This window comes from Bacillus cereus group sp. N8, assembly GCF_016483685.1.
GTDB classification, from domain to species: Bacteria; Bacillota; Bacilli; order Bacillales; family Bacillaceae_G; genus Bacillus_A; species Bacillus_A proteolyticus.
Genome location: NZ_JAEHBK010000001.1, coordinates 115,343 through 173,013 on the forward strand (window position 1 = coordinate 115,343; position 57,671 = coordinate 173,013).

Genomic DNA, 57,671 nt, shown 5'->3' on the forward strand with positions numbered 1-57,671 from the left:
GAATAGTATTAAAGATTGCTATGCGGTGCTTGGAATTATTCATACATGCTGGAAACCAATGCCAGGTCGTTTTAAAGATTATATTGCAATGCCGAAAGCAAATTTATATCAATCTCTTCATACGACTGTAATTGGACCAAAAGGTGATCCGCTAGAAGTACAAATTCGTACGAAAGAAATGCATGAGATTGCAGAATTCGGAATCGCGGCACACTGGGCGTATAAAGAAGGAAAAACAGCAGAAACAACAGGTACATTAGAGAAGAAACTAACTTGGTTCCGTCAAATATTAGAATGGCAAAATGAAGCTTCTAATGCAGAAGAATTTATGGAGTCATTAAAAATTGATTTATTCTCTGACATGGTATTCGTCTTTACACCAAAAGGCGATGTAATGGAATTACCACTTGGCTCTGTTCCAATTGATTTTTCGTATCGTGTCCATTCGGAAATTGGAAACAAGACAATTGGTGCAAAAGTAAATGGAAAAATGGTAACCCTTGATTATAAATTAAAAACGGGTGACATCATTGAAATTTTAACATCGAAACATTCGTATGGCCCAAGCCAAGATTGGGTGAAACTTGCTCAAACATCTCATGCGAAAAATAAAATACGTCAATTCTTTAAGAAACAGCGTAGAGACGAAAATATTGAAAAAGGCCGTGAACTTGTTGAAAAAGAAGTACGTGGTCTAGAGTATGAGATGAAAGAAGTGTTAGCTCCTGACAATTTAAAACGTGTTGCTGAGAAGTTTAACTTTGCAAATGAAGAAGATATGTTTGCAGCAGTTGGATATAACGGAATTACAGCGGCGCAAATTGTTACGCGACTAACGGACAAGTTCCGTAAACAACGTGAAGAAGAAGACATCGTTGAAGTTAAAGAAGTTCGTAAACCGATGAAAATTCGAAAATGGGATTCTGGTGTAAAGGTAAGCGGTGCTGATAATTTACTAATTCGTTTATCAAAATGCTGTAACCCAGTTCCAGGTGATGATATCGTTGGGTATATTACGAAAGGCCGAGGTGTATCGATTCATCGTCGTGATTGTGTCAATGTGCATACAGAAGAAGCTGTAGAGCGTTTACTAGAAGTAGAGTGGGAAGGTAGCCCTGAAAAAGAAATTGAATACAATGTTGATATTGAAATTTCAGGCTATGATCGCCGTGGTTTATTGAATGAAGTATTGCAAGCTGTTACAGAAACGAAAACGTATATCTCAGCTGTTTCTGGTAGAAGTGATCGTAATAAGATGGCAACGATTAACATGTCGATTTCTATTCGAAACTTACAGCATTTGAAAAAAGTAGTAGAGCGCATTAAACGTGTTCCAGAAATTTATGCAGTACGACGCATGATGCATTAATAGGGAGTGTAGAAAAGATGAGAGTTGTTTTACAACGATCAAAGGAAGCGTCTGTCACAGTAGATGGTGAGATTGTAGGACAAATTCCATTCGGCTTAACATTACTAGTGGGCATTACGCATGAAGATACAGAAAAAGATGCAACTTATATTGCAGAAAAAATTGCAAACCTACGCATTTTTGAAGATGAGAGCGGAAAGATGAACCACTCTGTACTTGATGTAGAAGGACAAGTTCTATCTATTTCGCAATTTACATTATACGGAGATTGCCGTAAAGGAAGACGTCCAAACTTTATGGATGCTGCGAAACCTGACTATGCAGAGCGTTTATATGATTTCTTTAACGAAGAGGTTCGTAAACAAGGATTACATGTAGAAACAGGGAAGTTCGGAGCAATGATGGACGTTTCTTTAATCAATGATGGTCCGGTGACCTTAATTGTGGAAAGTAAATAGCATTGTTAAAAAAGAGAGGGTTATATGACCCTCTCTTTTTTATACATTATTGTATGTTTTGTTCATTTATCCTGCTATTTGTGGGCTGCCCGTAAAGGTCGGATTGGTGAAGGCTAATAATCAGTGAGGGATGGACAAAACCCCCATTGATTAAAATTTCACTTTAACATAGGATGATTGTGAAGGGGAATAAAAGAAAAAGAAGGTGTAGCATGCTTCAAGAATTCAATATAGCTTTGCGTTTTATGCTAGAGTTATGTGTTCTTGGGATTGTTGGGTACTGGGGGGTTCGAATAGGAGAAATACCTGTTGTGAAAATTATACTGGCTATTATTCTTCCGATTGTTGTTGCTGTCATATGGGGGTTATTTGGAGCTCCACACGCAGAGTGGGAAGTGCGTGGTATATTGCATGTATTGTTAGAAATTAGCGTTTTTGGAGTAGGGGTTGCAGCGTTATATCATTTAAAGCACCCTTTACTTGCGAGTGGATTGGCTACTGTTATTATTGTTAATCGTATTCTTATGTTTATTTGGAATCAATAGCTGTTTCGGCTATGTATAACTATCTCATCAATATGGAACAATAACAAGTAAAACATCCATATTGAATGTGAGGGATATACGTATGCGTATGAATGAAAAAGGGCATTCTGTTACAAATGGTGCAAATCAACTGTTTAACGTGAGTTTTCATGATTTTATTTCAAAAGAACAAAACAATACATCCATGGAGCTTGCTTCTGAGTTCGGAATTTCTCTTCAAGATGTAAAGCGTCTAAAGAAGCAGATTGAACGTTCTTAGAGCACTTGACAATCCTACTCAACAAACGTATAGTAATTTTATATTTACATATGAATATAACCGTTGATAGAGAAGAGTAAATGAGACACACATGGAAAGAGAAGAAATGTCTTAGGCTGAAAACATTTCTGCATGATGACTGATTGAATGACACTCTAGAGGTTTCAACTTGAACGGCATATATGCTTAGTAGAGATGAACGCATATTTAAGCGTTATTAAAAAAGTGGAAGCATACGTGCTTCAATTAGGGTGGCACCACGGGTATAATACTCTCGTCCCTACTGTTCAAACAGTAGAGGCGGGAGTTTTTTTATTTTTATTAAGATTAAAACAATTTGAGGAGGAACTGAATATGTCTATTCAAATCCCACGCGGAACGCAAGATATTCTTCCAGGCACTGTTGAGTTATGGCAGTATATCGAAGGGCAAGCACGCGAAATTTGCCGTCGTTACAATTATAAAGAAATTCGCACACCAATTTTTGAACACACTGAGCTATTTTTACGTGGTGTTGGTGATACGACAGATATCGTACAAAAAGAAATGTACTCATTCCAAGATCGTGGAGAGCGCAGTTTAACATTACGTCCAGAAGGTACTGCACCTGTTGTACGTTCTTACGTTGAAAATAAAATGTTCGGTGATGCAACACAACCAACGAAATTATACTATATCGGTCAAATGTTCCGTTACGAAAGACCACAAGCAGGTCGCTATCGTCAATTCGTACAATTCGGTATTGAAGCAATTGGTAGTAATGACCCTGCAATTGATGCAGAAGTAATTGCACTTGCTGTAGAGTTTTACCGCGGCATGGGCTTAAAAAATATTAAAGTTGTATTAAACAGCTTAGGTGATGCAGCAAGCCGTCAAGCACACCGTGATGCGTTAATCGCACACTTTGAGCCACGTATCGGCGAATTCTGCTCTGACTGTCAATCTCGCTTAGAAAAGAACCCACTTCGAATTTTAGACTGTAAGAAGGACCGTAACCATGAATTAATGGGAACAGCACCATCTATTACAGAATACTTAAACGAAGATTCAGCAGTATACTACGACAAAGTTCAAGAACTATTAACGATGATGGATGTTCCATTTGAAAAAGATCCGAACTTAGTGCGTGGTTTAGACTACTATCAACACACTGTTTTTGAAATTATGAGTGAGGCAGAAGGTTTCGGTGCGATCACTACATTAAGCGGTGGTGGCCGTTATAACGGACTTGTACAAGAAATCGGTGGACCAGAAATGCCAGGTATCGGTTTTGCAATGAGTATTGAACGTTTAATTATGGCGCTAAAAGCTGAAAACATTGAATTACCACTTGAACATAGTATTGATTGTTACGTTGTAGCGCTTGGTGAAAAAGCGAAAGACCATGCTGCAAAAGTTGCGTTCGATCTTCGTAAAGCTGGATTGTCAGTTGAAAAAGATTATTTAGATCGCAAAATGAAAGCACAATTTAAATCAGCAGATCGTCTAAAGGCGAAATTTGTAGCTGTATTAGGAGAAGATGAGCTAGATAAAGGCATCATTAACTTAAAAGATATGGCAACAGGTGAACAAGAAGAAGTAGCGTTAGATGTATTCGCTTCATACGTAGCAGAGAAATTAATATAGGGGGAACTTACAGTGGCTGAAAGAACACATGCATGTGGAAAAGTAACGGTAGAAGCTGTTGGACAAACAGTTCAATTAAAAGGTTGGGTACAAAAACGTCGTGACTTAGGTGGATTAATCTTTATCGACTTACGTGACCGTACAGGTATCGTACAAGTTGTATTTAACCCAGAAACATCAAAAGAAGCGCTAGAAGTAGCAGAAACAATTCGTAGCGAATACGTATTACACGTAGAAGGTACAGTTGTTGAACGTGGTGCAGGTGCAATTAATGACAATATGGCAACTGGTCGTATTGAAGTACAAGCAACGAAAGTAAACGTATTAAATGCAGCGAAAACAACGCCAATTATTATTTCTGATGACACGGATGCATCAGAAGATGTGCGTTTAAAATATCGTTACTTAGACTTACGTCGTCCTGTAATGTTCAACACATTTAAAATGCGTCACGACGTAACGAAAACAATTCGTAACTTCTTAGATACAGAAGAATTTTTAGAAGTTGAAACACCAATTTTAACGAAGAGCACACCAGAAGGAGCTCGTGACTATTTAGTACCAAGTCGTGTGCATGATGGTGAATTTTATGCATTACCGCAGTCTCCGCAGTTATTTAAACAGCTTCTTATGGTCGGCGGATTTGAGCGTTACTATCAAGTAGCACGTTGTTTCCGTGACGAAGATTTACGTGCGGATCGTCAACCAGAATTTACACAAATCGATATCGAGGCATCATTCTTAACACAAGATGAAATTTTAGAAATGATGGAGCGTATGATGACGAAAGTCATGAAAGATGCGAAAGGTGTAGAAGTTAGTGCACCATTCCCTCGTATGAAATATGCTGATGCAATGGCTCGCTACGGTTCTGATAAGCCAGATACACGCTTTGAAATGGAACTAACAGACCTATCTGAATTTGCAGCAGGTTGTGGTTTCAAAGTATTTACAAGTGCTGTAGAAAACGGCGGACAAGTAAAAGCAATTAATGCAAAAGGTGCTGCGAGCAAATACTCTCGTAAAGACATCGATGCATTAACTGAATTTGTAAAAGTATATGGTGCAAAAGGTCTAGCTTGGCTGAAAGTTGAAGAAGACGGCCTAAAAGGACCGATTGCAAAGTTCTTCGGTGAAGAAGATGCAAACGTGTTAATGAGTACATTAGAAGCTAATGCTGGCGACTTATTACTATTCGTAGCAGATAAGAAGAGCGTTGTGGCAGATAGCTTAGGTGCACTTCGTTTACGCTTAGGTAAAGAGCTTGAGTTAATTGACGAAAGTAAATTTAACTTCCTATGGGTAACTGATTGGCCACTTCTTGAGTACGATGAAGATGCAGATCGTTACTTCGCAGCTCACCACCCATTCACAATGCCATTCCGTGAAGATGTTGAGCTATTAGAAACAGCACCAGAAAAAGCACGCGCACAAGCATATGACCTTGTATTAAACGGTTATGAGCTTGGTGGTGGATCACTTCGTATTTACGAGCGTGACGTACAAGAAAAAATGTTCAAAGCACTTGGATTCTCACAAGAAGAAGCACAAGAGCAATTCGGATTCTTATTAGAAGCATTCGAATACGGTACACCACCACACGGCGGAATTGCATTAGGTTTAGACCGTCTTGTTATGTTACTTGCAGGTCGTACGAACCTTCGTGATACAATTGCATTCCCGAAAACAGCAAGCGCAAGCTGCTTATTAACAGAAGCTCCAAGCCCAGTTGCAGAAGCACAGCTTGAAGAACTGAACTTGAAGTTGAACGTGAAAGAAGAGAAGTAAGAGAAGTAAAAATAGGGTCTAGATGGTTATACTATAGCCGTCTAGACTTTTTTAATGGATAATTAAAAGAAGAAACAAAATCCCGGTTTACACTATGTTTTCATTTGCGAAATATGTATTTTTAGGAATTCTATAACTTTTTCTATACAAATAGTCGGAAAAAAGCTAGAATACATGGTAGACCATTTTTGTAATAGGAGTGTAGAGCTGAATGTTACATCAATTTTCACGTAATGAATTAGCCTTCGGTAAAGAAGGACTTGAAATATTAAAAAATAGTACAGTCGGTATTTTAGGAATTGGCGGCGTAGGGTCATTTTCGGCAGAAGCGTTAGCACGTTCTGGCGTAGGACGTCTTGTATTAGTTGATAAAGATGTTGTAGATATTACAAACGTAAACCGTCAAATTCACGCTTTAGTATCTACTGTAGGGCGTTCAAAAGTAGAATTAATGAAAGAGCGTATTGCAGACATCAATCCAGAGTGTGAAGTAATTGGATTAGAGATGTTTTATACAGATGAAACATATGAAGAGTTCTTCAAACACGGCTTGGATTTCGTAGTGGATGCATCTGATACGATTACGTTTAAAATTCATTTAATTAAACAATGTTTACGTCGTAAAATTAAAATTATCTCATGTATGGGTGCTGCAAATAAAATGGACCCAACTCGTTTCCGTATTGCGGACATTTCTAAAACACATACAGATCCAATTGCGAAAGTAATTCGTACGAAGCTTCGTAAAGAGGGTATTAAAAAAGGTGTAAAAGTTGTCTTCTCTGACGAAAACCCAATCGTAATTCGTGAAGAAGTACGTAAAGAAATCGTACCAGACGAAAATGCAAAAATTCGTAAAGCGAAATTACCGCCTTCTTCAAATGCATTCGTACCATCTGTGGCAGGCTTAATTATGGCAAGTCACGTTGTACGTGAGCGTATTAAAAACGTAGAAGTGAAGCGTGTAGGGCAAGAATAAAAGGAAAGCATATATTCATTTCGGATATATGCTTTTTTATGTTTTAAAGAATTGTTGATATTTGCAATACTAATAATTCAAATGTAAGTAATCCTAATAAATAATAATCGTATTTGTCTGATTTGTAGGCGGAGGTCTTTTTTAAACTATGAATTGTAAAAAGACCTAACGCTAGGACTAGAACACCGAGTGTTATTTTGAATACTATTAATGAAATAGCAACCATCTCCCTTCAAGTGTATATATTGACAATAACATTTAAGTAAAAAATATCCAATTTTTTACTTAAATGTTATTGTCAATCTTTGTCGTTAAATCGATATTCCTTGTCGAATCGTTGATATATTTTAAGTTGTGATAGATATATTCGAAAAACCGTTAATATAATTTCATTTACTGTTGAATTGAGAATCAAAAAAACAGGGATGTCACTTAGTCAAAAAGTGACATCCCTGTTTTTTAATTCTCTGCGGAATATAGAATATCTAAGTTTCCGTTTTGATCAGTCTTGAAGATTGGAGCAATCTGTTCCTCTTGCTCTTCAACTGAAACAAGTTTTCGAGCACGGTCCATAATTCTAACAAGCATTGCGTAATCTTCTTCGATTGCTTGTTGTTTTTTTGTGAGTACCGCTAATTTTGCTTCAAGTTCATTATTCGTTTTTTGTAGGGAAGTGAGCTGATCTTGTAATACACCATTTTCAGTTTGCAACTTTGCGATTGAAGGGTTACTATGTTCCATGTTTTGCAAAAATGAGATGACATTTTGCATTGTAAGTTCCTGTTTACTTGGCGTAATATCTTCTGAAAACTCAGCGTCGATTACGAGCTGCCGAGTTTGTGTAAACTGCTCTTTTTCTATTTTAGCTTCAGAACGTTTTAATTCTTTACGTTGTTTTTTTGCAATCTGCACCGCATCTTCGTAATTCGGTCTGACTTCAGCGTTCCATCTAAATCCACAAGCTGCGGAAGTACGGTTTAATGTATCGCCAACTTCATCGAACGCTTTTATTTGTGTACTTCCGCTGCGAATATGTCGTAAAACAGTTTCTGCTAAAAGGAGATCGTCTTCTCTTGTCCATGCATCTTGACGTGTTTTCATAAGCGAAGCCTCCGTAATGGTGACGTTTTCGTTTATGTTACCCTTTATTTTTCGTTTTATTCGAACTTTGTAATCTTTCATAAACAGTAGAAAGTGCTTGTTCAAATTTCCCTGTCGTTTTCGGTTTATAATATTGCTTGTTTTTTATTTTATCAGGTAAGTATTGTTGTTGAACCCAGCCATTTGGATGGTCGTGTGGATATAAGTATCCAATGCCTCTTCCGAGTGATTCAGCCCCTTTATAGTGACTATCTTTTAAATGACTTGGAATGTCACCTGTTTGACCGTTACGTAAATCGTGTAATGCAGCATCAAGTGCTTTATAAGCTGAATTTGATTTTGGTGATAGGCATAGCTCGATAACGGCATTTGCAAGTGGTATACGTGCCTCTGGGAATCCAACTCGTTCAGCCGATTCAATTGCGGCTAGTGTACGCGGTCCAGCTTGTGGGCTAGCAAGTCCAATATCTTCATAAGCCATAATAAGAAGGCGTCTACCAATACTTTGTAAATCACCTGCTTCAATAAGGCGTGCTAAATAATGGAGCGCTGCATTTACATCACTTCCGCGCACTGATTTTTGAAATGCTGATAATACGTCATAATGAGCATCTCCGCCTTTGTCGTGAACGAAGCTTTTTTTTTGTAGGCATTCTTCTGCAATCTCGAGTGTGATTTCAGCCGCTCGATCGTCTGTAGTGAAGCTAGATAATACAGCAAGTTCAAGTGCGTTATAAGCGGAACGCATATCACCACCAGAGGCGTTTGCAAAGTGGTGCATTGCTTCATCTGTTACCGTTACAGCATATTCCCCAAGTCCTTTTTCTTTATCTTCTAAAGCTCTTTTTAACCCAATTAAAATATCATCTTCTGTTAGTGCGTGTAATTCGAAAATTTGACACCTGCTTCGAATAGCGGAGTTTATCGCATGAAACGGATTGCTTGTCGTTGCACCAATTAAAGTAAGAAGTCCACTTTCTAAATGAGGTAATAAAAAGTCTTGCTTTGCTTTATCTAGACGGTGAACTTCATCTAAAATTAAAACGAGGTGTCGATGCATCTTCGCTTCTTGTACGACAACTTCCATATCTTTTTTATTGTGAGTAACAGCGTTTAAGAGGCGAAACGGGGTTCCAGTACTTCCTGCAATTGCGCTAGCGATTGATGTTTTACCTGTGCCTGGAGGACCGTATAAAATCATAGATTGAAAATGATTCGCTTGGACCATTCGCCATAAAATTTTTCCTTCACCAACTAAATGTTGTTGTCCGATAATTTCTTGAATATTTGTAGGGCGCATTCGATGTGCGAGTGGTTGTTTCATTTAGACCGTCTCCCTTAATATATAATCTCATTCTATCGTATCATTTTTTTTTATGGAATTTGAAATAGGATGCTGTTTTGTGGGAAAAATGAATATTAATATTTTCATTTTTCTTTCAATTGTAATAATTTCCGAGTTTTTCAATGTGATTTTATGTTATCATTTTGATACACAAGTTGAAATTTCTTATAATACTATATTATGCTATAATTTCATAGGATTTTAAATTGTGTTCTTTTATAAAGTGAAACTTTAATCAGTGGGGGTTGTTCATCCCCCGCCGATTATCAGCCCGCACCAATTGGGCGTTTATGGGCAGCCCGACTCCCACCTAACTTCATTGCTCCAGTCGAATTTTGAGGTGGGAGCTTTACTGCCCGCAAATAGCGGGATAAATAAGATATAACCAATAGAAGTGAAAATTTGAAATGAGGTGCAAATAGATGAAGATTTCAACGAAAGGCCGCTACGGCTTAACAATTATGATCGATCTTGCAAAAAAATTTGGTGAAGGTCCAATTTCATTAAAATCAATCGCGCAGGCACATGACTTATCTGAACATTACTTAGAGCAATTAATTTCACCACTTCGTAACGCTCGTCTTGTAAAGAGTACGCGCGGTGCATATGGTGGATATGTATTATCTGATCAGCCAGCCAATATTACAGCTGGAGATGTAATCCGTGTATTAGAGGGGCCAATTAGTGTTGTAGAAATGATCGAAGAAGAAGAACCAGCACAACGCCAATTATGGATGCGTGTTCGTGACGCGGTGCAAGAAGTATTAGATAGTACAACTTTAGAAGATTTAGTACGTTATGAGGAAGAAAATCACGGGGGCTATATGTTTTACATTTAATTCCTTGTGAAACGATTTGGAAAGAAGGAGATTTAATGGAACGCATTTACTTAGATCATGCTGCGACATCTCCGACTCACCCAGAAGTGGTCGAAAAGATGATTCCATATATGACAGAAACATTCGGAAACCCGTCTAGCATTCACTTTTATGGTCGTCAAACGCGCCATGCGGTAGATGAGGCGAGACGCGCGTGTGCACGTAGCATTCACGCAAATCCGAATGAAATTATATTTACGAGCGGTGGTACAGAAGCTGATAATTTAGCGCTTATAGGTGTAGCACGCGCGAACCGTCATAAAGGTAACCACATTATTACAACGCAAATGGAACATCATGCGATTTTGCATACATGTGAATTGCTAGAGCGTGAAGGATTTGAAGTGACGTATTTACCTGTTGATGAAACAGGCCGTGTTCAAGTTTCTGACATACAAAAGGCATTAACGGATGAGACAATTCTCGTATCTGTTATGTTTGGGAATAATGAAGTAGGGACAATGCAACCAATCGCGGAAATAGGAAAGCTGCTGAAGGAGCATCAAGCTTATTTCCATACAGATGCGGTACAAGCTTACGGTTTAGTAGAAATTGATGTGAAAGAGTTTGGTATTGATTTATTATCCATTTCAGCTCACAAAATTAATGGGCCAAAAGGTGTAGGGTTCCTATACGCAGGTGCAAATGTGAAATTTGAACCGTTATTAACGGGCGGAGAGCAAGAAAGAAAACGCCGTGCTGGTACGGAAAATGTACCTAGTATTGCTGGGCTTCAGCATGCAATTCTTATAGCTGAAAAAACTCGTGAGCAAAAAAATGCCCAATATGAAGAGTTTAAAGATATAATGGTATCTGTCTTCAAAAATGAAGACATTACTTTCGAGGTAAACGGAAACTTGGAATATCGCTTACCACACGTGTTGAATATAAGTTTTACAGGAATGAACATTGAACCGTTCCTTGTGAACTTAGACTTAGCTGGCATTGCAGTATCAAGTGGTTCTGCTTGTACAGCGGGTTCGATTGATCCATCACATGTATTAGTGGCGATGTTCGGGAAAGATTCCGATCAAATACGTTCATCCGTACGCTTTAGTTTCGGACTTGGAAATACGAAAGAGCAAATTGAAAAAGCGGCGTACGAAACAGTGAAAATCGTGAAGCGATTAACACAAAATTAGCATGGGAGGTGACATGATGAACAAACTACCTCACGAAACACGCGTTGTCATCGGGATGTCCGGTGGCGTCGATTCATCTGTAGCAGCTCTTTTATTAAAAGAGCAAGGTTACGATGTAATCGGAATTTTTATGAAAAACTGGGATGATACAGATGAGAATGGTGTCTGCACAGCAACTGAAGATTACAATGATGTAATTGAAGTGTGTAACCAAATCGGTATTCCGTATTATGCAGTAAACTTTGAAAAACAATACTGGGATAAAGTATTTACGTACTTTTTAGATGAGTACCGAGCTGGTCGTACACCAAATCCAGATGTAATGTGTAACAAAGAAATTAAATTCAAAGCCTTTTTAGAGCATGCAATTGCGCTTGGTGCCGATTATGTAGCGACAGGCCATTATGCACGTGTTGCTTATATGGACGGCGAATATAAAATGCTTCGCGGCGTTGATGACAATAAAGACCAAACGTACTTCTTAAATCAATTAAGCCAAGAGCAATTATCAAAAACAATGTTCCCATTAGGTGAATTAAAGAAACCGCAAATTCGTGAAATGGCGACAGCAGCTGGTTTAGCGACAGCCGCGAAGAAAGATAGTACGGGTATTTGCTTCATCGGCGAGCGTAACTTTAAAGATTTCTTAAGTAACTATTTACCAGCACAACCAGGTGTAATGCAAACATTATCTGGTGAAGTGAAAGGAAAACATGACGGTTTAATGTACTATACAATTGGACAACGTCATGGCCTTGGTATTGGTGGTAACGGTGATCCTTGGTTCGCTGTTGGGAAAAACTTAAAAGACAACATTTTATATGTTGATCAAGGATTCCATAACGAACTTTTATATGGTGATGAAGTTATTGCTACGAATGTAGGATGGGTAAGTAACAAGGCAAAAGAAACAGAATTTACATGCACAGCGAAATTCCGTTATCGTCAAGCAGACAATAAAGTAACGGTTCAGATCGTTGATGAAAATACAGTGCGTATTCTTTGTGATGAGCCAATTCGTGCGATTACACCAGGACAAGCAGTTGTTTTCTATGATGGAGATGAGTGCTTAGGCGGTGCTACAATCGATGAAGTATACCGTAGTGGTAAGAAATTAGATTATTTAGGATAAACGAGAAGCCTCTGCCGATTAGCGGTTAGAGGTTTCTTTTACATAAAGCGAATTTTCGTTCGCTTGGAAAATACATTCTTTGTTATAATTTGTTGTAGAGGTGAAGGACATGTCAAACAAACTTGAAACAGGTATTCAATATATGCAAGAAGGAAACTGGGAAGAAGCAGCTAAAAATTTTACGGAAGCAATTGAAGAAAATCCGAAAGATGCACTTGGATACATTAACTTTGCGAATTTATTAGATGTATTAGGTGATAGTGAGCGAGCAATTTTATTTTACAAACGTGCATTAGAATTAGATGATAAATCTGCGGCTGCCTATTATGGCTTAGGAAATGTATATTACGGCCAAGAGCAATTTGCAGAGGCAAAGGCTGTATTTGAACAAGCAATGCAAGCTGGATTACAATCAGCTGATGTAACGTTTATGTTAGGTATCACACACGTGCAACTTGGAAATGATCGTCTTGCACTGCCATTTTTACAAAGAGCAACTGAATTAGATGAAAGTGATGTAGAAGCTGTTTTCCAATGCGGACTTTGCTTCGCACGACTAGAACATATTCAAGAGGCAAAACCTTATTTTGAAAAGGTATTAGAAATGGATGAAGAGCATGCAGATGCGTATTATAATTTAGGTGTTGCGTACGTATTTGAAGAAAATAATGAGAAAGCTCTTGCTTTATTTAAGAAAGCAACTGAAATTCAGCCAGATCACTTTTTAGCTGGTAATGGCGTTCGTTTATTAGAGCAAGAAGCTGAATAAAGTGAAATTATAGTTTAATGCGCAGTTACCCCTCATCTAAAGAGTATGAAAGAGGTGGGGGATGTACTGCTCATTAAAGTGAAAAGAACTCGGAAAGGAGAGGAAAGATGGGAAATCAACATGCAATGGATTTGTTTGAGGAAGAGAAAAAATTTATAAAAGCGCAAGTTCTTCATACCATTTTCCACAACGAAGAAAACCTCTATTCCGTTGTTAGTATGAAAATCATTGAAACAAATGAAACATACGATGAAAAAAAAGTGATGATAAATGGTCATTTTCCCCGTATGCATGAAGATGAAGTGTTTACATTAACAGGTCATTTTAAAGATCATCCAAAGTATGGGAAACAATATTTAGTTGAAACGTTTAAGAAAGAATTGCCGCAAACAAAAGCAGGTATGGTGCAATATTTAGCGAGTGATTTATTTAAAGGAATCGGAAAGCGTACAGCCGAAAAAATTGTGGACCATCTCGGGGAACATGCTATTTCTAAAATTATGGATGACCCTGAGGCGTTAAATGGTGTTGTTAATAAACAAAAAGCGCAAGAAATATATGAGACGATTGTTGAGCATCAAGGATTAGAGAAAGTAATGAGCTTTTTAAATGGTTACGGTTTTGGAACGAAACTTTCCATTAAGATTTACCAGCAATATAAAGAAATGACATTAGAAGTGATTCGTAAAAATCCATATCAACTTATTGAAGAAGTGGACGGGATTGGTTTTGGACGAGCAGATGATATAGGACGTGCGCTAGGGATATCGGGTAATCACGATGACCGTGTACGTGCGGGATGTTTTTACACATTAGAGAATGTTTCACTGCAACTCGGTCATGTTTATATGGGAAAAGATCAACTTGTAAGAGAAACGATGTCACTTTTAAATAATCAAGAAGGAAGAGTGACGGAAGAAGACATTATAGGTTGCGTTGAAATGATGCAAAGTGAAGGGAAAGTCATCATAGAAGAAGAACGAGTGTATTTAGCATCGTTGTTCTACTCTGAAAAAGGTGTTGTAAAGTCTATTCGTAGGCTTATGAATCAAGAAGAAACACCTTCATTCCCTGAAGCTGAAGTGTTAAAGACGTTAGGTGAAATTGAAGAGCAGCTGAATGTCCAATATGCACCATTTCAGCAAGAAGCAATTCAAACGGCACTTCATAAACCGATGATGTTATTAACAGGTGGACCAGGAACAGGGAAAACAACTGTTATTAAAGGAATTGTAGAAATGTATGCATCGCTGCATGGACTATCGTTAAATCCGAATGAATATAGTGATGATAATCCATTTCCGATATTATTAACGGCTCCAACAGGAAGAGCTGCGAAGCGAATGAGTGAATCAACAGGACTTCCGGCTTGCACAATTCATCGTTTGCTTGGCTGGACGCCAGAAGGTTCTTTCCAGCGCAATGAAACCGATCCGGTTCAAGGGAAGTTACTCATTATTGATGAGTTTTCGATGGTTGATATTTGGCTTGCAAATCAACTATTTAAGTCACTGCCAACGAACATCCAAGTAATCGTTGTAGGTGATGAAGACCAATTACCATCAGTAGGACCTGGACAAGTGTTGAAAGATTTATTAAATGCAGGTGCCATTCCAACGGTAAAACTCACAGAAATTTATCGTCAGGCAGAAGGTTCGTCTGTTATTCAGCTTGCCCACGCGATAAAAGACGGGACGCTTCCGCCAGATTTAGCGCAAAATAAAAAAGATCGTTCATTTATTAGCTGTGCAGGGGCTCAAATTGTTGAGGTTGTGAAAAAGGTTTGTGAAAATGCTAAGACAAAAGGCTTTAGTGCCAGAGATGTACAAGTATTGGCACCTATGTACCGCGGACCAGCAGGTATTAATGTACTGAATGAAGCGTTGCAACAAGTATTTAATCCGAAAAGGGAAAAGAGTAAAGAAATTGCTTACGGTGATGTTGTATACCGAAGAGGCGATAAAGTACTGCAACTTGTCAATCAGCCAGAAAGCCAAGTGTTTAATGGTGATATTGGAGAAATTGTTTCGGTGTTTTATGCGAAAGAAAATGTCGAGCAACAGGACATGATTATCGTTTCATTTGATGGAATTGAAGTAACGTATACAAAGCCGGATTTAAATCAAATTACTCATGCATATTGCTGCTCGATTCATAAATCACAAGGTAGTGAATTTCCAATAGTTATTATGCCGATTGTAAAGAGCTATTACCGTATGTTACGTCGTAATTTAATTTACACGGGCATTACAAGGAGTAAGAAATTCCTTATTATTTGTGGGGAGGAAGCGGCTTTTCAATCCGGTGTAAATCGCCTTGATGATGCAATGCGTCAAACGACTTTAGCTGGTCGCTTGCAAGAATCACAAGGAGAGGTGCAGATGGTAACGGTTAATGGCGAGGAAATGGACGTGGAAAACATTTCACCGTATGATTTCATGTAACAAGGTGAAATTATATAGTGAAACTTTCAAACGTATAACGTTGAAAGGCTCCAGCAATGTATAAATGAATGCGGTTTGGACATAATGGCGAATAGAATCTGGGAGACTGTAAGGAGATGAAAGCCATATGTTTATTTGTCCAAATTGCAAAGGGAAAGACATCGGAAAAATAGGTGTCAACCAATTTTATTGCTGGAATTGTTATATCGAATTATCGGTTTCAAAGGGGAAAATCCATACGCATCAAGTAGAGGAAGATGGTTCATTAAGCTCTCTTGATGATTTATTTGATGAGAACGAAAGAACGATCGGATAACGAAAAGGGGGATTTACTTTGAATCTACGCAATTCATTAATCGCATTAGGTGTTGGAGCTGCAGCATATCAATATGCTCGCAAGCAAGATGTATTTTCAAAACGCAATATGAAAAAAGCACGTAAGATGATTAAATCTTATTTATAAACGTAAAAAACTCCCTTCATGATAAGGGAGTTTTTTTATGCACTCGTATGCAAATATAAAAGTCCAATTTCAGAGAAGAGATAAGATAGGCCGTAGCACCCAACGCCAAGCATTCCATAATGCCATAATTGCTTCGCCCGTTCTTTTCGCGAGGAACGAATAAAGAAACCTTTCCAAATACCAAACCCAATACAAATCCATTCAAGAATCATAAAAAGTGCTGATAATACGAGCATCAACAAAATCATAATGAGACCTCCTGATTATATTGTTTCATGTTGCATTCTCAGGGGTGGTTGTCCTTATTATGTTAAATATATGTCCGTCTTTAAAAAACAGTATGGTCTGTATAAAAAGATTTTAAAACTTTTGCACATAACCTAACCTATTTATTTTCAAAATAAAGGTGGAGGAGGTTTTTCGTGTGAAGAATCTTAAAATCATTTGGATATATCGTTTAGGATTATTGTTACTCATTTTTCTTTGTTTGCTTGTCTTTTTAAAAATTAAGCCATTATGGGCACCGATTATTTTTGTATTTAAAGTGGCAATTACACCATTTCTTATCGCGTGTTTCATTGCGTACTTATTGCATCCTTTAATTGAAAAAATACATAAAGAAGGAATGCCTCGCACGCTTGCCATTTTGCTCATTTACGTACTTTTCTTCGGCGGAATTGGTTATGGGATTTATAAAGGAACGCCCGTTGTTATTAAGCAGTTGCAAGAAATTAATGAACAATTTCCACAGTTTACAAAAATGTATGATTCTTGGATGGATGGGGTCACAGAACAAACGGCGAATTTTCCGTCGTTTATTCATGAAAAGGTGAAACAAATTTTTGGTGGTGTAGAAACGAAGATTCAAGCACTTTTAAATAAAGTGATGAGTACAGCTCGTGGTGTACTCGATTCGTTACTCATTATTTTCTTAATCCCGTTCATTGTATTTTACATATTAAAAGATTACGGTGAGTTTTATCATATCTTTTGGAAACTAGTCCCGAGTAAATGGCGTAGTACGGGTCAAATGCTTGCGAAAGAAATTGATAAGTCACTCGGAAGTTATATTCGAGGACAGTTATTTGTTTGTTTAGTATTAGGGGGAGTATCTGTTCTTTCTTTTTGGTTTATCGGTATGAAATATCCATTATTACTCGGCATTATTATTGGGGTAACGGATATAATCCCGTACTTTGGTCCTATTTTAGGGGCGATTCCGACGTTGATGATTGCAGCAACGGTATCAACGAGTTTACTCATTAAGGCAGGGATTACAATTGCTATTTTGCAATTTTTGGAAAGTAACATTTTATCACCTTACATCGTCGGTAAGTCACTCCGTATGCATCCTGTTATTATTATGCTTGCATTACTAGTTGGAGGAGAGGTTGCGGGGATTGTGGGGTTGCTAGTATCGGTTCCAATTTTAGCAGTTATTCGTACAGTAATTGTTCACGTGAGACCCCTTTGGAAAAGAGAAGATATGTAATGTAAAAGCCCTCTATTTATAAAAGTAGAGGGCTAATCATATGTTTATTTAGAGAGCTGCTCGTGTAACTTTTGAACGAGGGAGCCCACATCATTTGTTTGAATATGTTTTATTTCTTTCCATTCATTATCATACATAAATACAATTTGCTTGCTGAAAAGCCGCTTCTGCTCTTTTAGATTAGAAATGTTTGCGAAAGAGTACTCTTCAAATATTGGGTTCTGACTTACATCTCGTCCATAAAAGAAGAGCCTTTTGTTCGTTAAAATTAACAGACCTGGTCTTGCGACGGAACGATATATAAATATATCTAATGAACATGCCACATAAAACAATATTGTTTCGTCGGTCGCCAATATATTTTTAGCTTTGTTCAATAAGGATGTCATAATAATCGCTCCTTTGCTGTTAATAATTTAATTGTAACAAAAATGTGATATTCAGAAAAGTTTATATGTATATTTCTATGAAGATAGTACGATTTATTAATGAGTTGCATAATATATGAAAAGGCTGTTAAGAATGAATAGTAGAATAACTATGAGTAATAAACAATTGATACAATATAAATGATTATCTACATTGACAAACTTAAGAGAATTCTATTATATTTAGTCATATAATACATTAAATCAATGACGGAACAAGTACGTTACAGTCCATTTGTAGAGAGAAGCTTCCACTGGCTGAAAGAAGCTTTAAATGAAGGGTAACAGAAAGCTAATCCTGAGAGCAGCTAATCACTGCCGTCTTGCCACGTTACGGCACCATGAGGTGATGAATTGATTGTTATAATAATCAATTCATAATTAGGGTGGTATCGCGAGTTAACTCTCGTCCCTTTTATAGGGGCGGGAGTTTTTTATATTTAAGGAGGAAAATACAATGAAACAACTAACAGGCGCACAAATTCGTCAAATGTTTTTAGACTTTTTCCAAGAAAAAGGACATGCAGTAGAACCTAGTGCTTCACTAGTTCCGCACGAAGATCCATCTCTTCTTTGGATTAACAGTGGTGTAGCGACATTAAAAAAATATTTTGATGGACGCGTAATCCCGCAAAACCCACGTATTACAAATGCTCAAAAATCAATTCGTACAAACGATATTGAAAACGTAGGGAAAACAGCTCGTCATCATACATTCTTTGAAATGTTAGGGAACTTCTCAATTGGTGATTACTTCAAAGAAGAAGCAATTACTTGGGCTTGGGAATTTTTAACGAGTGATAAATGGATCGGATTCGATAAAGAATTACTATCAGTTACAATCCATCCGGAAGATGATGAAGCATTCACAATTTGGAATGAGAAAATGGGTGTTCCAAAAGAGCGCATCATTCGCTTAGAAGAAAACTTCTGGGATATCGGTGAAGGACCAAGTGGACCGAATACAGAGATTTTCTATGATCGCGGGGAAGCTTACGGTAATGACTTTAGTGACCCAGAATTATATCCAGGCGGAGAAAATGAGCGTTATTTAGAAGTATGGAACCTTGTATTCTCTCAATTTAACCATAATCCAGACGGTTCATATACACCACTTCCTAAGAAAAACATCGATACAGGGATGGGTCTAGAGCGTATGACATCTATCGTTCAAGATGTGCCTACGAACTTTGATACAGACCTATTTATGCCAATGATTGGTGCAACAGAGTCAATTTCTGGTGAGAAGTATCGTAATGGCGATTTAGAAAAAGATATGGCATTTAAAGTAATTGCTGACCATATCCGTACAGTAACATTTGCTGTTGGTGATGGTGCTCTTCCATCGAACGAAGGCCGTGGTTATGTATTACGTCGTTTATTACGCCGTGCTGTTCGTTATTCGAAGAAATTAAACATCAATCGTCCATTCATGTTTGAATTAGTACCGGTTGTTGGAGAAGTAATGAAAGACTTCTATCCAGAAGTACTTGAGAAGAAAGATTTCATTGCAAAAGTTGTGAAAAATGAAGAAGAGCGTTTCCATGAAACACTTCATGATGGTGAATCAATTTTAGCTGAAGTCATTGCAAAAGCAAAAGAAGAAAAAACAACTGTTATTTCTGGAGTAGACGCGTTCCGTCTATATGACACATATGGTTTCCCAATTGAATTAACAGAAGAATATGCAGAAGAAGCTGGTATGACAGTTGATCAAGCAGGCTTCGAAAATGAAATGGAAAAACAACGTGAGCGTGCACGTGCTGCTCGTCAAGACGTTGATTCTATGCAAGTTCAAGGCGGTGTTCTTGGTGAAGTTAAAGTAGCGAGCGAGTTTGTTGGCTACGGTACAGTTGCAACAGAAAGTAACGTTGTTGCACTTGTGAAAAATGGTGAATACACAGATAGCTTGCAAGCTGGTGAAGAAGGACAATTGATGCTAGATGTAACACCATTCTATGCTGAGAGCGGTGGACAAATTGCAGACCGTGGTTACCTTCTTGCTGACGGTGTAAAAGTTGTTGTAAAAGACGTACAAAAAGCACCAAACGGCCAAAACTTACACAAAGTAGTTATAGAAGAAGGTACGTTAACGAAAGATGCGGCTGTGAAAGCTGTTATTGATACGAAGAACCGTAGTAGCGTTGTGAAAAACCATACAGCAACTCACTTACTGCACCAAGCATTAAAAGACGTACTTGGAATGCATGTTAACCAAGCTGGTTCTCTTGTAACTTCTGAACGTTTACGCTTTGACTTCTCTCACTTCGGCCAAGTACAAGCTGATGAATTAGAAAAAATTGAGCGTATCGTAAACGAAAAAATTTGGGAAAGTATTGATGTTGAGATTTCTCAAAAAGCAATTGAAGAAGCGAAAGAAATGGGTGCAATGGCATTATTCGGTGAAAAATACGGAGATGTGGTACGTGTTGTACAAGTTGGCGGTTATAGCTTAGAGCTTTGCGGTGGTTGTCACGTTGATAACACAGCTTCTATCGGTATTTTCAAAATCGTTGCTGAGTCTGGTATCGGTGCAGGAACTCGTCGTATTGAGGCGGTAACTGGTAAGTCTGCATACGAATTAATGAACGATCAAGTAGGTTTATTAAAAGAAGCGGCAGGAAAAATGAAAACAAATCCGAAAGATATTTTAACAAGAGTTGATGGTTTATTTGCTGAAGTAAAACAACTTCAAAAAGAAAACGAATCTCTTGCTGCGAAATTAAGCAATATCGAAGCTGGAAACTTAACTGATTCAGTAATGACAGTTGATGGCGTGAACGTATTAGCGGCGAAAGTAAATGTTGCAGATATGAACAACTTACGTACAATGATGGATGATCTAAAAAATAAATTAGAGTCTGCAGTTGTTGTATTAGCGTCTGTAAATGATGACAAAGTAAACATTTTAGCTGGCGTAACGAAAGATTTAATTAGCCAAGGCTACCATGCAGGTAAGCTTGTGAAAGAAGTGGCTTCTCGTTGTGGTGGTGGCGGTGGTGGCCGTCCTGATATGGCTCAAGCAGGCGGTAAAAACCCAGCTCAAGTTGAGGAAGCTTTAGCGTTTGTACAAGAGTACGTTAAATCTGTTTCAAAATAAAGAGATAGTAGTGTACAATGGTAGGGAGAGGAGAAGTTCTTCTCCCTATACTTACTACTTACAAGTGAGGTGCTTGAAATGGACGGTTTTGATAAAACAATGAAGTTTAGCATTCAAGATGAAAAACAGAGTGTCCATGTAAATGATGTACTTTTAACTGTGTATGATGCACTTCAAGAAAAAGGCTATAATCCGATTAACCAAATCGTCGGTTATTTATTAAGTGGAGACCCAGCATACATACCTCGCCATAAAGATGCACGAAGCATCGTTCGCAAGCTTGAACGTGATGAGATAATTGAAGAGCTTGTGAAGTCTTACTTGAAACATCATCGTGAGGAGTAGTTTATGCGGATATTAGGTTTAGATGTAGGTACAAAAACAGTCGGAGTTGCAATGAGCGACGAAATGGGCTGGACAGCACAAGGGCTGGAAACAATCAGGATTAACGAAGAACGAGGCCACTTTGGTTTTGACCGTATTTCTGAGTTAGTAAAACAGTATGGTGTGGACAAAATAGTAGTAGGTTTACCTAAAAATATGAATGGTACAATTGGTCCGCGTGGTGAAGCGTGCCAGCAATTTGCAGAAAACCTACGAGAGCTGTTACAATTAGACGTTGTAATGTGGGACGAGCGTTTGTCGACGATGGCAGCGGAACGTCTGCTCATTTCAGCTGATGTAAGCCGTAAGAAGCGAAAGCAAGTAATCGATAAGATGGCTGCAGTCGTAATCTTACAAGGATTTTTAGATAGTAAATAAGAGGTGACCAAAATGGAAGAAAATCAAATTACAATTGTAGACGAAAAAGGTAACGAACATTTATGTGAGATTGTTTTCACTTTTGATGCTGAAAAATTTGGCAAAAAATCATACGTAGTCTTCTCTCCAATCGGTGAAGTAGACGAAGATGGAGACCAAATTTATGATGCAATGGCTTATGAGCAAAATGAAGAAGAGGGCGGAACTTTACTTCCAATCGAATCTGAAGAAGAGTGGGAAATGGTACAAGAAATGTTCAACACTCTTGCTGATGAGCAAGAAGCAGAATAATAAGTATTGAGAAGATGGACGATATATAGTCCATCTTTTTTTATATGTAAAATGAAAGATTTTTTGTCGAAACTGTGTAATCCTTTGTAGTATAATGAGACGGATTGTAGAAAAATAAAATATCTGTAAAAAAATGATAGGTAAGTTTATTGTGATTTTTCATTGTGTTGTATAGAAAGATGTACATATGGCCTACAATTGAATAAGGAGGAAGAGTTTTGATAGAGAATCAAGTGAAAAAGAAGCGTAGACGCATTTTTTTATTTTCGATTATTGCACTGCTTTTAGTTTGTGGTTCAGTCTATGCATATATTTCATCGGCTTTAGGACCGGTTGATAGCGAGAATAAAAAAGAGATTGAAGTAGAGATTCCAAAAGGATCATCTACAAGTAAAATTGGTGAAATTTTAGAAGAAAAAGGTGCTGTGAAAAGCGGTACAGTTTTTAGCTTTTATACGAAGGTTAAGTCAAAAAGCTTACAAGCAGGTACATATTTATTAAATCCTTCGATGAGTGCAAATGACATCGTTGAACAAATGTCATCTGGTAATGTACATCGTCCAGCGCTATATAAAGTGACGATTAAAGAAGGGGCGCAAGTAACTGAAATTGCAGAAGTGATTGCGGCAGAATTAAAGTGGAATAAAGATGATGTTGTACGTCAATTAAACGATAAAGCATTTGTTCAAAAAATGCAGCAAAAGTATCCGAAGTTATTGACTGATAAAATTTTTGATAGCAATATTAAATATCCGTTAGAAGGCTATCTATATCCAGCGACGTATTCTTTCTATAAAAAAGATACGACGTTAGAAGAAATCGTAATTCCAATGCTTGAGAAAACGAATGCCATTATTGTTCAAAACGAGGCAAAAATGAAAGCGAAAAACTGGGATGTTCATCAGCTTTTAACATTGTCTTCACTTATTGAAGAAGAGGCAACGGGCTTTACAGATCGTCAAAAAATCGCTAGTGTTTTCTATAATCGTTTAGCAAAAGGTATGCCACTTCAAACAGATCCGACAGTGTTATACGCGCTTGGGAAGCATAAACAACGCGTATTATATGAGGATTTAAAAGTAAACTCACCGTACAATACGTATGTTGTGAAAGGATTGCCAGTTGGGCCGATTGCAAACTCTGGTAAACATTCAGTGGAAGCTGCGTTAGAACCTGCGCAAACAGATTATTATTATTTCTTAGCTGCACCAAGTGGTGAAGTGTACTATGCGAAAACATTAGAAGAGCATAATGCATTAAAGCAAAAATACATTACGAAAAAACAGTGAAATGGGGAGGGATAGCGAAAAAGGTCGCACATCCCTCTTTTTTGTGGTAAAATATATCGGGTTAAAAACTGGCAGAAGAATCGTTTTTAATATCAAAACGGGACGTACAAGCTAAGGGTGAAGCTGGCTTGTATTTTTATTGCATTCTATGTGTGAAAAGACAAAGATTGACGCGTCATAGAGGCACTTCTCCATGTAAATAAGGAGGACCAATTATGGAGGATGCAGTTAACGAGTACCTATTATCATTTATTGATCCAAAAGATAAATTAATTCTTGAAATGGAAGAGTATGCAACAGAAAACCATGTGCCGATTATGGATCGACTTGGAATGGAATTTATGCTGCAATTTTTACGTTTAATTGGACCGAAAAGCATTTTAGAACTTGGAACAGCAATCGGTTATTCTAGTATTCGTATGATGGAAGCTATTCCGAATTCGCGTATTGTGACAGTAGAGCGCAATCGTGAACGATATGAAAAGGCACTTGAATATATAGAACGTTCCCCAGTAACAAATCGCATTTCTGTTATTTATGGTGATGCTTTAGAAACGGGTGAACAAGTGAAAGAACATGGAACATTTGATGTTATTTTTATTGATGCAGCAAAAGGACAGTATCTTCGCTTTTTTGACTTATATGAACCGTTATTAAATCCTGGTGGCGTAATTATTTCAGATAATGTTATGTACCATGGTCTTGTAACGACAAAAGAGAAAATTGAAAACAGACGTACGCGTGGTTTAATCCGTCGTATTAAGACGTACAATGAGTGGCTTATGAACCATGAAGGATATGATACAACGATTTTCCCGATTGGTGATGGAGTAGCTGTTAGTAAAAAGAGAGGGTGACCAAGGTATGAAGAAACCTGAATTGTTAGTAACGCCAAGAGCGGTGGCGGATATCGAACCTCTTGCGAAAGCAGGAGCAGATGCGGTAATGATCGGTGAGCAAAAGTTTGGTTTACGTTTAGCAGGGGAGTTTTCACGTGAAGATGTAAAACAAGCTGCGAAGATTGCACATGAAAATGGTGTGAAAGTATACGTAGCCATGAACGCTATGTTCCACAACGATAAAGTAGAAGAATTAACAGAATACGTTTCATTTTTAAACGAAGTGAATGTAGATGCAATTGTTTTTGGAGATCCAGCGGTATTAATGGCTGTTCGTGAAGTAGCGCCAAATATGCAGTTGCACTGGAATACAGAAACGACAGCAACAAACTGGTTCACTTGTAATTACTGGGGACAAAGAGGGGCGAAGCGTGCTGTATTAGCTCGTGAGCTTAGCTTAGATGAAATTGTTGATTTAAAAGAAAATGCTGAAGTGGAACTAGAAGTACAAATTCACGGTATGACTTGTATGTTCCAATCAAAGCGTTCATTAGTAGGAAACTACTTTGAGTATCAAGGACGTAATCTTGACATTGAAAAGAAAAAATATGAAGAGAATATGTTCTTATATGACCCAGAGCGTAACAATAAATATCCAATTTATGAAGATGAAAATGGTACTCACATTATGAGTCCGAACGATATCTGTTTCATCGATGAATTAGAGGAACTAATCGAAGCTGAAGTTGACAGCTTAAAAATCGACGGTGTACTAAAAAGCTCTGAATACATTATTGAAGTAACGAAGAAATATCGTAAAGCAATTGATTTATGTGTAGAAGATCGTGATGCGTATTATGATGTGAAAGATGATTTATATAAAGAGATAGAAGAAATGCAACCAGTAAATCGTCCGTTAGATACAGGATTCTTCTTTAAAGAGACGGTTTACTAAACGAGGAGGGTGTAGGAAATGACTGTACAAGAAATTTCACGAGTGATCGATGGCAAACGCGTTATTGTGAAGAAACCTGAACTGTTAATCCCTGCGGGTAACTTAGAAAAATTAAAAGTAGCTATCCATTATGGGGCAGATGCTGTATATTTAGGTGGACAAGAATTTGGTCTTCGTTCGAATGCAGGTAACTTTACGCTGGAAGACATGGCAGAAGGCGTTGAATTTGCAAAGAAATATGGAGCGAAAATATATGTAACAACAAATATTTTTGCACATAATGAAAATATGGACGGGCTAGAGGAATATTTAAGAGGGATTGAAAAAGCTGGCGTAACGGGAATTATCGTTGCTGATCCGCTTATTATTGAGACATGTAAACGTGTAGCACCTTCTGTTGAGGTGCATTTAAGTACACAACAATCGCTATCCAACTGGAAAGCAGCACAGTATTGGAAAGAAGAAGGTTTACATCGTCTTGTATTAGCTCGTGAGGCAAGCTATGAAGAGATGAAAGAAATTAAAGACAAAGTGGATATTGAAATTGAAGCATTCGTCCATGGTGCAATGTGTATCGCATATTCAGGAAGATGTACATTAAGTAACCATATGACAGCGCGTGACTCTAATCGTGGTGGTTGTTGTCAATCTTGTCGCTGGGACTATGATTTAGTTCAAACGGTATCACAACATAAAGATGCAAAAGAGCTTCCTTTATTCCAAGAAGAAGATGCTCACTTTGCGATGAGTCCAAAAGATTTAAATTTAATTTTATCAATTCCGAAAATGATTGAAATTGGAATTGATAGCTTAAAAGTTGAAGGACGTATGAAATCTATCCATTACGTAGCGACTGTAGCAACTGTATATCGTAAAGTAATTGATGCGTATTGTGCGGATCCGGATAACTTTGAGTTTAAACAAGAGTGGTTAGATGAGCTTGATAAATGTGCAAATCGTGACACAGCTCCTGCATTCTTTGAAGGGGTTCCAGGACATCAAGAGCAAATGTTTGGAAATCATAGTAAGAAAACAACGTATGATTTTGCTGGTTTAGTGTTAGATTATAATGAAGAAACGGGCATCGTAACGCTTGAGCAACGTAATCACTTCAAACCAGGACATGAAGTGGAGTTCTTTGGACCAGAAATAGAAAACTTTACGCAGACGGTGGAGAAAATTTGGGATGAGGATGGAAACGAATTAGATGCAGCGAGACATCCGTTGCAAATCGTGAAATTCAAAGTGGATCAACCAGTGTATGTGAATAATATGATGCGCAAAAACATACTTCAATAAGAAAGAGTGGTAGTCGAATGGGGACGAATAAGCCTGTTGTAATTGGAATCGCTGGTGGTTCAGGATCAGGAAAAACAAGTGTAACGAAAGCGATTTTTGACCATTTTAAAGGTCATTCCATTTTAATCTTGGAGCAAGATTATTATTACAAAGATCAAAGCCATTTACCAATGGAAGAGCGTTTAAAAACAAATTACGATCATCCGCTTGCGTTTGATAATGATCTGTTAATTGAACATTTGAAGCAGTTGCTTGCATATGAGCAAATTGATAAGCCTGTATATGACTATACATTGCATACGCGTTCAGAAGAAATTATTCCAGTTGAGCCGAAAGATGTAATCATTTTAGAAGGAATTCTTATTTTAGAAGACCCACGTCTTTGTGAGTTAATGGACATTAAGCTATTCGTTGATACAGATGCTGATCTTCGTATCCTGCGCCGCATGCAGCGTGATATTAAAGAGCGCGGTCGTACGATGGATTCAGTTATTGATCAATATGTAACTGTTGTACGTCCAATGCACAATCAATTTATTGAGCCTTCTAAGAAATTTGCGGATATTATTATCCCTGAAGGTGGACAAAACCATGTTGCAATTGATATTATGGTGACAAAAATTGCAACAATTCTTGAACAAAAAGTAAATTTGTAATAGCATAGTAAAAGATATACGATAGGAAGGGATTTTTTCCCTTCCTATCGAATACAATGAAACATGCAACCTCATCTATATATAGGTGAGGGCATATTTATATCAACTTTCCATACATATCTTCTTTATATAAAGAAGAATTGGGAATACGGGGTTGTATGTGACAACTCCGCTAGTACAGGCGTGCTAGAAACCTCCGCTATACATATAAGTGGGGGAGTTTTCATATGGAACTCCTCTTTTTTTTCGGGGGATTGGTATATAAAAGGAGTGGAAAATATGGCAACAGAAAAAACATACCCAATGACGCAAGAGGGTAAGCAAAAATTAGAGAACGAACTTGAGGATTTAAAAACGGTAAAACGTAAAGAGGTTGTAGAGCGCATTAAGATTGCACGTAGCTTCGGAGATCTTTCTGAGAACTCTGAGTACGATGCAGCGAAAGATGAGCAAGCGTTCGTAGAAGGACGTATTACACAATTAGAAAACATGATTCGTAACGCAGTTATCATCACAGATAACGGTGAAGAATCTACAGTTGTTACATTAGGTAAAACAGTAACATTTAAAGAGTTACCAGGTGGAGATGAAGAATCTTACACAATCGTAGGTAGCGCAGAAGCAGATCCATTTGAAGGAAGAATTTCTAACGATTCTCCAATTGCAAAAAGCTTATTAGGTAAGCAAATTGGTGAGAAGGTAGCAATTCAAACACCGGGCGGAGAAATGCAAGTAGAGATTATCTCTGTAAAATAACGTAAAAATCACTCGTGTAAAAACGGGTGATTTTTTTATTTGTATAAAAGATGAAACACCTCGTCTAAACTACATGAGACGAGGTGTTTTTTATGAAAATAAAACGGAGAATTACAGTTGTTTTAATTTGTTTTATGAGTGTAATGTTTTTACTACTTTGTCGCTTAATCCAAATACAGATTTTAGATACGGAATCATTTACTGACCAAAATATCAATTTAATTGAAAAAAGTGTTACGCAACGAACGCAATCACTTACAGTAGATAATGGAAGAGGGCACTTTACAGATCGAAATGGTAAGGAAATCGGTGAAGAGAAATATCCAGTTCTAATTATTTTTCCATTTTTACAAATAAAAAATGACATGTTAGAGAAAATTTCGCATATCATTGGTTTGTCGAGACAAGAGATAAGACTGCAAATGAAAAGTAAGAATAAAGCATTTATATTACAAAGGGGGAATATCCCATTTCAATTAACGGTTGAGCAGATGGAGAAGGTAAATCAGTTAGATACTTTAGGCATTGTAGCAGCAGAAGTTCGATTGAAGCAAACGGGAGAGGCAAATCATTTAATTGGTGATGTAGGAGAGAATGAACAGGAATTTCAAAAGCGCTATGGAGAAATGAAAAAACTTTCGGAACAAACGCCAATTGGTATTTCCGGATTGCAACAATCATTTGATGAATTTTTACTTACTGATGGAGAGGCAAAAGTACTATATCAAGTGGATCGGCAAGGAGAGCCGATTTTCGGGAAACAGGCAAAATACACTTCACCAGGAAATCCATTTTATCCAGTTACTATTCAAACAACGCTACATAAAACGTTGCAACGGCAAGCTGAAAAGATTATAAATGAAAACGGAATAAAAAAAGGTGGGTTAGTATTACTAGACATAAAAAATAGTGAAGTTTTAGCAATGGTAAGTAAGCCATCTTTACAGATGAATGATAGGAGCGCATACAAAGCAACACTTGAAAATCAAATGTTAACTCCTCATTTTCCTGGATCTGTTTTTAAAACAGTAGTTGCAGCGGCGGTAATTGATCAAAATTTGGTGCGATTTAACCGTGTATTTAACTGTAATACGGATTTATACGGTGAAAATCTTCCACAAGTTATGATGGGGTCATTAAACTTTAAGGAAAGCTTTGCTAGAAGCTGTAATCGGACGTTTGCCCTATTAGGTAATGAACTAATACAAAAGGATAGAGAAGTGTTAGAGACGTATATAGAGGCCCTAGGAGCAAGTAAGACGGTTGGTTGGAAAGGTTCAGTATTTCATACACCAGAATTTGAACAATTGCCAGAAGAAAAGAATGCTGTTATTTGGAAAAGTGAAGAAAATAAAGTTAGTAGAAAAGCCATTGCTCAAACGATGATTGGACAAAAAGATGTACGCGTGTCGCCTCTAGCTATAGCGAATATGATGGCGACAATTGCTAGAGATGGAGAGAAGTTGGAAGTGAAAGCTGTAAAAAAAATAGTATATAAAAATGGAACTGACTTTTTTACATTTGAAAATCATAAATTAACTGGGAAACAGCTTTCTTATGAAACGGTGAAAAAACTACAAGAGTTATTAAGAGGTGTTGTAACGACGGAGAAAGGAACGGGAACAGTGTTCCGTTCGTTACCACTAAACGTTGCCGGAAAATCTGGAACGGCACAAACAGGAAAAGGAGAAAAGGTGAATCGCTGGTTTGCAGGTTATTTTCCATATGAAAACCCAAGGTATGCATTAGTTGTAGTTGATATAGAAACAGATAGTAACAAAAATGTAGTTACACCCGTTTTTACAGAAATGGTAGAAGTAATTCATAGATTAGAAAATGAAAAGTAATCTTGCAATTATTTATGAAATGTTTTCATTTCGTGAAAATATTATTGTAAATGTTCAACCTTTATAGATTTAATGTTACAATAGCAAGTATGAAAAACTGCATGGAGGTTTGAAGAATGGCAGGAGGATCTAGATTTCAACAGAAACAACAAAAACGTCGTCAAAACGGTGTTTTAAATATTGCAATTGCTATTGTATTAATAGCAGTAGCTATTGTAGCATATCAATTGTTTGTTCCTGACACAAAAGAGCAAGCGGCTTCTAGTGATAAAAAAGTAGCTCAGCAAACAACAAAAGAGAATAAAGCTGAGAAAGCTAAAGGCAAAGAAGAGACGAAGAAGAACGAGCAAGAGAAGGCAGAGGCTAAGAAGAAGGAAGAAGAGAAGCAAAAGGCTGAAGAAGAACAGAAAAAAGCTGAAGAAGAAGCGAAAGCTAACGAGAAAGTACCAGCTGAAAAAACACAGCCAAAGGCAACTGACGCTTATACGAAATCTTCTTGGAAGCCAGTAGGTACAGAGCAAGGTGCAACACCTGCGATGACGTTTAAAAAAGGTACAGCAGATTGGAATGAGATGAATCAAGCAATTTCAGCTGCAATTGACGTTCCAGTAGAGCAATTAGTTATTCATAGAATCGGAAATAACGGTAAGAATAAAGCTTACGGTAACGTACAAGATAAACAATCAGGTAAAAAGTATTATGTGAATATTGATTGGGTAGACAATGAAGGCTGGAAACCAGTACTTGTTCAAACTCTAAACTAAAAAAGAGAAGCTCTTATGAGCTTCTCTTTTTTAGTTAGCGTAATTTTTTAATTTAAAATGAACAACCGCGCTATAATATGGTCTTTTGCTTTCCGGATCCATAACCATTTGATGCGAGATGTGATGAACTTCAAGCATAAGTGCTTTATTATTATCGATTTGTTCACTAATTTTTCGTTCTAAAGAAGCTAAGTCTCCCGCTTCAAAAAACTCTACTTTATCTTCTAACATTTCAAAGGTAAATGACACGAAGACGACCCCTCTCCTATGTAATCACCTATAGTGTAACAAAGAAAAGAAGGAAATACCATGTGCATTTCAATTGACATTTTTGGAAAGAGGGCATATTATACTGATAAAACCGATAAGAAAAAGGGGAATTTTTATGGGAACAGAATTTAATGGTTTATTTGATGAATGGGCTCATACGTACGACTCATTTGTACAAGGCGAAGATATACAATATAAAGAAGTTTTCGCCCATTATGAGGACATTTTAGAGGATGTAGTTAACAAGTCATTTGGCAACGTATTAGAATTTGGTGTTGGTACTGGCAATTTAACAAATAAATTATTACTTGCTGGTCGCACAGTTTACGGTATAGAACCGTCACGCGAAATGCGTACTATTGCAAAAGAGAAATTACCAAAAGAATTTTCAATTACAGAGGGTGATTTTCTTTCATTTGAAGTCCCAAATTCAATCGATACTATTGTGAGCACTTACGCATTTCATCATTTAATAGATGAAGAAAAAGACGTAGCAATTGCGAAGTATAGTCAATTGCTAAACAAAGGTGGTAAAATAGTGTTTGCTGATACGATATTTGCAGATCAAGATGCATATGATAAAACTGTCGAAGTAGCAAAACAAAGAGGTTTTCATCAGCTAGCAAACGATTTGCAAACAGAATACTATACACGTATTCCTATCATGCAATCTATTTTTGAAAACAATGGCTTCCATGTAACGTTCACGAGATTAAATCATTTCGTTTGGGTAATGGAGGCAACTAAGCAATAGAAAGAGGGATTAGATTGAGAATTGCTGTAATTGGAGCAATGGAAGAAGAAGTACGTATTTTACGTGACAAACTAGAACAAGCAGAAACAGAAACTGTTGCAGGTTGTGAATTTACGAAAGGGCTATTAGCAGGACATGAAGTAATCTTGTTAAAGTCTGGTATTGGTAAAGTAAACGCAGCGATGTCAACGACGATTTTATTAGAAAGATATAAGCCTGAAAAAGTAATTAATACTGGTTCAGCTGGTGGATTCCATCACTCTTTAAATGTTGGAGATGTGGTTATTTCAACAGAAGTTCGTCACCATGACGTAGATGTAACAGCATTTAACTATGAATATGGTCAAGTGCCAGGAATGCCGCCTGGATTTAAAGCTGATGACGCATTAGTTGCATTAGCTGAGAAATGTATGCAGGCAGAAGAAAATATTCAAGTTGTAAAAGGTATGATTGCAACAGGCGATTCATTTATGAGTGATCCGAACCGCGTTGCGGCAATTCGTGATAAATTTGAAGATCTTTATGCAGTAGAAATGGAAGCAGCAGCTGTTGCACAAGTATGCCACCAATATGAAGTTCCGTTTGTTATTATTCGTGCACTTTCTGATATTGCAGGTAAAGAATCAAATGTTTCATTTGATCAATTTTTAGATCAAGCAGCTCTTCATTCTACAAACTTTATCGTAAAGGTACTAGAAGAGTTAAAGTAATGTAACAAAAAGGCAACTGTCTCATATAAAGAAAATACATACAGTTGCCTTTTCTTTATTGGCAAATAAGGGGGAGAACACGATGAATGTATATCGTGGCGTTCATGAATTGATTGGTCATACACCAATTGTAGAAATTACTCGTTTTTCACTTCCAGAAGGAGTCCGTTTATTTGCAAAGCTTGAATTTTACAACCCAGGCGGAAGCGTTAAGGATCGTTTAGGAAGAGAATTAATCGAAGATGCGTTAGAAAAAGGGCTTGTTACCCAGGGCGGAACAATTATTGAACCGACGGCTGGAAATACTGGCATTGGACTGGCACTTGCAGCGTTAGAACATGATTTACGCGTTATTGTTTGTGTACCAGAGAAATTTAGTATTGAGAAACAAGAATTAATGAAAGCGCTAGGTGCAACGGTCGTGCATACACCGACTGAGCAAGGAATGACCGGCGCAATTGCAAAAGCAAAAGAGTTAGTAAATGAAATACCGAATTCATACTCTCCAAGTCAGTTTGCGAACGAAGCAAATCCGCGTGCTTATTTCAAAACATTAGGTCCTGAACTTTGGTCGGCACTGAATGGAGAGATTAACATATTTGTTGCAGGGGCAGGGACTGGCGGTACGTTTATGGGAACTGCATCTTATTTGAAAGAGAAAAATATTGATATTAAAGCGGTTATTGTAGAACCAGAAGGCTCTATTTTAAATGGCGGTAAAGCTGGTTCACATGAAACAGAAGGTATTGGTCTTGAATTCATTCCACCATTTTTAAAAACATCTTATTTTGATGGAATTCATACGATTTCTGATCGACATGCATTTTTACGAGTGAAAGAATTAGCGCAAAAAGAAGGACTTCTCGTTGGAAGCTCTTCAGGAGCAGCATTTCATGCGAGCTTACTTGAGGCAGAGAAAGCAACACCAGGTACAAATATTGTAACGATTTTTCCTGATAGTAGTGAGCGCTATTTAAGCAAAGACATATACAAAGGATGGGAATAAAAAATGAGAGCAAAGACAAAGTTAATTCATGGTATTCGCATAGGAGAACCTTCAACTGGATCTGTAAACGTACCGATCTATCAAACAAGTACGTACAAACAAGAAGCAGTTGGTAAGCATCAAGGATATGAATATTCACGTACAGGCAACCCGACACGTGCAGCTTTAGAAGAAATGATTGCTGTATTAGAAAATGGTCATGCTGGATTTGCATTTGGCTCAGGAATGGCTGCTATTACAGCGACAATTATGTTGTTCTCAAAAGGTGATCATGTCATTTTAACAGATGATGTTTATGGCGGAACGTACCGTGTTATTACGAAAGTATTAAACCGCTTCGGTATTGAGCATACATTTGTAGATACAACAAACCTAGAGGAAGTTGTAGAAGCAATTCGCCCAAATACGAAAGCAATTTATGTAGAAACACCAACAAATCCATTACTAAAAATTACTGATATTAAGAAAATATCTACTCTTGCTAAAGAAAACGACTTATTAACAATTATTGATAACACATTCATGACGCCATATTGGCAGTCGCCAATCTCTTTAGGAGCAGACATTGTACTTCATAGTGCAACGAAATATTTAGGAGGTCATAGTGACGTAGTTGCAGGCCTAGTCGTTGTAAATAGCCCACAACTAGCAGAAGACCTTCATTTCGTGCAAAACTCAACAGGAGGTATTCTTGGACCACAAGATAGCTTCCTACTACTTCGCGGTCTAAAAACGTTAGGAATTCGTATGGAAGAGCATGAAATAAATTCACGCGCAATTGCTGAGTTTTTAAATAACCATCCAAAAGTAAATAAAGTATATTATCCAGGTCTTGAATCACATCAAAATCACGAATTAGCAACAGAACAGGCGAATGGATTTGGTGCAATCATCTCATTTGATGTAGATAGTGAGGAAACGTTAAATGGAGTACTTGAGAAGTTACAGTACTTCACACTTGCTGAAAGTTTAGGAGCAGTAGAAAGTTTAATTTCTATCCCGTCTCAAATGACACATGCATCAATCCCAGCAGATCGCCGTAAAGAATTAGGAATTACAGATACATTAATTCGAATCTCTGTTGGTATTGAAGATGGGGAAGATTTAATTGAAGATTTAGCACAAGCACTAGCATAGTAAAAATGCACTGCTAATATAGAGCAGTGCATTTTATTATATTAATTTGTGAAATGTTTCACAAATTAGACATACACAAATGAAATGATTTCATGTATATTGAATTCATGAAATGTTATTCACGAATAAACTTGTGAAATGTTTCACAAACAATGGGATTCATGTAGGACGGTAACTCTATTTTTTTTCGCTAATCGGGACTTATTATGACCTATACGGACTTATAAAGACCGTGATAACAGAATAGGAGGGAATTTACATGGTAGTCAAAGAGAAAGTTGTAAATGAAATGCAAGAGGTAAAAGAGATGATTGATACGTTAGTGAAGAACGGTCAACAAGCTTTACAAGCATTAGAAAGTTTTACACAAGAGCAAATTGACAACATTGTTCATAAAATGGCGCTTGCGGGTGTCGATCAACATATGCTACTTGCGAAGTTGGCTGTTGAAGAAACCGGCCGTGGTGTATATGAAGATAAATGCATTAAAAATATTTTTGCCACTGAATATATTTGGCATAGTATAAAGAAAGATAAAACGGTAGGAATTATTCATGAAGATCCTCATGAAGAAGTAATAGAAATTGCAGAACCTGTCGGTGTAGTAGCTGGGGTAACGCCAGTAACTAACCCAACGTCGACAACAATGTTTAAAGCGTTAATCGCGATAAAAACGAGAAATCCAATTATTTTCGCATTTCATCCTTCTGCACAAAACTGTTCCATTGCAGCGGCGAAAACAGTATATGATGCAGCAGTGAAGGCCGGTGCACCAAAGCACTGTATTCAATGGATTGAAAGACCTTCTGTGGAAGCAACGAAACAATTAATGAACCATGAAGGTGTTGCACTCGTTCTAGCGACTGGAGGAGCTGGTATGGTGAAATCAGCTTATTCTACTGGCAAACCCGCGCTAGGTGTAGGCCCTGGTAATGTACCATGTTATATAGAGAAGTCGGCACATGTAAAACGCGCTGTTAATGATTTAATTTTATCGAAAACATTTGATAACGGTATGATTTGTGCATCGGAACAAGCTATCATTGTAGACAAGGAAATTTATGATGATGTTAAAACAGAAATGATTGCAAATAATTGTTATTTTGTAACAGAAAAAGAGAGAAAAAAATTAGAAAAGCTTGTTATTAATGAAAATACATGTGCAGTAAATAGTGATATTGTTGGGAAATCTGCGCAGTATATTGCTGAATTAGTAGGAATTACTGTACCTGAACATACAAAAATGCTTGTAGCTGAAATTAAAGGTATCGGGGCATCATATCCACTATCTCGTGAGAAGCTAAGCCCAGTGTTAGCTTGTGTAAAGGCAAATTCATTAGAAGAAGGATTTACATATTGCGAAGAAATGTTAGACCTTGGTGGCCTAGGGCATTCAGCGGTTATCCATTCTACAAATAAAGAAGTACAAAAACAATTTGGGTTACGTATGAAAGCCTGCCGTCTCATTGTAAATGCACCTTCATCACAAGGGGGAATTGGTGATATATATAATGGATTTATTCCATCACTTACGCTTGGTTGTGGCTCCTACGGGAAAAACTCAGTTTCTCAAAATGTAACAGCTACTCATTTATTAAATATAAAAAGGTTGGCAAATAGAAAAAAGAATATGCAGTGGTTCAAATTACCACCCAAAATTTATTTTGAAAAACATGCGACAGCATATTTAGCAAACATGCCTAACATTTCCCGCGCATTTATTGTAACGGATCCAGGGATGGTTGAGCACGGTTATGTAGATACAGTTACGCACTATTTACGTAAGCATGCAAATGATGTGAAAGTTGAAGTTTTCTTTGAAGTTGAGCCAGATCCATCAGATGAAACTGTATTTAAAGGTGCGGACATGATGAAAAGCTTTAAGCCTGATGTAATTATCGCACTTGGTGGCGGTTCAGCTATGGATGCGGCAAAAGGGATGTGGCTCTTCTATGAGCACCCAGAAACAACATTCTATGGCATTAAACAGAAATTTTTAGATATAAGAAAACGTACATGTAAATATCCGGAATTAGGAAATAAAGCGCAGTTTGTTGCCATTCCAACAACATCAGGAACAGGGTCAGAAGTGACACCATTTGCAGTTATTACAGATAAGAAAAATAATATAAAGTATCCACTCGCGGATTATGAATTAACGCCAGATGTAGCAATTGTTGATCCGCAATTTGTAATGACAGTACCACCACATGTAACAGCAGACACTGGTATGGACGTATTAACGCATGCAATCGAGGCGTATGTGTCTGTTTTGGCAAATGACTATACAGATGGATTAGCATTAAAAGCAATTGATCTCGTATTTAAATATTTACCGAGAGCATATAAAGATGGAAATGATGAAGAAGCACGAGAAAAAATGCATAATGCTTCCGCAATCGCAGGGATGGCATTTGCAAATGCTTTCCTAGGTATTAATCACAGTTTAGCGCATAAAATTGGACCAGAATTCCATATTCCGCACGGGCGTGCGAATGCAATTCTTATGCCGCATGTAGTCCGCTATAATGCTATTAAGCCAAGAAAACACGCATTGTTCCCAAAATATGAGCACTTTGTGGCTGATGAACGCTATGCACATATTGCGAGAATGCTCGGGCTTCCAGCAAGTTCAGCGGCGGAAGGTGTGGAATCACTCGTCCAAGCAATTATTGAGCTTGGAAAAAGTTTAAATATAAATATGAGTATTGCAGGACAAGGAGTTGCTAAAGACCAATTTGAAGGGGTTGTTGGATTATTAGCAGAAAGAGCTTTTGAAGATCAATGTACAACAGCTAATCCAAAATTACCGCTCATTTCAGAGCTGAAAGAAATCTATATGGAAGCATATAAAGGCGTATAATAGATAAAAAAGAGCCGCGAGTAAGCGGCTCTTTTTTACTTTGGAAAACATCTCCCAGATTGGTTCTATTTACTTGTCTTTAAGCTTGATAGAATGTGATAAAGTGAGGATGGGAGTGATAAGCAGATGAAAGAATTACAAGAAAAAATAGCAGATTATACCCGGTTTGCACAAGTACTTTTAGCTATAAGTACATTTTTAATGATCGGTTTATTAATTCCAAGTGGAATAAAAAGTATGGTACAGTCTTTTGCTATGATGGGAAGTATTATTGTATTTTTAGTTCTTGCTTTTTTCTTCTTTAAGCGTGTTAGAACGATGCGTGACCAATTAGAGGAGAACGAATATGAAGAAAATTGTTAAATAGGGCGCTACGAAAAGAAGAAATCTTTTTGTAGCGTTTTTTTGTTTTTTGTAGAAAATGTATGCGTTTCATGTTGACAATGATAATCCTTATCAATTAAAGTAGAATAGTAGTCAATGATTATCATTATCAATTAGAGGTGGAAGAATGAAAAAATCTATTACGCTGTTCACAGCGATCTTATCTATTTTTTTCTTGTTAATAGGTTGCAGTGCAAAGGAAAACGAAAAAGCAGCTGCAACAAAAACAGAAAAAGGAACAGACAAAATCGAAATTACCGATCTCTCAAACAGAAAGGTAACATTCAATAAAGTTCCTGAAAGTTTTGCTACGTTGAGTATGGGAGACATGGATATTATTCATGCTTTAGGTGGAAAAATAGTAGGTCGTCCTGATACAAAATTAACTCTCCCAGAGGAATTAAAGAAAGCGCAAGTAATCGGGAATGCACATCAACCGAATTTTGAGCAAATTGCTAGTTTAAAACCGGATGTACTTGTTGCTAACAATGGATTCCAAAAGAACATTCCAACGGTTGAAGGACAAGGAACAAAAGTAATCATTTCTTCAGCCAATTCTGTAAAAGATATTCAAAAGAGTATTGAAATGTATGGAACAGTGATGAAGAAAGAAGATAAAGCAAAAGAACTTAATCAAAAAATTAATGATCAAATGAAGAAATATGAGAAAAAGAGTGACGTTAAAGCATTACTAGTGTATGGAGCACCAGGCACTTATTTAGCAGCGTTACCAACATCTCTGTCAGGTGATATTTTAGAAAAAACGGGCGGTAAAAATATTGCAGCTGGTTTTCCAGAAATGAAAGAATATCCGCAATATGCACAGCTAAGTGTAGAACGCATTATTGAGGCGAACCCAGATGTAATTTATTTAATTACACATGGAGATCCAAATAGTGTGAAAAAAGCATTTGAAGGCGGAATGATGAAAAATGAAGCGTGGAAAAATTTAGATGCAGTCAAACAAAATCGTGTTGTTATTTTGCCACCAAATTTATTTGGATCAAATCCTGGAACAAAAGTAACAGAAGCAATGGACTTTATGTATAAAAGTATACAAGATGTAAGGAAATGATGAGTATGGAGAGTAGTGAAGCAGTAAGAGAAAAGGAACATCCTTTTGCGAAAAAAAGATGGGTAACAGCAGTTATTTTAGTTGTATTAACGATTCTAGGTCTTTTTTATGGTCTTTTCGCAGGAAGTTTATCCTTTTCTTTAGGAGACATTCTAACAGGGATACAAGATGAAGATTCGACAGTTCATCGAATTGTATGGGATCTTCGTATACCGAGAGTGCTTGTTGGGTTTATAGTAGGAACGTGTTTAGCTACATCTGGAGCATTACTGCAAGGGGTTATGAGAAACCCTCTTGCAGACCCTGGTATTATCGGGGTTTCATCCGGAGCAGGTCTTGTAGCAATTGTAATTATGATTCTATTCCCTCAGCATATGGCTTTTTTACCGCTAGGAGCATTTTTAGGTGCTTTCATAACAGCGATGGTTATTTACGCTTTATCATGGCAAAAAGGGGCACCGCCTTCAAGAATCGTCTTAGTAGGTGTATCAATCAATGCATTAATTGGTGCAGCAACGTCAGCATTAATGTTACTACATAGTGATAAAGTACAATCTGTGTTACCGTGGTTAGCTGGTGGTATTGGTGGTGTAAGTTGGGCGCATTTAAACATGATTATTTATTATGCAATATTCGCTATTATATTGGCTTTCTTTGGCATTAAGCATATTCGAGTATTAATGCTAGGAGATGAAATGGCGAAATTATTAGGGCATAACGTGGAGAGAAGTCGGTTTTATTTAATAGTAGTAAGTACATTATTAGCTGGAATTGCGGTTAGTGTTTCTGGACTTATTGGATTTGTCGGTCTTGTTGTACCACATATGTTACGTTTATTAGTTGGAAATGACTATAAATATTTACTGCCATTATCCTGCCTTGGCGGAGGGATATTACTTGTTTTCGCGGATGCGATAGCTCGAAGTTGGTTCGATCCAATCGAATTGCCTGTTGGTATTTTATTGTCCTTCTTGGGCGGTCCGTTCTTCTTATATTTAATTCATAGAGGAGGAAAACAACGTGATTTCCGTTAACAAAGTGTTTTACGCACATTCTGAAAGATTTCAAATGCAAAATATGAATGTACATATTAAAGCTGGAGAAATCGTTAGTTTAATCGGTCCGAATGGGTCGGGGAAGTCTACTTTGCTTCGTTTAATAGCAAGGCTACTTAAACAAAGCGAAGGAGATATCATTTTAGATGGGGAAAATATTCATACGATGAAGAGTGTGGATGTAGCGCAGCAATTAGCGATGTTACCACAAATGCATGATCATCAATTAGATTTAACAGTGAAAGAGTTAATACAGTTCGGAAGAGGTCCTCATAAATCATGGAGTAGTCGCTTGAATAAAGAAGATGAAGAAATTGTTGATTGGGCATTGTCTGTTACAAATCTTGAAGGGTATGAATATCGTCTTTTACAGTCTTTGTCAGGAGGAGAAAGACAACGTGCTTGGATTGCGATGACGCTAGCACAACGTACAAATGTCCTATTATTAGATGAACCAACAACCTTTTTGGATATCGTTCACCAGTTGGAAGTAATGGAACTTGTGAAACGATTAAACGAGGAGTTTGGTATGACAATTATAATGGTTTTACATGACATTAACCAAGCGGCTCAATATAGTGATCGTTTACTCGTATTAAAGCAAGGCAAGATTCAGTATGACGGTGTACCAGAAGAAGTATTATGTCAACAAATGTTTCAACATGTATTTGGCATAGAAGTAGATATTTTTCAAGGAAGCGACAAGCCATTTTTTACACCGAAACGAATTTCTAAAAAAGGAGCAGAGCGATGCAAACAGAAGAATGTATTACCACTGAATTAGTAAGAGAATTTATTATGGCAGCTCATGGAGATCTAGAAAGGGTACAGGAGCTTTTGTTCGAATCACCAAGCTTACTTCATTCTTCTTATAATTGGGGCGGTTCAGATTGGGAAAGTGCTTTAGGAGCAGCAGCACATGTGGGTCGTAAAGATATTGCTCTTTATTTACTAGAAAAGGGTGCTCGGATGGATGTTTTTGCAGCAGCTATGCTTGGAGAGTTAGAAGTTGTACAAGCTATTTTAGTAGCACAACCAGAAGCATTACGTGCATCTGGCCCACATGGTATTTCCCTTCTTCAACATGCTCGAATGGGTGGAGAAAAAGCACAGCGTGTATTTAAGTACTTAACGGTGCTCTCTTAATCACCGTAAAAGTTCTTATGTGCGGTAAACTTTTCACTTTAATATAATTGGAAAGTTTACCGCCCGTTAGAACGGGATAAGTATCTAGTATATTTGAAAATCCTACACCCCCCTCAATTGTAGTTTTCTTTTTGCTAGTTATGATATGGATGCAGTAGACACTCTTTTGTCTACTGCTTTTTTTTGATATAATACACCTTTATAAGACTGAATTTTCTTTCTTTTTCGATAAACATTTATATAGTTTGAAATATATTGATATGTAATAAGGTTCAAAATGATGGGAGTGAGTTAAAAAGTGTTCCATACAGATCGCTTACAATTTCGTAAATATACAAGGGATGATTTATCGTTTTATGCGTCTTTATGGGGGAATGAGAAGGTAATGCGCTATATTGGAAATGGGACGTTAAAAACATATATGCAATGCAAAAAAAGTTTGGAGGAATGGGTGCTTCCGAATTATAAAAATGGTCTAGGTTTATTTGTAATGATTGAAAAAGAGACGGGAATACGAATTGGTCATGCAGGGCTTGTCAAACAGAAGGTAGATGGAAAAGAGGAAATTGAGATTGGCTATTGGCTACTTCCTAAGTACTGGGGGAAAGGGTATGCGAAAGAGGCTGCAGCGGCATTTCGAGACTATGGTTTTCAAGCATTACAAATGAATAAATTAATTTCACTTATTAATCCGAACCACCCAGCTTCAATATTTGTAGCTAGAAAAACAGGACTTAGCTATGAAAAAACAACTGCATTTCATGGGATTGATGTCTTAGTTTATTCTATTAAGAGAGTTGGATGAAAAAGTTCACTTTTTTAAAGGTGAAATATACTTTTTGAAGAATGGTATATAAAAATAAAAGGAGGGATTACATGTATATTTATCATAATGGACTAATTATTCGTGAAGGAACGAATGGAGTGCCAGCATATGCAGTTAAAACATTATTTGAAGATGCTGGTTGGAGTAATGATAATATCCCTTCTTGGCAAATTGAAAAATTTTCGATAGCATTTGAAAATTCAACATGGGCTTTCACAATTTGGGATGAAGAAGAGATGGTCGCGATGGTTAGAGTAATTTCTGATCAAATCATGGTTGCTAACATAGTAAATTTAGTTGTGAAGTGTGAGTATAGAGGGAAAGGATTAGGTAAGAAACTGGTAGCTCTTTGTTTGCAAAAGCTTCCTCATGGTGATTGGTTTGCACATACAGCCGCTAACAATTTTGATTTTTATAGAAGTTGTGGTTTTGAAGTAAGAGAGTTATCAAGAAATGGGACATGTGCGTACTACGGGTATCAAGTAGCAAAAAAGGATGGGCACCGATAAACTTATAAGGTAGTGAAGAAAAAGGATTGCTATTTTAATTAATATAAACTGAATTGAGACTCATTTTATGATAAAATGAAAGAAAATTCAGTTTATTAAATGGGGGATAAAAATGAATGTAAAAGTTGGGGATGTATTTAAATATGAAAGAAGATTTACCGAGGAAGAAGTTTTCGAATTTGCCAATATTACAGGTGATAAAGGTAGGCATCATATGGAATATGATGAGAATGGAAGGTTAATGGTTCATGGTTTATTGACGGCTAGTATTGGGACGAAAGTAGGCGAAGAGTTACATTACATAGCAAGGGAATTAGTAAGCGAATTTATTAGGCCAGTTTTTACAGGGGATACGATTACTTGTGAATTAACTTTAACAAATATTGAACAAATGGAAGGGTATAAAAAAGTTTCAATTGAGTCAGTATATCGTAATCAACATGAAAAGACCGTACTAGTTGGGACAAGTTATGGAATTATAAGGGGATAAGAAAGAAGCCTGTTACGAAACAGGCTTCTTTTTTTATCAATTAGTAAACGCGTTTTCGATTTTCCGCATGACTAGAGATAAGTAATAACGCAGACTCTTCACCTATATTACGAACAATATGAGGAACGCATGCATTCCAGGAGAAAGAATCGCCTTCTCCTACAATTGCAATGTCTTCACCATGTTGAACTTCTAGTTTTCCGCGTAATACAAGATGACACTCTTCACCCTCATGAGCATTTGGTGAGTTTTCTTTTGGAAACCCAGCAGGAATTTCTACGAGATTTAGGCGAAGGCCACCTTGCTCCGCGACATGCTCAATTCTTTGTTCATCTTTTCCATAAACACTGTATTTACGTTTTTCTTTTTTTACAATTTTTAAACGATCCTTTTGTTCTAACAATAAATAGGGAAGGGGAACATTTAAAAAATTAGAGATCGTCTCTAAAGTTGAGATAGATGGTGATGTTTTATTGTTTTCAACTTGACTCATAAAGCCTTTAGAAAGACCTGTTCCTTCACAGATTTGGGCGATCGTAATACCTCTACGTTGACGAATTTCACGAATTGCAGAACCGATATTCATAAAATCATGCTCCTTTTTTGTAAACAACTATTTGTATCATAGCAAAAAAAATATATTTTTTCTCATGAAAAATGAATTGACGAATAAAAATAATTAGTGTATGTTTTGTAATGTAAATAAAAGTTTTGTATAAGAAAACTATAAAGGAGAGAAAGAAATGAATCAACATATTGGTAACTTAATTATTCGTATCGTGTTAGGGGTAACGTTCTTTATGCACGGTTTAACAAAATTCCAATCAGGAATTGACAATATTGCAGGGTGGTTTACAAGCATTGGTTTACCAGGAGGACTTGCATACGGTGTAGCAACAGTTGAATTAGTTGGAGGTCTATTGTTAATTCTAGGTTTAGGTGTAAGATATATTGGCTTATTATTTGCACTTGTTATGGTTGGAGCGATTGTGAAAGTAAAATGGTCAGCAGGCCTGTTAGGAGACGGAAAAAATCCTGGGTTTGAGTTAGAACTTGCATTATTAGCGATGGGTGCATACTTATTTGTTGCGAAGGCTGATGGTTTTGTAGATAATTTCTTAAAAGAGAAAATGTCAAAGAAGAACTAAATGAAATGGGGGCTAACAAGATGAGTTTTCAACTTCATCCCGACACAACACTTGATGTTATTCATTTATACGTATCAAATATAAAGAAATCACTAGAGTTTTATACTGAAGTATTGCGTATGAAGGTACTGGAAGAAAAAAGTACAATAGTTACGTTTGGTAATGAGGAAAATGAGCCACTTCTCATCATAGAAGAAAAGGAAGACGCTCTTCCGAAGCAAAGAGGTCGAACTGGTTTATATCACTACGCAATTTTATTACCAAACAGACAAGACTTAGCAAATATTCTTCGTCATTTTGTTGAGAGAGTACACCCATTACATGGTGGGGCTGACCATTACTTTAGTGAAGCTCTTTATTTAGCTGATCCAGATGGAAACGGGATTGAAATTTATCATGATCGCCAAAAAGAAGTTTGGCATGATGAAAATGGAGAACTACCATTTGTTAGTAACCCGTTAGATGGCGAAGGATTATTACAGCAAGGCAGTACATGGAATGGATTCCTAGCTGGTACTGTGATGGGACATATTCATTTACATGTAGCTGACTTAGAAGAAGCGAAACGTTTCTATGTGGATGGTCTTGGTTTTGAAGTAACAATCCCAGCTCGTAATGGTGCGCTATTCGTATCGGCAGGTGGCTATCATCACCATATCGGTTTAAATACGTGGCAAGGTGAAGGAATACCACCACAAATGCCAAATTCCGTTGGGTTGAAATATTTCACAATTGTACTAGCAGATGAAAAACAAAAAGAGCAAGTATGTGAAAGCTTAAAAAATATTGGCAAGATTGCTACGTACAAAGATGGAATATTACAGGTCGAGGATCCATTTGGACATTGTATTCATTTCAAAATTAAAGGAGAAGCCTAAGAAGGCTTCTCTTTTTTACTTTCTTATAATTGCTTTTTCATTTTGTAAAAATAGTTCATCAAATTGCTTCGCAAGCTCAAAATCTAGTTTCGTTAAACCTTTTGCATTCCAAGATGACAAAGTAATAATGACTGCTTTATACTGGATAAGGATAAATGGATGGTGATTATGTTCTTCTGATAGTTTGGCGGCTTCAGAGACAAATTCGACTCCTTTTAAGTAGTCGGAAAACATATATTTTCGTTCAATCCATTTTTCATCTTTTATCATCCATTTATCTACCTTCAATAATTCCTCTTGGACTTCTTCCTCAGTTAATCGTAGCATCATTTTTCACATCCTTTACAGAAAGTAGTGCAAGACCATTGTTAATAAGACGTGTTACAGCTTCGTCAGTTGTGAAAGTAGAAAGTTGTTGTAATAATGCTGATGATGTTTTATGCCCTTTGTTATGCTCTAAAAGCAATTCTAATATTTCAAGGCGGAGCAGCCATTCTTTCGCATAAAATTTATTTAATACTTCTTGAATTGCTGCTAATTGCTCGATATGCGCGTCGTGTAAAATACCTTCATTTCGAATATCGCGAACTGTTTGATACATACGTTCAAGTTCATTCAGTACAAGTGGAGCAGGAATTTCTTGAACTTCTTCATCCATTGGGAAAAATGCTGCAGCATCTGCGGCACCTGGGAATACGGAAGTAATTGTTGAGCCAATAGCCATATCAAATGCGCCCCATGAAGCATCAAATAGTAAACGATCTTTATAAGTAACTGTACAATCTATAAACGAGATAAGGGCAATTTTATTATCATTCTTTACAATGTTAGTTACTGTTCCTTTTACATGAATGTCACTTGCAAAAGTAAAATCTGCACCGTTTCCAATTGTAATACCTAAAGATTGTAACTGTTCTTCTGTGCAATTTTCTAATGCAATGTCTCCATCTAGTAATCCGACCGGTGTCCCGAATCCATCACTATGTACAGATGTAGAATGATTTGCCAACTGTTTATTATGCATTGCTAATGCAGTTGGAGAGCTTGTTCTCATGTAAATGACTTCACCAGCATCATTTTTAATTGTCTCTGTAAATGTACCTGTAATTTGTAATCCGCTATTTAGCTCAGCAGTTGCATGGTTTTCAGAGCGAATTGCTTTTTCTAAACCTTCTTTTCCACCTGTTTTAAAGGCCATTGTTTCAGAAAACTTTTCAAGTGCTTCTGTTAGTTCTTCAAATGATTCACAAACAAATAGCTGTGGCTGCATTTTTGTTACGTCATAAGTTGTCCCAGTGCAAGCTTCGATGGAAAAAGGAACTTTTTCCACAGCATCTGTTAAACAATGCTTACTTTCACCGACAGAGGAAAGGAGACCAGCACCGTATATTTTCGGATCATTTATATTACCAATTAAGCCGTATTCCACTGTCCACCAAAAAAGACGTGAAATTTGCTCAGCTTCTGATAAGCCAGAAACGAGTTTTTGTTTTTCGATTACAGCATTTTCAGCAGCTGTAACTTCATCAGGAGTAGAAGTAGGGCTTTCTTTTACAATCGTTAATGTACGAACAGCTTCAAATGCATCATGCTCTTCTTTTGTAGAGAAAGCTTTCGCACCAATTTGTCCAAAGCGTTTCACATATTTTGCATATGTACGATCAAGCAAAATTGGAGCGTGGCCTGCAGCTTCATGAACGATATCAGGAGCCGGTGTATACTCAATATTTTCTACTTTACGAATATCTGTTGCAATTGGTAATAATCCATGACCTTGAAAATCAAAGAATGCTACGCCGGGAATGAGTCCGTCAATCGTTACAGCTCCCCAGCCGCTTGGTGCTAAACAATCATTCATTTCTTCTACTTTTGGAATCGCATCTATATTAATACCAGATGATTGTAGTCCATTCACATAGGCTGGATGAGCAACATCTTTTAAGAAATTATGGTTTTGTCTCATAATGTAACGCCAAACAGCGTGATTCACCGGCGTGTATTGATCATAATGTTGTGTGGATACGAATGGTTTTAAATGCGATGGGATTTCTGTTTTCTTTGTCATTTAGACATCCTCCTTGTTTTCTATAAAATTGAATATGGGTTTCGTATAGCTTATACCACCCCCTTTCATATTGTAAGCGCTTATAAAATTTTATCATAAGATTCGGAATTATTTAACATTTGTTTCTTTGAGAAATAGAAAAAGCCCCTATCGGAACATCCGATAGGGGCGAAAGAATCGCGGTACCACCCTATTTGTAAGTGAAAATACACTTACATCTCAATTCATGATAACGGAAAAACTCCGTCTTTTCCTTCATGCATAAAAGCACTACGAAAAAGAAGCTCCAGAATTGTAATTCGTACTTATATATGTGCTAATTTCCACCGACCATTAGCTCTCTGTAACAGGGATATAATATACTACTGCGATTCTTTCAATGCGTATATATGAAGTTGTATAAAAGGGAAGGACGCAAAAAAGCCCCTATCGGAAAATCCGATAGGGACGATAAAAATCGCGGTACCACCCTAATTGTAAACAGAAAAATTGTTTACCACTCACTTTAAGATAACGGAAAACTCCGTCTTTCTCTTCATGCATTATGTGCACTATGGGAAAGAAGCTCCAGAATTGTAATTCACGCTTGTATGTGTACTGATTCGCACCAACCATCAGTTCTCTGAGACAGGGATATAAGTCGCTACTAGTATTCCTTCAAAGCCGATATATAATTTGTTCAACTAAACTATGTTTCGTATTATAAAACTATGTTTAAAAGCTTGTCAACAAAAAAATATTACTTTATTTCCAAATCAACGTTTAAATTGGTTGTATTTCCGGCTGCATCAGTTGCTACGATGTGAATTGTGTTTTTTCCTTCTTGTAATTGGCTACGATCGAAATAAATGCCGTAATTTTTCTCCCAAGAATTTAGGAATGCACTTTCCCATACACCATTTCCGTTAATTTCATATTGCATTCTCACTGGAATACCAGGTGCTATCCAACCAGATTCTGTCATCCAATCTAGTAGGATATCATCCACTTTTCCTGTAATTACAAGGTTTTCTTGGTCAACTTCGTATGTTAACTTAGGTGCAGTTCGGTCGATAAACACAGCTCCTGCTTGCTTTGTTTCTCCGCCAGAGTTAGAAGCAACAGCTTCGATTTGGTATAAGCCATCAGATAGAGGGGATCCATCAGTTTTTGTACCATTCCATTTGAAAGATTTATAACCAGGTGTTTCGTTTTTACCTTGATACACCATACCTTGATATGTCACACGGTCTTTCGTAATTAAATTAGCATGAAACGCTATATCCTCAACTGGCGTAACTAAATAGTAATTGATTAGGTTATCATCTAGTATTTTGTCATTATTTGGACTGAAAGTAGAATTAACGATTTCAAGGCCGTTAATACGCTTGTATTCTTTTGGATCGATGCTAAATGTAAATGGAATACGCATTTCTTCAGTCTTGCCTTGTTCTTTTACATATAGATTTCCTGTATATACGCCTTGTGGTAAGGAGCTATCAACAGTAATAGTAAAAGGCTTTTCGATGTTACTATTAGGTTTTATACTAATCGAAGAAGGGAAAGAAGTCTGGATTTTTGTTTTTGTATCTAGTAATTCAATACGAGTTGAAAAGTTTTTCTTTTTATTAGAAAGATTTTGTAACGTAATATTTTGTGTTAGTTTCACTTTGCCGCTATTAGGTTTAATAAGACCGAAACTTACGTTATTCGGTTTCACTAATGCATCTGTTTGGACTGCTTTTGGAATGTTAATTAAACCAGATCCTTGTGCCATAACAGGATATGTATTTTCATTGACATCCTTTAATGTTTTTGCAGTATTGGCAAGAGCAGATTTCAATTGTTCTGTCGTCCAATCCGGATGCATTTGACGCAGTAAGGCAACGGCTCCCGCTACTTGTGGCGCAGCCATACTTGTTCCGTTGTGAGATTCATAGCCGCCTCTTGGTACAGTACTAGTAATTTGTACTCCAGGTGCAACAATATCAGGCTTTATAAGCCAACTTCCTTGTGATGGCCCTCTTGAACTAAATTGACCAATTAGCTCCGTCTGGCTTGGTTGCCCAATTTTTATATTTTTTTTACGCTTTGTAATTAAATTCTTCAACTCTTCACCATTCGTATTTGATAGCTGCATAACTGGAAGAGCTAAATCTTCGCGTACGAAATATTCTGGCATAATATTAATTTCTTTTTCGTTAGAAATTAATAGCACGCCGAGAGCGCCAGCTTGTTTCGCTTGTTCTGCTTTTACTAATGTGCTCGAAGTTCCTTGTAAAACAAGGGCAAACTTACCTTTTACATCTTGTTTAGCATAATCACTTGAATTACCGTAGCCAACATATACAAGCTGAGCATCGTTGCCTACTTGGAAATTAGCTATTGATAACGGTAATCCTTGATAAGATTTATTGGAACCAGCTACTTGGAATGTTGGAAATGGAATAGAAACAGTGGATGCTCCAACAGAGATGACACTACTTGCGTTACCAGGAGCATCAACAGACCAAGGTTTTGGTCCATCATTTCCATTTGAGACGACCGCAGTAACACCAAGTTTTGCTGCACGCTCTAGCGTCATTGTTACAGGTTGATCAGGTACATTCAAATCTTGACCGAGAGATAGATTTAAAACATCGGCACCATCTTGAATAGCGCGCTCAATACCTTGAAGAATATCTTCGGTCGTACCAGTACCACCATCATTCATGACACGGTAAGCTAGTATAGAAGCATTAGGAGCAACTCCCTTTATTTTTCCGTTACCAGCAATAATTCCAGCAACATGGGTACCGTGGACGTTTCCATCCATCGGATCATTATCTTCATCGACTGTATCATAGCCACCAATATAATTTGCTTGTAAATCAGGATGGGTATAGTCTACACCTGAATCGATAATAGCTACTTTCATACCTTTTCCATCAAGCGGTTTGCCAGATAGACCTTTTAAATTCCAGGCTTCAGGTGCACCAATTGTCGGTCCGCCGATATTTGGTGCTTCTTCGTTAGTAGCGCTTTTTGATGTTTCATGTAACTTATATGTTAAGTTCGGATAAATTGCCTTTACTTCAGGTAAAGAAGCTAAAGCAGCAACTTGATCTCCTGGGATAGAAATAGAGAATCCAGAAAATAACGTACTATACGTTTCTTTTATTGTTGCTTTCGGTGCTTTTTCTTTAATTTTTTTTGTTGTATCCTCTTGTGCCTTTTTTAGTTGTGCATGGTATGATTGCACATTGCTATTTTTTAGATCCGGAGCATGCTGAATGTTACTTTGTGAAGCGAGTGGAGCATGTTGCAATTCTACAATGACTGAAATTTCTTTTGATGTTTTTGTTTCAACATTTTGCGCGATTTTGTTTTCGCCCCATTGTTCAATATTCGCTTTTAATTGTGGACTAAATTGCTTCTCTTGTTGTAGTGACTCAGCATGGGCGCTTAAAGCTCCAAAACTCGAAAAGACGAGCGCCATACTTAATAGTGTGGATGTAGTTTTTTTCATTGAAACTCCCCCTAATAAAAAGTGCTAATATTCCGAAAAGTTATCTTACATTTTTATCATTAAATATAAAAACGAATGTTGGCTAAACTATATTTTCGACATAATTCATACCAATCCTCTTTGAATTGAAAATTTCTTGGGAAATTTTTTGGGATTATGTCGAATGGATAAAATTTGCATATAGTAAGCCGAATATGAGGAATGCTAAAGATGGAAAATGGGGGTGCTATATGAAAAGGTTTATAGTAAGTGTAATCATGATTTTGTTCTTTTTTTTCTGTTCCAGTGCGATTAAAGGCGCAGAAAGCAATGAAGTGAAAGTTGCTTTTATTCGTAATCATAATCTATGGATTAAAGTCGGCGAGAAAGAAAAACAAATTACAAAAGGAGAGTACATAACAGGGCCGAAATGGTCACATAATGGAGAATGGCTTGCATATGCAAAAGGAAAGAAGCGAAATCATTTTGAACTGTATCGGCTGAAAGATGGAAAGAAAGTTACACCATCTCAATCAGAAGCATCGAATTATCAATGGTCACCAACAGAGAATATAATTGCATTTATATTTACAGGTACATTAAATACATTTGATGCAGAAAAAAAGATTGCCGATTTTGAAAATGTAGCCAATGGTGTAGGGGATTATGCCTGGTACCCAGACGGACAGAGATTTTTTGTTTCCTCTGAAGCGTACTTGCTTCCAACAGGGTGGACAGGTGCTCAGTTATATGAAATACAAAAGGATACAAATATGAATCCTCATAAGATGAAACATTTATATGCACTACCGAATGAGCATGATGACTTTTTAGCATTAGTTGGAAGTGGATTTAAGTGGTCGCCAGATCAAAAGTGGATTTCGTTTTTGGCAGTACCAACAGCTTCTTTATCAGCGGATAGTAATACACTTTGCTTAATTCGATCAGACGGCAGTCGTTTTGAAACAGTAGATCCAATGTTATTAAACACACAATGGTTCAAATGGGCGCCATCCAAAAATATATTAGCCTATATTGAAGGAAGTGGGAGAGTTGCATTAGAGAATAAACATTTAAAAGTAAAAGAACTACCGGCATTACAGCAGAACACATTTACTCCAAAAGGATATGTTGATTGGGATTTCACATGGAAGAACGATAATGTAATTATCATTTCAAGGGTAAAGGAAGCAGATTTATCTGTACCTCTAGAAAAAAGACCACTACCATCTTTATATGAGGTAAATAGTATAAACGATGAACAACATCAAATTACAAAGCCATCTAATAGCCAAGGTGATTATAATCCTATTTTTATTAAGAAGAGTAACCAATTAATGTGGCTCCGTTCGAATCGTAAGAAAGCTGATGTATGGATTGCTCATAGCGATGGGAAATATGAAAAGAAGTGGATTGAAAATATAGATGTGCCAGAGTGGTATTATGAGAAATGGAATTGGGAAGATGTCCTTTCGGTTAAAGACGAGTAAAAAAACCTGCCTAAAATACAATTTTTAGGCAGGTTTTTTAATGTTATTTATGTGTTTTATTTGGCTTTTTTTTCGCAGGGTTTCCGTTCCCTTGGCGCTTTCTATTTTGTTCATCTTTTGCTTGTTTTTCATGTAATGTATCCAAAAAGTCATTTGAGTTACTCATTTTTATATCGCTCCTTTTTTTATTACGTCCTAGTTACTATAACCATTTAGGAGGATAATCATGATATAAAAGTTAAGCGCTTAGTTTTCTTCGGTAGTATAAGTAAAATAGTCCATACGTAATGAATAACATAAGTAAAATTTGTAACTCTATATTTTCTTTAAAAATAGTTGCGACAGGATCTGGTAAATAAGGTGATGTATCGCTCGTTTCTAAACCTAACCATTTGTTTAAGAGGTTCATGATACAAAATATGAGAACACTGGACCAGCTTGCGATAATTGCTTTTTGCTTAATTTTCGTTTTACGTTCATCATCTGTAATCCAAGGATTAGCAGTTTTATCACTAATAAAAAAGCCATTTATGTATCCCCATATGATTATTCCGAGAAAGATGATAATCCATTTCATATTTATATCCCTCCCCTTATTGTAAAAAGTGTTTTACATATATATGTGTAAAATCATAATATTTTCCAAATATTGATGTCAAATACTTTTTACATTCTGCTTTTTAAAATAGCAGGAGTAAAGAAAAAAATAGGGAAGAAATATGTGAGACCATTTTCTAGTGAGAGGAAGAGGAGAATGAAACTTGTCTTTGTTCGGCATGGTGAAGGTGAGCATACGAAAAATTTATCATTAAGTTTACAAGCGGTGAATCCGTCATTGACGGGTGTGGGAAAGAAGCAGGCAAAATTGCTTCAGCGCGATGTACCATTACAAGAAAAGGATATATTAATCGTTAGTCCTACACTTCGAACTTTACAAACTGCGACAATATGGAGTGAGGAAGTTGCTTGTCAAAAAATTGTTCATCCATATGTATCCCCGCGTATTTTTCCTTATCGGGAATCCGCCAAAACATTGCCATGCGATCAATTGTTAGATCGAAAGATAATTGAAAATTTATTTCCACATTTTTCATTAGAAGAAAGTACAAATGAATTGTTATGGAATGAGGGAGTCAATATCATCTTGGAGAAGGAGTTTCAGCAAATAGTAGATGAATTTCTGCACTGGTGCTATCAGTTAAAAGCAGAAAAAATTTGTATCGTTTCACATGATGGAACAATTACAGCGTATAGGCAATATTTACAGAAAGTCGCTTTAACTAGAGCTGATTTTTTGAAAGAAACGGGTATGTATGAAATTGACTTATAGGGTAGGGAATTTGTAATGGAAGACTTAGGGGAAAATGTATACGACTTAAACGAGCAGAGGGGATACTTTGGCGTAGCAGAAATTAAGTAATATGCAAAATTGCATATTACACATATTGTAAATGATTGGTATAAGTTTGGGGAGTTGAAACTAGTAGAATCGATTTTACAGAATGATGCCAAATCGTATGTTAGCTCGATAGATTATGTAGGTGGAAATGTAGTACTTATGTTTACAATACGCTTATTTTACAGGCTTATTTCCCATGACAAAACGTTAGGAGAAGCTGTTCGAGAAGCGAGATTAATCGATGAGAAGACATGTACATTTCGAGTATATAAACAATATGAAACGCATTTGTTCTATATTCGAATGAATACGTTTCACATTTAACTCACATTTTTTTTACATTTTCTTCAATGAAAATGATTATCACTTGTGGTATGATATGTTCAAGTTTTTGCGGGTAATAAAAGTTACTATATAAACGTTAGTATTTAATGTTTTTATGCATGTCACAAATTATTCATAATTAACATTTCAAAAGTAAGTAACTAATGTTATTATATTATCTGTAACTGACTTAATTACAACTTTAGGAGGAAGATATGATTATTCAATTTTTAAGAGAAAACAAAGCAGTTTCTTTTGTATTAGCGATAGTTCGAGTGTATCTTGGTTACACATGGGTAATGGCTGGAATCGGTAAACTGCAAGGAAAAGGATTCGATGCAACTGGTTATTTACAAGGTGCAATTGAAAAATCTAAAGGAGCACAACCAGCTGTTCAATCTTGGTGGGCATCATTCTTACAAGATTTTGCAATTCCAAACGTTGACTTATTTAATACACTTGTGACGTGGGGAGAAATTTTAGTAGGAATTGGTTTAATTGTTGGCTGTTTAACAAAAACAGCGGTCTTTTTCGGTCTTTTAATGAACTTTTCCTATATGTTTAGTGGGTCAATTGGTGTGAACCCTGAGATGGTTATTTTATCGATGTTCGTTCTTGTTTCTGGTATGAATGCTGGGAAAATTGGAGTTGATGGCTTCATTATTCCAAAAGTACTAGGATCAAAAACTCAAAAACGCCAAAAGCAAGCTGCTTAATATATGAAAACGGGTATCTCAACATGAGATACCCGTTTATTTTTCAGCACTTATAGGATTTTTCCCGAAGAAATCTTTTACATACCCTACAAATTCTTGTGGCTCTTGACGAAATGGTGCGTGATAACCTTTTTCGATAATATGGAAAGTACTATTTTTTAAGAATTGATGATAAGTTTCTCCTTCTTTCCAAGAAACGCTACTATCATTTCTTCCCCATATAATTAAAGTTGGTTGTTTGATTTCATTTGCATTGATTTGAAGACGTCTAGGCCATAATTTCATTTTATTATAATGTTCTTCATCATTACGCTTGAATTTAACTTTGCCCTCATCATAATCTGCAATAGAAGAAACGGCACTTAAATCAGTCGACAACTTTGGTTTTGGTGAACCTTGTTTATTAACGAGCGTATGAGGGCCGCCTGTAGCATCAGTTAAAATAAGGTGGGTAACCGCTTCAGGGTATAAATATGTTAAATTAAGAGAAATTTCTCCCCCCATCGAATGTCCCAGTATTGCGAATGAGTCATATCCTAGTTTTTTCATTAGCTTATAATACAAATTTGCATGAGTTGGGAAAGAATAATAAAAATCCATCGGCTTAGAGGAACGTCCGAATCCTAAGGCGTCAACAGAAATAATCGTATGATCTTTTGCTAAATCTGAGTAAATCTTTTGAAAACCATCGGATGATCCTCCAAATCCATGGATCATAAGTAAAGGTGGTTTTTTATCACCAATCTTTTTAAAGTAAATCGTTTGACCATCTATCTCTACCATTTTTTCTTCTGTAGTTAATTTCGTGGTAATTGTATTTTTTACTTGTTCTACTGGCTTTTCTGCTGCACTACATCCTACTAATAGTGTAAGAGTAAGACAACCTACCATAAAATAGCTAAATCGCTTCAATTAGGTGTCCCCTTTCTAACATAACGCTGCATCTATCATAGCAAATAGTATATTACGATTTCCAGGAAGTTGATCCCCATTTTTTATCATAAGAGGTGAAAGAAGTGTTTCATGGAAATTTGCTGTTTGAAGAAATTGGCGGAATATGAATTGTGAATGTGGGACATCAATGCGTATCGTCCCATTCCACGAGTTACAAATTATTTCTAATAACTGAATAGCGTCCTTCTCTTTTTTTGAAATCAGAGGGGTAATACATAGTAAATCTCCTTTTTGTATGCATAAAGCAAAGGCATTTATTTGATTATCCCGTTCTATTTTAAATGAGTGAATTGCTCTTGATAGTAGTGATAAATAAAGCTTAGAACGATGTGCACCAGTCGCAGTTTGATCAAGAGAAATTAGAGATTGAACATCTGTTTGCTGAATTTGTTTTATAGGGACAAAATTTGTATTTTTGTAAGTAGCTTGTTTTTCGAAACGATGAATTGTTGTTATTGATTGAAATCCATAAGATTCATATAAGGGTTCGCCAGCTTTTGTTGCAATGAGCGTAATAGGAAGCGATGGATGAGTTACTTTTAAGCTATTGTTTAACAAAATACGGCCAATTCCTTTTCTTTGAAAATCAGGATGCACGATTAACATACCGATAGAAGAAAATCCAGGGGCAAATGAAAAGACCCCGCCCGCTGCAATAAGTTTATTCTCATGTACATAGCCAAAAACTGTACCAAGGGAAAGGTACATATGGAATTGCTCTTTCATAAAACTCGCATGCTGTAACCACCCAACTGATTCGCAAAGAGAGAGTAAGGCTGGAATGAAAGATTCGTCTAGTTTTACTGTTTTCATAAAGTTCACCATATTTCTATTTAAATTTGAAAAAATAAGAATAATATTACGAAATGTAAAATAATAGGTTCGTATTAAAAGAAATCCAACATGTTTATATTTATCTTTGTAAAGGGGAGTATGCTTGATATGAAAAGACAAACTTATACAAATTATAACTGAAATTTACATAAGTTAACAAAAAATTTACATATAACTCATTTTCTCTTAACAGTCTTCTATTAAATTTGATAGTGGGAAATGAATAACCTAATTAGGGGGACAAGACAGTGAAAAAGTTTGTAAAAAAAGCATGGCCATTTGCAGTTGTGGCGTCGTTAGCAGTTACTTCGGTAGCAACATGGAATTTTACGCGTTCTAGTGAGGTGAATGCAGATGAGAACGGAAACAATGCAAAAATTAAAAATGTCATCGTATTAATTGGGGACGGTATGGGGCCTTCATATATGACAGCTCATCGTTATATGAAAGATAATCCAAAAACATTTGAGATGGAATCTACAGAATTTGATAAACATCTTGTAGGAACACAAAAAACATATCCAGAAGATGAACATGAAAATATTACAGACTCTGCATCGGCAGCTACTGCGATGTCAGCAGGTATAAAAACATATAATGCAGCTATTGCAGTAGATAATGATAAAGCTGAAGTGAAAACAGTATTGGAGCAAGCGAAAGAAAAAGGGAAGTCAACGGGACTCGTTGCAACTTCTGAAATTACGCATGCAACACCAGCTGCATTCGGTGCACATGATATTAGTCGTAAAAATATGGACGCAATTGCAAATGATTACTTTGATGAGAAAATTAAAGGTAAGCATAAGATAGATGTTATGCTTGGCGGTGGTGTAAATAACTTTGTTAGAAAAGACCGCAATCTTACAGAAGAATTTAAGAAGTCTGGTTATAGTTATGTAACAGATCGTAATCAATTATTAAATGATAAAAGTGATCAAGTTCTTGGTTTATTTGCACCAGGTGGTTTAGATAAAATGATTGACCGTAATGATAAAACACCGTCATTAGAAGAGATGACAAATGCAGCGATTGAGCGCCTGAACAAAAATAAAGATGGTTTCTTCTTAATGGTCGAAGGTAGTCAAATTGATTGGGCTGGACATGATAATGATATTGTCGGTGCAATGAGTGAAATGGAAGACTTCGAAAAAGCATTTAAAGCAGCGATTGAGTTTGCGAAAAAAGATAAGAACACATTAGTTGTTGCAACTGCGGATCATTCTACTGGCGGTTTATCTTTAGGTGCGAATGGTGAATATAACTTTAAAGTAGATCCGATTAAAGCTGCGAAACGTACGCCAGACTTTATGGCAAATGAGATTGCAAAAGGTGCAAATGTAGAAGAAACATTGAAAAAGTATATTGATTTACAGTTAACACCAGAAGAAATTAAAGC

At 36.8% G+C, this 57,671-nt stretch carries 59 protein-coding genes, 1 pseudogene and 4 other annotated features (2 of these 64 running past the window's edge); of the genes and pseudogenes, 47 read left to right on the plus strand and 13 right to left on the minus strand.

Translation table 11 applies throughout. The features are described from left to right. From relA to JDS80_RS00605, 7 genes are all read left to right on the plus strand, one after another. Positions 1 to 1,369, plus strand: partial view of a GTP diphosphokinase gene (gene relA / locus JDS80_RS00575; protein ID WP_071747440.1) — the 3' portion only. Its footprint begins 815 nt before the window's first position; 1,369 of the gene's 2,184 nt are visible here — the last part of the coding sequence; its start codon lies beyond the left edge, outside the window; it ends in the stop codon at positions 1,367 to 1,369. A gap of 17 nt (positions 1,370 to 1,386) precedes the next feature. Next, positions 1,387 to 1,827: a D-tyrosyl-tRNA(Tyr) deacylase gene (locus JDS80_RS00580; protein ID WP_001266956.1), complete on the plus strand. Its 441-nt coding sequence runs from the start codon at positions 1,387 to 1,389 to the stop codon at positions 1,825 to 1,827. Between the two features lie 212 nt (positions 1,828 to 2,039). Further along, positions 2,040 to 2,372 carry a YrdB family protein gene (locus JDS80_RS00585; protein WP_199636778.1) on the plus strand — a complete coding sequence of 111 codons (333 nt, stop codon included), beginning with the start codon at positions 2,040 to 2,042 and terminating at the stop codon, positions 2,370 to 2,372. 82 nt (positions 2,373 to 2,454) lie between these two features. Then, positions 2,455 to 2,631, plus strand: coding sequence for a hypothetical protein (locus JDS80_RS00590; protein ID WP_048531368.1), 177 nt, complete (start codon positions 2,455 to 2,457; stop codon positions 2,629 to 2,631). 54 nt (positions 2,632 to 2,685) lie between these two features. Then, positions 2,686 to 2,916 (plus strand) — a binding site (T-box leader). Positions 2,917 to 2,985: 69 nt separating this feature from the next. Next, positions 2,986 to 4,257: a histidine--tRNA ligase gene (gene hisS / locus JDS80_RS00595; RefSeq protein ID WP_000027084.1), complete on the plus strand. Its 1,272-nt coding sequence runs from the start codon at positions 2,986 to 2,988 to the stop codon at positions 4,255 to 4,257. Between the two features lie 12 nt (positions 4,258 to 4,269). Further along, positions 4,270 to 6,045: an aspartate--tRNA ligase gene (gene aspS, locus JDS80_RS00600; RefSeq protein ID WP_071771715.1), complete on the plus strand. Its 1,776-nt coding sequence runs from the start codon at positions 4,270 to 4,272 to the stop codon at positions 6,043 to 6,045. Between the two features lie 211 nt (positions 6,046 to 6,256). Beyond that, the gene (locus tag JDS80_RS00605; protein ID WP_000903182.1) at positions 6,257 to 7,024 is read left to right on the plus strand and encodes a tRNA threonylcarbamoyladenosine dehydratase; all 768 of its coding nucleotides are present in this window, start codon (positions 6,257 to 6,259) and stop codon (positions 7,022 to 7,024) included. Positions 7,025 to 7,483: 459 nt separating this feature from the next. Here the strand turns inward: JDS80_RS00605 and JDS80_RS00610 are convergent, their stop codons facing one another. Together JDS80_RS00610 and JDS80_RS00615 are read right to left on the minus strand one after the other, a co-directional pair. Further along, positions 7,484 to 8,125: an RsfA family transcriptional regulator gene (locus tag JDS80_RS00610; RefSeq protein WP_199636779.1), complete on the minus strand. Its 642-nt coding sequence runs from the start codon at positions 8,123 to 8,125 to the stop codon at positions 7,484 to 7,486. A gap of 37 nt (positions 8,126 to 8,162) precedes the next feature. After that, a complete protein-coding gene (locus tag JDS80_RS00615; protein ID WP_199636780.1) occupies positions 8,163 to 9,449 on the minus strand; it encodes a replication-associated recombination protein A in 1,287 nt (428 codons plus the stop codon). 443 nt (positions 9,450 to 9,892) lie between these two features. Between JDS80_RS00615 and cymR the strand changes: the two genes are divergently transcribed. The 7 genes from cymR to JDS80_RS00650 all read left to right on the plus strand — a co-directional run bounded on the left by cymR (position 9,893) and on the right by JDS80_RS00650 (position 16,298). Beyond that, positions 9,893 to 10,309 carry a cysteine metabolism transcriptional regulator CymR gene (cymR, locus tag JDS80_RS00620; RefSeq protein WP_000704116.1) on the plus strand — a complete coding sequence of 139 codons (417 nt, stop codon included), beginning with the start codon at positions 9,893 to 9,895 and terminating at the stop codon, positions 10,307 to 10,309. A 35-nt stretch (positions 10,310 to 10,344) separates the two neighbouring features. Continuing rightward, positions 10,345 to 11,490: a cysteine desulfurase family protein gene (locus JDS80_RS00625; RefSeq protein ID WP_199636782.1), complete on the plus strand. Its 1,146-nt coding sequence runs from the start codon at positions 10,345 to 10,347 to the stop codon at positions 11,488 to 11,490. Positions 11,491 to 11,506: 16 nt separating this feature from the next. After that, complete coding sequence (gene mnmA / locus JDS80_RS00630; RefSeq protein WP_071747432.1) at positions 11,507 to 12,622, plus strand: tRNA 2-thiouridine(34) synthase MnmA; 1,116 nt, start codon at positions 11,507 to 11,509, stop codon at positions 12,620 to 12,622. A 109-nt stretch (positions 12,623 to 12,731) separates the two neighbouring features. Then, on the plus strand, positions 12,732 to 13,391 hold the full coding sequence (locus JDS80_RS00635; RefSeq protein ID WP_097810848.1) for a tetratricopeptide repeat protein: 660 nt from the start codon (positions 12,732 to 12,734) through the stop codon (positions 13,389 to 13,391). Between the two features lie 107 nt (positions 13,392 to 13,498). Continuing rightward, entirely contained in the window at positions 13,499 to 15,835 is a 2,337-nt protein-coding gene (recD2, locus tag JDS80_RS00640) for an SF1B family DNA helicase RecD2 (protein WP_071747430.1), read from the plus strand. Positions 15,836 to 15,962: 127 nt separating this feature from the next. After that, positions 15,963 to 16,151 (plus strand): hypothetical protein, encoded by a 189-nt coding sequence (locus JDS80_RS00645; protein WP_000469281.1) that lies wholly within the window; start codon positions 15,963 to 15,965, stop codon positions 16,149 to 16,151. Between the two features lie 18 nt (positions 16,152 to 16,169). Continuing rightward, entirely contained in the window at positions 16,170 to 16,298 is a 129-nt protein-coding gene (locus JDS80_RS00650) for a YrzQ family protein (protein ID WP_001053553.1), read from the plus strand. Positions 16,299 to 16,333: 35 nt separating this feature from the next. On the opposite strand, the gene JDS80_RS00655 is transcribed toward JDS80_RS00650, so the two are convergent. After that, positions 16,334 to 16,546, minus strand: coding sequence for a hypothetical protein (locus tag JDS80_RS00655; protein WP_071747429.1), 213 nt, complete (start codon positions 16,544 to 16,546; stop codon positions 16,334 to 16,336). A 176-nt stretch (positions 16,547 to 16,722) separates the two neighbouring features. Here JDS80_RS00655 and JDS80_RS00660 point away from each other — a divergent pair, with 176 nt between their 5' ends. Further along, positions 16,723 to 17,790, plus strand: coding sequence for an AI-2E family transporter (locus JDS80_RS00660; RefSeq protein WP_199636783.1), 1,068 nt, complete (start codon positions 16,723 to 16,725; stop codon positions 17,788 to 17,790). 44 nt (positions 17,791 to 17,834) lie between these two features. Here JDS80_RS00660 and JDS80_RS00665 read toward each other — a convergent pair whose 3' ends face one another. Next, entirely contained in the window at positions 17,835 to 18,179 is a 345-nt protein-coding gene (locus JDS80_RS00665; RefSeq protein WP_199636784.1) for a PH domain-containing protein, read from the minus strand. Positions 18,180 to 18,416: 237 nt separating this feature from the next. Continuing rightward, positions 18,417 to 18,635, plus strand: a binding site (T-box leader). 40 nt (positions 18,636 to 18,675) lie between these two features. Here JDS80_RS00665 and alaS point away from each other — a divergent pair. The 12 genes from alaS to JDS80_RS00725 all read left to right on the plus strand — a co-directional run bounded on the left by alaS (position 18,676) and on the right by JDS80_RS00725 (position 30,776). Beyond that, positions 18,676 to 21,318 carry an alanine--tRNA ligase gene (gene alaS / locus JDS80_RS00670; protein ID WP_199636785.1) on the plus strand — a complete coding sequence of 881 codons (2,643 nt, stop codon included), beginning with the start codon at positions 18,676 to 18,678 and terminating at the stop codon, positions 21,316 to 21,318. A gap of 78 nt (positions 21,319 to 21,396) precedes the next feature. Next, positions 21,397 to 21,663 carry an IreB family regulatory phosphoprotein gene (locus JDS80_RS00675; RefSeq protein WP_000348591.1) on the plus strand — a complete coding sequence of 89 codons (267 nt, stop codon included), beginning with the start codon at positions 21,397 to 21,399 and terminating at the stop codon, positions 21,661 to 21,663. 3 nt (positions 21,664 to 21,666) lie between these two features. Then, positions 21,667 to 22,080 carry a Holliday junction resolvase RuvX gene (gene ruvX / locus JDS80_RS00680; RefSeq protein ID WP_071747425.1) on the plus strand — a complete coding sequence of 138 codons (414 nt, stop codon included), beginning with the start codon at positions 21,667 to 21,669 and terminating at the stop codon, positions 22,078 to 22,080. Positions 22,081 to 22,092: 12 nt separating this feature from the next. Beyond that, on the plus strand, positions 22,093 to 22,371 hold the full coding sequence (locus JDS80_RS00685) for a DUF1292 domain-containing protein (RefSeq protein ID WP_000392249.1): 279 nt from the start codon (positions 22,093 to 22,095) through the stop codon (positions 22,369 to 22,371). Between the two features lie 218 nt (positions 22,372 to 22,589). Further along, the gene (gene mltG / locus JDS80_RS00690; protein ID WP_199636787.1) at positions 22,590 to 23,660 is read left to right on the plus strand and encodes an endolytic transglycosylase MltG; all 1,071 of its coding nucleotides are present in this window, start codon (positions 22,590 to 22,592) and stop codon (positions 23,658 to 23,660) included. A gap of 215 nt (positions 23,661 to 23,875) precedes the next feature. After that, positions 23,876 to 24,517, plus strand: a complete 642-nt coding sequence (locus tag JDS80_RS00695) for an O-methyltransferase (RefSeq protein ID WP_199636788.1) — start codon at positions 23,876 to 23,878, stop codon at positions 24,515 to 24,517. Between the two features lie 7 nt (positions 24,518 to 24,524). Further along, a complete protein-coding gene (locus JDS80_RS00700) occupies positions 24,525 to 25,454 on the plus strand; it encodes a peptidase U32 family protein (RefSeq protein WP_071747422.1) in 930 nt (309 codons plus the stop codon). 18 nt (positions 25,455 to 25,472) lie between these two features. After that, complete coding sequence (locus tag JDS80_RS00705) at positions 25,473 to 26,753, plus strand: peptidase U32 family protein (RefSeq protein WP_071747421.1); 1,281 nt, start codon at positions 25,473 to 25,475, stop codon at positions 26,751 to 26,753. Positions 26,754 to 26,770: 17 nt separating this feature from the next. Then, positions 26,771 to 27,409, plus strand: coding sequence for a uridine kinase (gene udk / locus JDS80_RS00710; protein ID WP_071747420.1), 639 nt, complete (start codon positions 26,771 to 26,773; stop codon positions 27,407 to 27,409). A gap of 279 nt (positions 27,410 to 27,688) precedes the next feature. Then, positions 27,689 to 28,165: a transcription elongation factor GreA gene (gene greA / locus JDS80_RS00715; protein WP_000179964.1), complete on the plus strand. Its 477-nt coding sequence runs from the start codon at positions 27,689 to 27,691 to the stop codon at positions 28,163 to 28,165. 92 nt (positions 28,166 to 28,257) lie between these two features. Next, complete coding sequence (locus tag JDS80_RS00720; protein ID WP_199636789.1) at positions 28,258 to 30,012, plus strand: peptidoglycan D,D-transpeptidase FtsI family protein; 1,755 nt, start codon at positions 28,258 to 28,260, stop codon at positions 30,010 to 30,012. A 116-nt stretch (positions 30,013 to 30,128) separates the two neighbouring features. Then, positions 30,129 to 30,776, plus strand: coding sequence for a YrrS family protein (locus JDS80_RS00725; protein ID WP_071747418.1), 648 nt, complete (start codon positions 30,129 to 30,131; stop codon positions 30,774 to 30,776). Positions 30,777 to 30,806: 30 nt separating this feature from the next. Here the strand turns inward: JDS80_RS00725 and JDS80_RS00730 are convergent, their stop codons facing one another. Next, a complete protein-coding gene (locus JDS80_RS00730) occupies positions 30,807 to 31,025 on the minus strand; it encodes a DUF2536 family protein (protein WP_199636790.1) in 219 nt (72 codons plus the stop codon). A gap of 136 nt (positions 31,026 to 31,161) precedes the next feature. Here JDS80_RS00730 and JDS80_RS00735 point away from each other — a divergent pair, with 136 nt between their 5' ends. The 13 genes from JDS80_RS00735 (at position 31,162) to JDS80_RS00795 (ending at position 43,001) form a co-directional block, all read left to right on the plus strand. Further along, complete coding sequence (locus tag JDS80_RS00735) at positions 31,162 to 31,800, plus strand: class I SAM-dependent DNA methyltransferase (protein ID WP_002015267.1); 639 nt, start codon at positions 31,162 to 31,164, stop codon at positions 31,798 to 31,800. A 14-nt stretch (positions 31,801 to 31,814) separates the two neighbouring features. Further along, the gene (gene mtnN, locus JDS80_RS00740; protein WP_001217032.1) at positions 31,815 to 32,510 is read left to right on the plus strand and encodes a 5'-methylthioadenosine/S-adenosylhomocysteine nucleosidase; all 696 of its coding nucleotides are present in this window, start codon (positions 31,815 to 31,817) and stop codon (positions 32,508 to 32,510) included. Positions 32,511 to 32,592: 82 nt separating this feature from the next. Then, entirely contained in the window at positions 32,593 to 33,516 is a 924-nt protein-coding gene (locus JDS80_RS00745) for an O-acetylserine dependent cystathionine beta-synthase (protein WP_199636791.1), read from the plus strand. Positions 33,517 to 33,519: 3 nt separating this feature from the next. After that, a complete protein-coding gene (locus JDS80_RS00750) occupies positions 33,520 to 34,653 on the plus strand; it encodes a bifunctional cystathionine gamma-lyase/homocysteine desulfhydrase (protein ID WP_071771707.1) in 1,134 nt (377 codons plus the stop codon). Between the two features lie 259 nt (positions 34,654 to 34,912). Then, on the plus strand, positions 34,913 to 37,516 hold the full coding sequence (adhE, locus tag JDS80_RS00755) for a bifunctional acetaldehyde-CoA/alcohol dehydrogenase (RefSeq protein WP_199636793.1): 2,604 nt from the start codon (positions 34,913 to 34,915) through the stop codon (positions 37,514 to 37,516). A gap of 126 nt (positions 37,517 to 37,642) precedes the next feature. Beyond that, positions 37,643 to 37,879, plus strand: a complete 237-nt coding sequence (locus tag JDS80_RS00760) for a YrhC family protein (RefSeq protein ID WP_199636794.1) — start codon at positions 37,643 to 37,645, stop codon at positions 37,877 to 37,879. A 148-nt stretch (positions 37,880 to 38,027) separates the two neighbouring features. Then, on the plus strand, positions 38,028 to 38,975 hold the full coding sequence (locus JDS80_RS00765) for an ABC transporter substrate-binding protein (RefSeq protein ID WP_199636795.1): 948 nt from the start codon (positions 38,028 to 38,030) through the stop codon (positions 38,973 to 38,975). 5 nt (positions 38,976 to 38,980) lie between these two features. Further along, a complete protein-coding gene (locus JDS80_RS00770; protein WP_071747457.1) occupies positions 38,981 to 40,009 on the plus strand; it encodes a FecCD family ABC transporter permease in 1,029 nt (342 codons plus the stop codon). Further along, entirely contained in the window at positions 39,996 to 40,814 is an 819-nt protein-coding gene (locus JDS80_RS00775) for an ATP-binding cassette domain-containing protein (protein ID WP_199636797.1), read from the plus strand. The genes JDS80_RS00770 and JDS80_RS00775 overlap by 14 nt, the downstream gene beginning before the upstream one ends. Beyond that, positions 40,781 to 41,176: an ankyrin repeat domain-containing protein gene (locus tag JDS80_RS00780; protein WP_199636798.1), complete on the plus strand. Its 396-nt coding sequence runs from the start codon at positions 40,781 to 40,783 to the stop codon at positions 41,174 to 41,176. The genes JDS80_RS00775 and JDS80_RS00780 overlap by 34 nt, the downstream gene beginning before the upstream one ends. Before the next feature lie 298 nt (positions 41,177 to 41,474). Beyond that, entirely contained in the window at positions 41,475 to 41,981 is a 507-nt protein-coding gene (locus JDS80_RS00785; RefSeq protein WP_000469117.1) for a GNAT family N-acetyltransferase, read from the plus strand. Positions 41,982 to 42,052: 71 nt separating this feature from the next. After that, positions 42,053 to 42,511: a GNAT family N-acetyltransferase gene (locus JDS80_RS00790; RefSeq protein ID WP_071747410.1), complete on the plus strand. Its 459-nt coding sequence runs from the start codon at positions 42,053 to 42,055 to the stop codon at positions 42,509 to 42,511. 112 nt (positions 42,512 to 42,623) lie between these two features. Next, positions 42,624 to 43,001, plus strand: coding sequence for a hotdog family protein (locus JDS80_RS00795; RefSeq protein WP_071747409.1), 378 nt, complete (start codon positions 42,624 to 42,626; stop codon positions 42,999 to 43,001). Positions 43,002 to 43,041: 40 nt separating this feature from the next. Here the strand turns inward: JDS80_RS00795 and JDS80_RS00800 are convergent, their stop codons facing one another. Beyond that, positions 43,042 to 43,587, minus strand: coding sequence for a helix-turn-helix domain-containing protein (locus JDS80_RS00800; RefSeq protein ID WP_199636799.1), 546 nt, complete (start codon positions 43,585 to 43,587; stop codon positions 43,042 to 43,044). Positions 43,588 to 43,744: 157 nt separating this feature from the next. Here JDS80_RS00800 and JDS80_RS00805 point away from each other — a divergent pair, with 157 nt between their 5' ends. Then, on the plus strand, positions 43,745 to 44,149 hold the full coding sequence (locus JDS80_RS00805; RefSeq protein WP_001071557.1) for a DoxX family protein: 405 nt from the start codon (positions 43,745 to 43,747) through the stop codon (positions 44,147 to 44,149). Positions 44,150 to 44,169: 20 nt separating this feature from the next. Next, the gene (locus tag JDS80_RS00810; RefSeq protein ID WP_199636801.1) at positions 44,170 to 45,027 is read left to right on the plus strand and encodes a VOC family protein; all 858 of its coding nucleotides are present in this window, start codon (positions 44,170 to 44,172) and stop codon (positions 45,025 to 45,027) included. A 15-nt stretch (positions 45,028 to 45,042) separates the two neighbouring features. Here JDS80_RS00810 and JDS80_RS00815 read toward each other — a convergent pair whose 3' ends face one another. From JDS80_RS00815 to JDS80_RS00825, 3 genes are all read right to left on the minus strand, one after another. Next, positions 45,043 to 45,357, minus strand: a complete 315-nt coding sequence (locus JDS80_RS00815; RefSeq protein ID WP_071747406.1) for a 4a-hydroxytetrahydrobiopterin dehydratase — start codon at positions 45,355 to 45,357, stop codon at positions 45,043 to 45,045. Beyond that, positions 45,338 to 47,092 (minus strand): aromatic amino acid hydroxylase, encoded by a 1,755-nt coding sequence (locus JDS80_RS00820; RefSeq protein WP_199636802.1) that lies wholly within the window; start codon positions 47,090 to 47,092, stop codon positions 45,338 to 45,340. The genes JDS80_RS00815 and JDS80_RS00820 overlap by 20 nt, the downstream gene beginning before the upstream one ends. Before the next feature lie 161 nt (positions 47,093 to 47,253). Further along, positions 47,254 to 47,481, minus strand: a binding site (T-box leader). A gap of 51 nt (positions 47,482 to 47,532) precedes the next feature. After that, positions 47,533 to 47,762 (minus strand) — a binding site (T-box leader). Between the two features lie 69 nt (positions 47,763 to 47,831). After that, complete coding sequence (locus JDS80_RS00825; protein WP_199636803.1) at positions 47,832 to 50,579, minus strand: S8 family serine peptidase; 2,748 nt, start codon at positions 50,577 to 50,579, stop codon at positions 47,832 to 47,834. Positions 50,580 to 50,809: 230 nt separating this feature from the next. On the opposite strand from JDS80_RS00825, the gene JDS80_RS00830 reads away from it, so the two are divergent. Next, positions 50,810 to 52,048, plus strand: a complete 1,239-nt coding sequence (locus tag JDS80_RS00830) for a TolB family protein (RefSeq protein ID WP_199636804.1) — start codon at positions 50,810 to 50,812, stop codon at positions 52,046 to 52,048. A gap of 43 nt (positions 52,049 to 52,091) precedes the next feature. Here JDS80_RS00830 and JDS80_RS00835 read toward each other — a convergent pair whose 3' ends face one another. Further along, positions 52,092 to 52,214 (minus strand): DUF4023 domain-containing protein, encoded by a 123-nt coding sequence (locus JDS80_RS00835; RefSeq protein WP_000071861.1) that lies wholly within the window; start codon positions 52,212 to 52,214, stop codon positions 52,092 to 52,094. A 72-nt stretch (positions 52,215 to 52,286) separates the two neighbouring features. Further along, entirely contained in the window at positions 52,287 to 52,625 is a 339-nt protein-coding gene (locus JDS80_RS00840) for a phosphoglycerate mutase (protein ID WP_199636806.1), read from the minus strand. 177 nt (positions 52,626 to 52,802) lie between these two features. Here JDS80_RS00840 and JDS80_RS00845 point away from each other — a divergent pair, with 177 nt between their 5' ends. From JDS80_RS00845 to JDS80_RS00855, 3 genes and pseudogenes are all read left to right on the plus strand, one after another. Next, the gene (locus tag JDS80_RS00845; RefSeq protein ID WP_071771696.1) at positions 52,803 to 53,378 is read left to right on the plus strand and encodes a histidine phosphatase family protein; all 576 of its coding nucleotides are present in this window, start codon (positions 52,803 to 52,805) and stop codon (positions 53,376 to 53,378) included. A gap of 6 nt (positions 53,379 to 53,384) precedes the next feature. Beyond that, positions 53,385 to 53,771, plus strand: a pseudogene (locus JDS80_RS00850) (hypothetical protein); the annotation flags it as partial. Positions 53,772 to 53,986: 215 nt separating this feature from the next. Further along, positions 53,987 to 54,487, plus strand: a complete 501-nt coding sequence (locus JDS80_RS00855) for a DoxX family protein (RefSeq protein WP_000586624.1) — start codon at positions 53,987 to 53,989, stop codon at positions 54,485 to 54,487. Between the two features lie 36 nt (positions 54,488 to 54,523). Here the strand turns inward: JDS80_RS00855 and JDS80_RS00860 are convergent, their stop codons facing one another. Together JDS80_RS00860 and JDS80_RS00865 are read right to left on the minus strand one after the other, a co-directional pair. Next, complete coding sequence (locus tag JDS80_RS00860; RefSeq protein ID WP_199636807.1) at positions 54,524 to 55,399, minus strand: alpha/beta fold hydrolase; 876 nt, start codon at positions 55,397 to 55,399, stop codon at positions 54,524 to 54,526. 15 nt (positions 55,400 to 55,414) lie between these two features. Further along, a complete protein-coding gene (locus JDS80_RS00865; protein WP_199636808.1) occupies positions 55,415 to 56,254 on the minus strand; it encodes a GNAT family N-acetyltransferase in 840 nt (279 codons plus the stop codon). Positions 56,255 to 56,523: 269 nt separating this feature from the next. On the opposite strand from JDS80_RS00865, the gene JDS80_RS00870 reads away from it, so the two are divergent. Continuing rightward, positions 56,524 to 57,671 carry the 5' portion of an alkaline phosphatase gene (locus tag JDS80_RS00870; protein ID WP_199636810.1) on the plus strand. It continues 238 nt past the right edge of the window, so 1,148 of the gene's 1,386 nt are visible here — the first part of the coding sequence; the start codon lies at positions 56,524 to 56,526; its stop codon lies beyond the right edge, outside the window.

Excerpts from the sequence above, each read along its gene's own strand:
- JDS80_RS00580 (WP_001266956.1), top strand. The coding sequence starts at position 1,387 with ATGAGAGTTGTTTTACAACGATCAAAGGAAGCGTCTGTCACAGTAGAT.
- JDS80_RS00585 (WP_199636778.1), top strand. The coding sequence starts at position 2,040 with ATGCTTCAAGAATTCAATATAGCTTTGCGTTTTATGCTAGAGTTATGT.
- JDS80_RS00590 (WP_048531368.1), top strand. The coding sequence starts at position 2,455 with ATGCGTATGAATGAAAAAGGGCATTCTGTTACAAATGGTGCAAATCAA.
- hisS (WP_000027084.1), top strand. The coding sequence starts at position 2,986 with ATGTCTATTCAAATCCCACGCGGAACGCAAGATATTCTTCCAGGCACT.
- JDS80_RS00605 (WP_000903182.1), top strand. The coding sequence starts at position 6,257 with ATGTTACATCAATTTTCACGTAATGAATTAGCCTTCGGTAAAGAAGGA.
- JDS80_RS00610 (WP_199636779.1), bottom strand. The coding sequence starts at position 8,125 with ATGAAAACACGTCAAGATGCATGGACAAGAGAAGACGATCTCCTTTTA.
- JDS80_RS00615 (WP_199636780.1), bottom strand. The coding sequence starts at position 9,449 with ATGAAACAACCACTCGCACATCGAATGCGCCCTACAAATATTCAAGAA.
- cymR (WP_000704116.1), top strand. The coding sequence starts at position 9,893 with ATGAAGATTTCAACGAAAGGCCGCTACGGCTTAACAATTATGATCGAT.
- JDS80_RS00625 (WP_199636782.1), top strand. The coding sequence starts at position 10,345 with ATGGAACGCATTTACTTAGATCATGCTGCGACATCTCCGACTCACCCA.
- mnmA (WP_071747432.1), top strand. The coding sequence starts at position 11,507 with ATGAACAAACTACCTCACGAAACACGCGTTGTCATCGGGATGTCCGGT.
- JDS80_RS00635 (WP_097810848.1), top strand. The coding sequence starts at position 12,732 with ATGTCAAACAAACTTGAAACAGGTATTCAATATATGCAAGAAGGAAAC.
- recD2 (WP_071747430.1), top strand. The coding sequence starts at position 13,499 with ATGGGAAATCAACATGCAATGGATTTGTTTGAGGAAGAGAAAAAATTT.
- JDS80_RS00645 (WP_000469281.1), top strand. The coding sequence starts at position 15,963 with ATGTTTATTTGTCCAAATTGCAAAGGGAAAGACATCGGAAAAATAGGT.
- JDS80_RS00655 (WP_071747429.1), bottom strand. The coding sequence starts at position 16,546 with ATGATTTTGTTGATGCTCGTATTATCAGCACTTTTTATGATTCTTGAA.
- JDS80_RS00665 (WP_199636784.1), bottom strand. The coding sequence starts at position 18,179 with ATGACATCCTTATTGAACAAAGCTAAAAATATATTGGCGACCGACGAA.
- alaS (WP_199636785.1), top strand. The coding sequence starts at position 18,676 with ATGAAACAACTAACAGGCGCACAAATTCGTCAAATGTTTTTAGACTTT.
- JDS80_RS00675 (WP_000348591.1), top strand. The coding sequence starts at position 21,397 with ATGGACGGTTTTGATAAAACAATGAAGTTTAGCATTCAAGATGAAAAA.
- ruvX (WP_071747425.1), top strand. The coding sequence starts at position 21,667 with ATGCGGATATTAGGTTTAGATGTAGGTACAAAAACAGTCGGAGTTGCA.
- JDS80_RS00685 (WP_000392249.1), top strand. The coding sequence starts at position 22,093 with ATGGAAGAAAATCAAATTACAATTGTAGACGAAAAAGGTAACGAACAT.
- JDS80_RS00695 (WP_199636788.1), top strand. The coding sequence starts at position 23,876 with ATGGAGGATGCAGTTAACGAGTACCTATTATCATTTATTGATCCAAAA.
- JDS80_RS00700 (WP_071747422.1), top strand. The coding sequence starts at position 24,525 with ATGAAGAAACCTGAATTGTTAGTAACGCCAAGAGCGGTGGCGGATATC.
- JDS80_RS00705 (WP_071747421.1), top strand. The coding sequence starts at position 25,473 with ATGACTGTACAAGAAATTTCACGAGTGATCGATGGCAAACGCGTTATT.
- udk (WP_071747420.1), top strand. The coding sequence starts at position 26,771 with ATGGGGACGAATAAGCCTGTTGTAATTGGAATCGCTGGTGGTTCAGGA.
- greA (WP_000179964.1), top strand. The coding sequence starts at position 27,689 with ATGGCAACAGAAAAAACATACCCAATGACGCAAGAGGGTAAGCAAAAA.
- JDS80_RS00720 (WP_199636789.1), top strand. The coding sequence starts at position 28,258 with ATGAAAATAAAACGGAGAATTACAGTTGTTTTAATTTGTTTTATGAGT.
- JDS80_RS00725 (WP_071747418.1), top strand. The coding sequence starts at position 30,129 with ATGGCAGGAGGATCTAGATTTCAACAGAAACAACAAAAACGTCGTCAA.
- JDS80_RS00735 (WP_002015267.1), top strand. The coding sequence starts at position 31,162 with ATGGGAACAGAATTTAATGGTTTATTTGATGAATGGGCTCATACGTAC.
- JDS80_RS00745 (WP_199636791.1), top strand. The coding sequence starts at position 32,593 with ATGAATGTATATCGTGGCGTTCATGAATTGATTGGTCATACACCAATT.
- JDS80_RS00750 (WP_071771707.1), top strand. The coding sequence starts at position 33,520 with ATGAGAGCAAAGACAAAGTTAATTCATGGTATTCGCATAGGAGAACCT.
- adhE (WP_199636793.1), top strand. The coding sequence starts at position 34,913 with ATGGTAGTCAAAGAGAAAGTTGTAAATGAAATGCAAGAGGTAAAAGAG.
- JDS80_RS00760 (WP_199636794.1), top strand. The coding sequence starts at position 37,643 with ATGAAAGAATTACAAGAAAAAATAGCAGATTATACCCGGTTTGCACAA.
- JDS80_RS00765 (WP_199636795.1), top strand. The coding sequence starts at position 38,028 with ATGAAAAAATCTATTACGCTGTTCACAGCGATCTTATCTATTTTTTTC.
- JDS80_RS00770 (WP_071747457.1), top strand. The coding sequence starts at position 38,981 with ATGGAGAGTAGTGAAGCAGTAAGAGAAAAGGAACATCCTTTTGCGAAA.
- JDS80_RS00780 (WP_199636798.1), top strand. The coding sequence starts at position 40,781 with ATGCAAACAGAAGAATGTATTACCACTGAATTAGTAAGAGAATTTATT.
- JDS80_RS00790 (WP_071747410.1), top strand. The coding sequence starts at position 42,053 with ATGTATATTTATCATAATGGACTAATTATTCGTGAAGGAACGAATGGA.
- JDS80_RS00795 (WP_071747409.1), top strand. The coding sequence starts at position 42,624 with ATGAATGTAAAAGTTGGGGATGTATTTAAATATGAAAGAAGATTTACC.
- JDS80_RS00800 (WP_199636799.1), bottom strand. The coding sequence starts at position 43,587 with ATGAATATCGGTTCTGCAATTCGTGAAATTCGTCAACGTAGAGGTATT.
- JDS80_RS00805 (WP_001071557.1), top strand. The coding sequence starts at position 43,745 with ATGAATCAACATATTGGTAACTTAATTATTCGTATCGTGTTAGGGGTA.
- JDS80_RS00810 (WP_199636801.1), top strand. The coding sequence starts at position 44,170 with ATGAGTTTTCAACTTCATCCCGACACAACACTTGATGTTATTCATTTA.
- JDS80_RS00815 (WP_071747406.1), bottom strand. The coding sequence starts at position 45,357 with ATGATGCTACGATTAACTGAGGAAGAAGTCCAAGAGGAATTATTGAAG.
- JDS80_RS00820 (WP_199636802.1), bottom strand. The coding sequence starts at position 47,092 with ATGACAAAGAAAACAGAAATCCCATCGCATTTAAAACCATTCGTATCC.
- JDS80_RS00825 (WP_199636803.1), bottom strand. The coding sequence starts at position 50,579 with ATGAAAAAAACTACATCCACACTATTAAGTATGGCGCTCGTCTTTTCG.
- JDS80_RS00830 (WP_199636804.1), top strand. The coding sequence starts at position 50,810 with ATGAAAAGGTTTATAGTAAGTGTAATCATGATTTTGTTCTTTTTTTTC.
- JDS80_RS00835 (WP_000071861.1), bottom strand. The coding sequence starts at position 52,214 with ATGAGTAACTCAAATGACTTTTTGGATACATTACATGAAAAACAAGCA.
- JDS80_RS00840 (WP_199636806.1), bottom strand. The coding sequence starts at position 52,625 with ATGAAATGGATTATCATCTTTCTCGGAATAATCATATGGGGATACATA.
- JDS80_RS00845 (WP_071771696.1), top strand. The coding sequence starts at position 52,803 with ATGAAACTTGTCTTTGTTCGGCATGGTGAAGGTGAGCATACGAAAAAT.
- JDS80_RS00855 (WP_000586624.1), top strand. The coding sequence starts at position 53,987 with ATGATTATTCAATTTTTAAGAGAAAACAAAGCAGTTTCTTTTGTATTA.
- JDS80_RS00865 (WP_199636808.1), bottom strand. The coding sequence starts at position 56,254 with ATGAAAACAGTAAAACTAGACGAATCTTTCATTCCAGCCTTACTCTCT.